54 protein-coding genes, 2 tRNA genes and 1 pseudogene (2 of these 57 only partly in view) are annotated in these 55,928 nt (G+C 68.0%); 13 read left to right on the top strand and 44 right to left on the bottom strand.

Annotated elements, in window-relative coordinates; genetic code table 11:
• A protein-coding gene (locus WDU99_RS00815; RefSeq protein WP_337330535.1) for a class I SAM-dependent methyltransferase crosses the window boundary here: on the top strand, positions 1 to 521 show its 3' portion. 112 nt of this gene lie to the left of the window's left edge; the window shows 521 of its 633 coding nt (coding positions 113-633); its start codon lies beyond the left edge, outside the window; the stop codon is at positions 519 to 521.
• Here WDU99_RS00815 and WDU99_RS00810 read toward each other — a convergent pair.
• The gene (locus tag WDU99_RS00810) at positions 481 to 1,032 is read right to left on the bottom strand and encodes an NUDIX hydrolase (RefSeq protein ID WP_337330534.1); all 552 of its coding nucleotides are present in this window, start codon (positions 1,030 to 1,032) and stop codon (positions 481 to 483) included. The two genes, WDU99_RS00815 and WDU99_RS00810, sit on opposite strands and share 41 nt — an antisense overlap.
• A 5-nt stretch (positions 1,033 to 1,037) precedes the next feature.
• Positions 1,038 to 2,306 carry an ATP-dependent Clp protease ATP-binding subunit ClpX gene (gene clpX, locus WDU99_RS00805; protein WP_337330533.1) on the bottom strand — a complete coding sequence of 423 codons (1,269 nt, stop codon included), beginning with the start codon at positions 2,304 to 2,306 and terminating at the stop codon, positions 1,038 to 1,040.
• Positions 2,307 to 2,446: 140 nt separating this feature from the next.
• On the opposite strand from clpX, the gene WDU99_RS00800 reads away from it, so the two are divergent.
• On the top strand, positions 2,447 to 3,004 hold the full coding sequence (locus WDU99_RS00800; protein WP_337330532.1) for a LysM peptidoglycan-binding domain-containing protein: 558 nt from the start codon (positions 2,447 to 2,449) through the stop codon (positions 3,002 to 3,004).
• Positions 3,005 to 3,080: 76 nt separating this feature from the next.
• On the opposite strand, the gene WDU99_RS00795 is transcribed toward WDU99_RS00800, so the two are convergent.
• The 8 genes and pseudogenes from WDU99_RS00795 to WDU99_RS00760 form a co-directional block, all read right to left on the bottom strand.
• Positions 3,081 to 3,932: an aldehyde dehydrogenase family protein gene (locus WDU99_RS00795; RefSeq protein WP_337330531.1), complete on the bottom strand. Its 852-nt coding sequence runs from the start codon at positions 3,930 to 3,932 to the stop codon at positions 3,081 to 3,083.
• Positions 3,929 to 5,371 carry an aldehyde dehydrogenase family protein gene (locus tag WDU99_RS00790; protein WP_337330530.1) on the bottom strand — a complete coding sequence of 481 codons (1,443 nt, stop codon included), beginning with the start codon at positions 5,369 to 5,371 and terminating at the stop codon, positions 3,929 to 3,931. Before WDU99_RS00790 ends, WDU99_RS00795 begins: the two co-directional genes overlap by 4 nt.
• A 9-nt stretch (positions 5,372 to 5,380) precedes the next feature.
• The gene (deoC, locus tag WDU99_RS00785) at positions 5,381 to 6,382 is read right to left on the bottom strand and encodes a deoxyribose-phosphate aldolase (protein ID WP_337330529.1); all 1,002 of its coding nucleotides are present in this window, start codon (positions 6,380 to 6,382) and stop codon (positions 5,381 to 5,383) included.
• Positions 6,379 to 7,314: a sugar-binding transcriptional regulator gene (locus WDU99_RS00780; RefSeq protein ID WP_337330528.1), complete on the bottom strand. Its 936-nt coding sequence runs from the start codon at positions 7,312 to 7,314 to the stop codon at positions 6,379 to 6,381. Before WDU99_RS00780 ends, deoC begins: the two co-directional genes overlap by 4 nt.
• A gap of 210 nt (positions 7,315 to 7,524) precedes the next feature.
• Complete coding sequence (locus WDU99_RS00775; RefSeq protein ID WP_337330527.1) at positions 7,525 to 8,169, bottom strand: ATP-dependent Clp protease proteolytic subunit; 645 nt, start codon at positions 8,167 to 8,169, stop codon at positions 7,525 to 7,527.
• A gap of 15 nt (positions 8,170 to 8,184) precedes the next feature.
• A pseudogene (locus tag WDU99_RS00770) lies at positions 8,185 to 8,787 on the bottom strand (ATP-dependent Clp protease proteolytic subunit); the annotation flags it as partial.
• 151 nt (positions 8,788 to 8,938) lie between these two features.
• Positions 8,939 to 10,369: a trigger factor gene (tig, locus tag WDU99_RS00765; RefSeq protein WP_337330526.1), complete on the bottom strand. Its 1,431-nt coding sequence runs from the start codon at positions 10,367 to 10,369 to the stop codon at positions 8,939 to 8,941.
• 60 nt (positions 10,370 to 10,429) lie between these two features.
• Positions 10,430 to 10,506, bottom strand: a tRNA-Pro gene (locus WDU99_RS00760).
• A 127-nt stretch (positions 10,507 to 10,633) separates the two neighbouring features.
• Between WDU99_RS00760 and WDU99_RS00755 the strand changes: the two genes are divergently transcribed.
• A tRNA-Gly gene (locus WDU99_RS00755) sits at positions 10,634 to 10,707 on the top strand.
• Positions 10,708 to 10,764: 57 nt separating this feature from the next.
• Here WDU99_RS00755 and WDU99_RS00750 read toward each other — a convergent pair.
• The 16 genes from WDU99_RS00750 to WDU99_RS00675 form a co-directional block, all read right to left on the bottom strand.
• Positions 10,765 to 11,121: an RNA polymerase-binding protein RbpA gene (locus WDU99_RS00750; protein ID WP_337330525.1), complete on the bottom strand. Its 357-nt coding sequence runs from the start codon at positions 11,119 to 11,121 to the stop codon at positions 10,765 to 10,767.
• Complete coding sequence (gene secG / locus WDU99_RS00745; protein ID WP_337330524.1) at positions 11,121 to 11,369, bottom strand: preprotein translocase subunit SecG; 249 nt, start codon at positions 11,367 to 11,369, stop codon at positions 11,121 to 11,123. The genes WDU99_RS00750 and secG overlap by 1 nt, the downstream gene beginning before the upstream one ends.
• 78 nt (positions 11,370 to 11,447) lie before the next feature.
• Complete coding sequence (gene tpiA, locus WDU99_RS00740; protein WP_337330523.1) at positions 11,448 to 12,236, bottom strand: triose-phosphate isomerase; 789 nt, start codon at positions 12,234 to 12,236, stop codon at positions 11,448 to 11,450.
• A complete protein-coding gene (locus tag WDU99_RS00735; RefSeq protein ID WP_337330522.1) occupies positions 12,227 to 13,441 on the bottom strand; it encodes a phosphoglycerate kinase in 1,215 nt (404 codons plus the stop codon). The genes tpiA and WDU99_RS00735 overlap by 10 nt, the downstream gene beginning before the upstream one ends.
• A 4-nt stretch (positions 13,442 to 13,445) precedes the next feature.
• Entirely contained in the window at positions 13,446 to 14,456 is a 1,011-nt protein-coding gene (gap, locus tag WDU99_RS00730) for a type I glyceraldehyde-3-phosphate dehydrogenase (protein ID WP_337330521.1), read from the bottom strand.
• 100 nt (positions 14,457 to 14,556) lie between these two features.
• The gene (locus tag WDU99_RS00725; protein WP_337330520.1) at positions 14,557 to 15,183 is read right to left on the bottom strand and encodes a superoxide dismutase; all 627 of its coding nucleotides are present in this window, start codon (positions 15,181 to 15,183) and stop codon (positions 14,557 to 14,559) included.
• A 140-nt stretch (positions 15,184 to 15,323) separates the two neighbouring features.
• Positions 15,324 to 16,316, bottom strand: a complete 993-nt coding sequence (whiA, locus tag WDU99_RS00720; RefSeq protein WP_337330519.1) for a DNA-binding protein WhiA — start codon at positions 16,314 to 16,316, stop codon at positions 15,324 to 15,326.
• An 88-nt stretch (positions 16,317 to 16,404) separates the two neighbouring features.
• On the bottom strand, positions 16,405 to 17,286 hold the full coding sequence (gene rapZ, locus WDU99_RS00715; RefSeq protein WP_337330518.1) for an RNase adapter RapZ: 882 nt from the start codon (positions 17,284 to 17,286) through the stop codon (positions 16,405 to 16,407).
• A 30-nt stretch (positions 17,287 to 17,316) separates the two neighbouring features.
• On the bottom strand, positions 17,317 to 19,287 hold the full coding sequence (gene uvrC, locus WDU99_RS00710; RefSeq protein WP_337330517.1) for an excinuclease ABC subunit UvrC: 1,971 nt from the start codon (positions 19,285 to 19,287) through the stop codon (positions 17,317 to 17,319).
• Complete coding sequence (gene uvrA / locus WDU99_RS00705) at positions 19,287 to 22,202, bottom strand: excinuclease ABC subunit UvrA (protein ID WP_337330516.1); 2,916 nt, start codon at positions 22,200 to 22,202, stop codon at positions 19,287 to 19,289. Before uvrA ends, uvrC begins: the two co-directional genes overlap by 1 nt.
• Positions 22,203 to 22,275: 73 nt before the next feature.
• Positions 22,276 to 22,812, bottom strand: a complete 537-nt coding sequence (locus WDU99_RS00700) for a hypothetical protein (RefSeq protein WP_337330515.1) — start codon at positions 22,810 to 22,812, stop codon at positions 22,276 to 22,278.
• Positions 22,809 to 24,110 (bottom strand): DUF58 domain-containing protein, encoded by a 1,302-nt coding sequence (locus WDU99_RS00695; RefSeq protein WP_337330514.1) that lies wholly within the window; start codon positions 24,108 to 24,110, stop codon positions 22,809 to 22,811. Before WDU99_RS00695 ends, WDU99_RS00700 begins: the two co-directional genes overlap by 4 nt.
• A gap of 2 nt (positions 24,111 to 24,112) precedes the next feature.
• The gene (locus WDU99_RS00690; protein ID WP_337330513.1) at positions 24,113 to 25,078 is read right to left on the bottom strand and encodes an AAA family ATPase; all 966 of its coding nucleotides are present in this window, start codon (positions 25,076 to 25,078) and stop codon (positions 24,113 to 24,115) included.
• Entirely contained in the window at positions 25,075 to 25,587 is a 513-nt protein-coding gene (locus WDU99_RS00685) for a hypothetical protein (protein ID WP_337330512.1), read from the bottom strand. The genes WDU99_RS00690 and WDU99_RS00685 overlap by 4 nt, the downstream gene beginning before the upstream one ends.
• On the bottom strand, positions 25,584 to 26,324 hold the full coding sequence (locus tag WDU99_RS00680; RefSeq protein ID WP_337330511.1) for a DUF4129 domain-containing protein: 741 nt from the start codon (positions 26,322 to 26,324) through the stop codon (positions 25,584 to 25,586). The genes WDU99_RS00685 and WDU99_RS00680 overlap by 4 nt, the downstream gene beginning before the upstream one ends.
• A gap of 9 nt (positions 26,325 to 26,333) precedes the next feature.
• Complete coding sequence (locus tag WDU99_RS00675; RefSeq protein WP_337330510.1) at positions 26,334 to 26,771, bottom strand: MarR family winged helix-turn-helix transcriptional regulator; 438 nt, start codon at positions 26,769 to 26,771, stop codon at positions 26,334 to 26,336.
• A gap of 44 nt (positions 26,772 to 26,815) precedes the next feature.
• On the opposite strand from WDU99_RS00675, the gene WDU99_RS00670 reads away from it, so the two are divergent.
• Positions 26,816 to 27,058 (top strand): hypothetical protein, encoded by a 243-nt coding sequence (locus WDU99_RS00670; protein ID WP_337330509.1) that lies wholly within the window; start codon positions 26,816 to 26,818, stop codon positions 27,056 to 27,058.
• Between the two features lie 19 nt (positions 27,059 to 27,077).
• Here WDU99_RS00670 and WDU99_RS00665 read toward each other — a convergent pair whose 3' ends face one another.
• Together WDU99_RS00665 and uvrB are read right to left on the bottom strand one after the other, a co-directional pair.
• Positions 27,078 to 27,413: a TfoX/Sxy family protein gene (locus WDU99_RS00665; protein WP_337330508.1), complete on the bottom strand. Its 336-nt coding sequence runs from the start codon at positions 27,411 to 27,413 to the stop codon at positions 27,078 to 27,080.
• Positions 27,414 to 27,452: 39 nt separating this feature from the next.
• Positions 27,453 to 29,531, bottom strand: a complete 2,079-nt coding sequence (gene uvrB, locus WDU99_RS00660; RefSeq protein WP_337330507.1) for an excinuclease ABC subunit UvrB — start codon at positions 29,529 to 29,531, stop codon at positions 27,453 to 27,455.
• 163 nt (positions 29,532 to 29,694) lie between these two features.
• Here uvrB and WDU99_RS00655 point away from each other — a divergent pair, with 163 nt between their 5' ends.
• Positions 29,695 to 30,129, top strand: a complete 435-nt coding sequence (locus WDU99_RS00655; RefSeq protein WP_337330506.1) for a DUF4126 domain-containing protein — start codon at positions 29,695 to 29,697, stop codon at positions 30,127 to 30,129.
• 38 nt (positions 30,130 to 30,167) lie between these two features.
• On the opposite strand, the gene WDU99_RS00650 is transcribed toward WDU99_RS00655, so the two are convergent.
• From WDU99_RS00650 to rpsA, 3 genes are all read right to left on the bottom strand, one after another.
• Positions 30,168 to 30,797 (bottom strand): hypothetical protein, encoded by a 630-nt coding sequence (locus WDU99_RS00650; protein ID WP_337330505.1) that lies wholly within the window; start codon positions 30,795 to 30,797, stop codon positions 30,168 to 30,170.
• A gap of 53 nt (positions 30,798 to 30,850) precedes the next feature.
• Positions 30,851 to 31,453, bottom strand: a complete 603-nt coding sequence (gene coaE / locus WDU99_RS00645; protein ID WP_337330504.1) for a dephospho-CoA kinase — start codon at positions 31,451 to 31,453, stop codon at positions 30,851 to 30,853.
• An 80-nt stretch (positions 31,454 to 31,533) separates the two neighbouring features.
• Positions 31,534 to 32,988 carry a 30S ribosomal protein S1 gene (gene rpsA / locus WDU99_RS00640; protein ID WP_337330503.1) on the bottom strand — a complete coding sequence of 485 codons (1,455 nt, stop codon included), beginning with the start codon at positions 32,986 to 32,988 and terminating at the stop codon, positions 31,534 to 31,536.
• 181 nt (positions 32,989 to 33,169) lie between these two features.
• Between rpsA and WDU99_RS00635 the strand changes: the two genes are divergently transcribed.
• Positions 33,170 to 34,087 carry a 5'-3' exonuclease gene (locus tag WDU99_RS00635; RefSeq protein WP_337330502.1) on the top strand — a complete coding sequence of 306 codons (918 nt, stop codon included), beginning with the start codon at positions 33,170 to 33,172 and terminating at the stop codon, positions 34,085 to 34,087.
• Positions 34,088 to 34,145: 58 nt separating this feature from the next.
• On the opposite strand, the gene WDU99_RS00630 is transcribed toward WDU99_RS00635, so the two are convergent.
• Together WDU99_RS00630 and trpD are read right to left on the bottom strand one after the other, a co-directional pair.
• The gene (locus WDU99_RS00630) at positions 34,146 to 35,132 is read right to left on the bottom strand and encodes a PHP domain-containing protein (protein WP_337330501.1); all 987 of its coding nucleotides are present in this window, start codon (positions 35,130 to 35,132) and stop codon (positions 34,146 to 34,148) included.
• Between the two features lie 11 nt (positions 35,133 to 35,143).
• Positions 35,144 to 36,208 (bottom strand): anthranilate phosphoribosyltransferase, encoded by a 1,065-nt coding sequence (gene trpD, locus WDU99_RS00625; protein WP_337330500.1) that lies wholly within the window; start codon positions 36,206 to 36,208, stop codon positions 35,144 to 35,146.
• Positions 36,209 to 36,430: 222 nt separating this feature from the next.
• On the opposite strand from trpD, the gene ctaE reads away from it, so the two are divergent.
• From ctaE to WDU99_RS00600, 5 genes are all read left to right on the top strand, one after another.
• Positions 36,431 to 37,084 (top strand): aa3-type cytochrome oxidase subunit III, encoded by a 654-nt coding sequence (ctaE, locus tag WDU99_RS00620; protein WP_474199788.1) that lies wholly within the window; start codon positions 36,431 to 36,433, stop codon positions 37,082 to 37,084.
• A gap of 20 nt (positions 37,085 to 37,104) precedes the next feature.
• Positions 37,105 to 37,938, top strand: a complete 834-nt coding sequence (qcrC, locus tag WDU99_RS00615) for a cytochrome bc1 complex diheme cytochrome c subunit (protein ID WP_337330499.1) — start codon at positions 37,105 to 37,107, stop codon at positions 37,936 to 37,938.
• Between the two features lie 36 nt (positions 37,939 to 37,974).
• Complete coding sequence (gene qcrA / locus WDU99_RS00610; RefSeq protein ID WP_337330498.1) at positions 37,975 to 39,051, top strand: cytochrome bc1 complex Rieske iron-sulfur subunit; 1,077 nt, start codon at positions 37,975 to 37,977, stop codon at positions 39,049 to 39,051.
• Positions 39,048 to 40,862 (top strand): cytochrome bc1 complex cytochrome b subunit, encoded by a 1,815-nt coding sequence (qcrB, locus tag WDU99_RS00605; RefSeq protein WP_337330497.1) that lies wholly within the window; start codon positions 39,048 to 39,050, stop codon positions 40,860 to 40,862. Before qcrA ends, qcrB begins: the two co-directional genes overlap by 4 nt.
• 199 nt (positions 40,863 to 41,061) lie before the next feature.
• Positions 41,062 to 41,481, top strand: a complete 420-nt coding sequence (locus tag WDU99_RS00600) for a rhodanese-like domain-containing protein (RefSeq protein WP_337330496.1) — start codon at positions 41,062 to 41,064, stop codon at positions 41,479 to 41,481.
• Between the two features lie 114 nt (positions 41,482 to 41,595).
• Here the strand turns inward: WDU99_RS00600 and WDU99_RS00595 are convergent, their stop codons facing one another.
• The 5 genes from WDU99_RS00595 to WDU99_RS00575 all read right to left on the bottom strand — a co-directional run bounded on the left by WDU99_RS00595 (position 41,596) and on the right by WDU99_RS00575 (position 46,626).
• Positions 41,596 to 42,018 carry a cytochrome c oxidase subunit 4 gene (locus WDU99_RS00595; RefSeq protein ID WP_337330495.1) on the bottom strand — a complete coding sequence of 141 codons (423 nt, stop codon included), beginning with the start codon at positions 42,016 to 42,018 and terminating at the stop codon, positions 41,596 to 41,598.
• Positions 42,019 to 42,021: 3 nt separating this feature from the next.
• Positions 42,022 to 43,758: an aa3-type cytochrome oxidase subunit I gene (gene ctaD / locus WDU99_RS00590; protein ID WP_337330494.1), complete on the bottom strand. Its 1,737-nt coding sequence runs from the start codon at positions 43,756 to 43,758 to the stop codon at positions 42,022 to 42,024.
• Between the two features lie 3 nt (positions 43,759 to 43,761).
• Entirely contained in the window at positions 43,762 to 44,661 is a 900-nt protein-coding gene (gene ctaC, locus WDU99_RS00585; protein ID WP_337330493.1) for an aa3-type cytochrome oxidase subunit II, read from the bottom strand.
• Between the two features lie 89 nt (positions 44,662 to 44,750).
• The gene (locus tag WDU99_RS00580; RefSeq protein WP_337330492.1) at positions 44,751 to 45,113 is read right to left on the bottom strand and encodes a HesB/IscA family protein; all 363 of its coding nucleotides are present in this window, start codon (positions 45,111 to 45,113) and stop codon (positions 44,751 to 44,753) included.
• Positions 45,114 to 45,210: 97 nt separating this feature from the next.
• The gene (locus WDU99_RS00575) at positions 45,211 to 46,626 is read right to left on the bottom strand and encodes a dipeptidase (RefSeq protein ID WP_337330491.1); all 1,416 of its coding nucleotides are present in this window, start codon (positions 46,624 to 46,626) and stop codon (positions 45,211 to 45,213) included.
• A gap of 44 nt (positions 46,627 to 46,670) precedes the next feature.
• Here WDU99_RS00575 and WDU99_RS00570 point away from each other — a divergent pair, with 44 nt between their 5' ends.
• The gene (locus WDU99_RS00570) at positions 46,671 to 47,234 is read left to right on the top strand and encodes a DUF3043 domain-containing protein (RefSeq protein WP_337330490.1); all 564 of its coding nucleotides are present in this window, start codon (positions 46,671 to 46,673) and stop codon (positions 47,232 to 47,234) included.
• 50 nt (positions 47,235 to 47,284) lie between these two features.
• On the opposite strand, the gene WDU99_RS00565 is transcribed toward WDU99_RS00570, so the two are convergent.
• From WDU99_RS00565 to dnaE, 5 genes are all read right to left on the bottom strand, one after another.
• Positions 47,285 to 48,307, bottom strand: coding sequence for a quinone-dependent dihydroorotate dehydrogenase (locus tag WDU99_RS00565; protein ID WP_337330489.1), 1,023 nt, complete (start codon positions 48,305 to 48,307; stop codon positions 47,285 to 47,287).
• Positions 48,308 to 48,318: 11 nt separating this feature from the next.
• Positions 48,319 to 48,795 (bottom strand): transcriptional regulator NrdR, encoded by a 477-nt coding sequence (gene nrdR / locus WDU99_RS00560; RefSeq protein WP_337330488.1) that lies wholly within the window; start codon positions 48,793 to 48,795, stop codon positions 48,319 to 48,321.
• 6 nt (positions 48,796 to 48,801) lie between these two features.
• Positions 48,802 to 50,130, bottom strand: coding sequence for a histidinol dehydrogenase (hisD, locus tag WDU99_RS00555; RefSeq protein WP_337330487.1), 1,329 nt, complete (start codon positions 50,128 to 50,130; stop codon positions 48,802 to 48,804).
• Positions 50,131 to 50,134: 4 nt separating this feature from the next.
• Positions 50,135 to 51,400: a hypothetical protein gene (locus WDU99_RS00550; protein WP_337330486.1), complete on the bottom strand. Its 1,266-nt coding sequence runs from the start codon at positions 51,398 to 51,400 to the stop codon at positions 50,135 to 50,137.
• Between the two features lie 85 nt (positions 51,401 to 51,485).
• Positions 51,486 to 55,004: a DNA polymerase III subunit alpha gene (gene dnaE, locus WDU99_RS00545; RefSeq protein WP_337330485.1), complete on the bottom strand. Its 3,519-nt coding sequence runs from the start codon at positions 55,002 to 55,004 to the stop codon at positions 51,486 to 51,488.
• 77 nt (positions 55,005 to 55,081) lie between these two features.
• Here dnaE and WDU99_RS00540 point away from each other — a divergent pair, with 77 nt between their 5' ends.
• Entirely contained in the window at positions 55,082 to 55,564 is a 483-nt protein-coding gene (locus tag WDU99_RS00540) for an NUDIX hydrolase (protein WP_337330484.1), read from the top strand.
• A gap of 13 nt (positions 55,565 to 55,577) precedes the next feature.
• Here the strand turns inward: WDU99_RS00540 and WDU99_RS00535 are convergent, their stop codons facing one another.
• On the bottom strand, positions 55,578 to 55,928 hold the 3' portion of the coding sequence (locus WDU99_RS00535; protein WP_337330483.1) for a GNAT family N-acetyltransferase. The gene runs 222 nt beyond the window's last position; 351 of the gene's 573 nt are visible here — the last part of the coding sequence; its start codon lies off the right edge, out of view — the gene reads right to left on this strand; it ends in the stop codon at positions 55,578 to 55,580.

Here is a 55,928-nt window from a genome sequence, read left to right as displayed (position 1 = left end):
ACGACGGCGTCGAGACGGTGCTCGACGTCGCGACCGGCACCGGCCTGGCGCTTCGGGCGCTGCGCGCCCAGAATCCGCGTCCGCGACTCATCGGCGTGGACATCTCGCCAGGCATGCTTCGTGAGGCCCGCGCAATTCTCCCCGATGCCGAGTGGATCGAGGCGGATGCTGCCGCGCTGCCGCTGGGGGATGCCACGGTCGACCTGGTGCTGTGCGTCACCGCGCTTCATCTCATCCCCGACACGGCCGGTGCGTTCGCCGAGTGGCGCCGTGTGCTGCGCCCCATCGGCCGAGTCGTCACCGCGACTTTTGTGCAGCGCGCGGAGCAGCACTTCGACTCGGCGCCGACACTCGACCGGCCCTATGTACGCAACAACGCACCGTTCGGCTCGGTCGATGCGATCAGCGAGACGGCAGCGGCGTCCGGATTCGAACTGCGCCGATCCGCGCTCTGGGAGGGCGACCACGACACCGTGCTGCTCAGTGAGCTCGTTCCGCGCGCAGCCACTCCATCGCCTTGAGCCAGGTCAGCAGGTGGTAGCTCTGTTCGAGTCGAGCGCCGAGGGGCTCGAGGTCTTCGAGGTGCACGCTGATCAGCTCGGTGTCGTCGAGGGACTGTTCCGCGGCACGTCGACATCCGCGGGCGAGGAAGTGGTGTGACCGATTGGTGTGGTTGCCCCAGTTCGCCCAGGTCGCTCCGAGATCGATGATCTCGCCCGCGACGTATCCGGTCTCTTCGCGGAGTTCGCGCAGCGCGGCATCCGTGGGGGTCTCGCCTGCGTCCACGGCGCCGCCGACGACACCGATCGCCACGATGCCCGCGCCATGACGGTACTCCTCGACCGTGACGGCTCGGTCCTCTTCGTCGAGCGCGAGCACCGTGATCCAGTCGGCCGGTTCGAGCACGTAGTACGGCGCGATGGTGACTCCGCGGCCGTCGACGCACGAGTCGGCGCGCAGGTCGATCCAGCGATCCTTGACGATCCGCTGACTGCCGACGACCTGCCAGGGCGTCGGACGATCGTCGGCCACGCCGCTCAGGCGCTCTTGCGCTTGCGCGACATGACCACCGTCGGGGCCGCGCCCTCTTCGACAGCGGCCTTGGTGACGACGACCTTCGAGACATCCTCGGCCGAGGGGATCTCGAACATGATCGGGCCCAGCACGTCTTCGAGGATCGCACGCAGGCCGCGCGCCCCGGTCTTGCGCTCCACCGCGAGGTCGGCAATCGATGCCAGCGCGTCGTCTTCGAACTCCAGTTGCACCCCGTCGAGCTCGAACATGCGCTGGTACTGCTTGACCAGTGCGTTGCGGGGGCCGGTGAGGATCTCGATGAGCGCCTCCTGGTCGAGCGGCGACACCGAAGTGACGACGGGCAGGCGGCCGATGAACTCGGGGATCAGCCCGAACTTGTGCAAGTCCTCCGGCAGCACCTCCCCGAACAGGTCGAGGTCTTTGCCCTTGTCGTGCAGCGGCGCTCCGAAACCGACACCGTGCTTGCCGACGCGGGCCGAAATGATGTCTTCGAGACCGGCGAACGCACCCGCGACGATGAACAGCACGTTCGTCGTGTCGATCTGCAGGAACTCCTGGTGCGGGTGCTTGCGGCCGCCCTGCGGCGGCACCGAGGCGACGGTTCCCTCGAGGATCTTCAGCAGTGCCTGCTGCACGCCCTCGCCCGACACATCGCGGGTGATCGAGGGGTTTTCGGCCTTGCGGGCGATCTTGTCGATCTCGTCGATGTAGATGATGCCGGTCTCAGCGCGCTTGGTGTCGTAGTCGGCGGCCTGCAGCAGCTTGAGCAGGATGTTCTCGACGTCTTCGCCGACGTAGCCCGCCTCGGTGAGAGCTGTCGCGTCGGCGACGGCGAAGGGCACGTTCAGTCGCTTCGCGAGGGTCTGCGCCAAGTAGGTCTTGCCGCAGCCGGTCGGCCCGAGCATCAGAATATTGCTCTTGGCGACCTCGACGTCTTCGGCCTTCTGCTCCGCCGGCTGCAGCGTGCCGCGTGCGCGGACGCGCTTGTAGTGGTTGTACACGGCGACGGCCAGCGCGCGCTTGGCGGGGTCCTGCCCGACGACGTACTCCTCGAGGAACGAGAAGATCTCGCGCGGCTTGGGCAGATCGAAGTCGGCGACCGGTCCGTTGCCGGCCTCGGCCATGCGCTCCTCGATGATCTCATTGCACAGCTCGACGCACTCATCGCAGATGTACACGCCGGGGCCGGCGATGAGCTGCTGCACCTGCTTCTGGCTCTTTCCGCAGAAAGAGCATTTGAACAGGTCAGCGCTTTCACCGATGCGGGCCATGCGCGTCCTCCTCGGGGGATCAAGGGATCGTCTTCCGAGCCTAACCGTACGCACGGACACCGGGGCGGATCGGCGCGCAGACAGGACAAAGGTCGGCGACACGATCACGCCGCCGTCCCAGCCGCCGTACAGTACGGAGTATGCGTCGCCGCCTCGTCCCCTTCGCCGTCCCGCTCGTGGCGCTCACGCTCGCGGCCTGCGCCGCCGAGCCTGGGACGACCTCCGCCTCACCCGTCCCGGTGACCACTCAACGGCCGGCCTCCAGCCAGCAGCCGGCCACCACTCAGGAACCGGCGACCGCTGAGGGGCCGCCGGCGCTGACACCACCGCCTGATGGCCGGCCCGAACAGAGCGATACCGACGGCGACGGACTCATCTACGCGGGCAACGGCACCTGGTTCTCGGCGGACGGCCCGGGTGGTTGCGCGTCGAACGCCGCGATCCATCCCTATGGTGCGCACGATCCGCGCGCACAGCTCGGCGGCGAACTCGTCGACATGGGTGCGTCCGATCTCGCATCCGGCGAGGTCGGCTACAACGCAGACGGATTGATCGAGACGTACACCGTCGAGTCCGGCGATTCGCTAATAGCGATCGGCGAGCGATTCTGCATCGACTACGTCACTGTGGGCGCCTACAACGACCGCTTCGGTCCGAAACAGATCCAGCCCGGCGATGTGCTCATCCTGCGGCCGTAGCCTGAGCCTCCCCGCGCACGCGAATACCCCGCCCGGCGGAGCCGAGCGGGGTGCGGGTGTCACCGTCCGAGACGGGTCACACCATCGACTTGGTGTGCCAGACAGTCTTCGTCTCGGTGAACGCCGTGATCCGATCGAGGCTCGCCTCAGCGGAGCCGGGACGCAGCACGCGCTTGAGCGTGTCAGCGGCGGCGATCTCGAGGTCGACCCAGTCGAGGTCGCCGGCACCCGTGAGGTCGAGCGCGTTGACGTCGGCGTGGGATGCCAGCCACGGCGCGATCTCGGCGGGCGATCCGGTGAGCACGTTGACGACGCCCCCGGGCACATCGCTGGTGGCGAGCACCTCGGCGAGACTGATCGCCGACAGCGGGAACCGCTCACTGGCGACGACTACCACGGCGTTGCCGGTCACAAGCGCCGGTGCGATCGCCGAGACCAGGCCGAGCAGAGCCGAGTCCTGCGGTGCCACCGTGGCGACCACGCCGGTCGGCTCGGGCACCGAGATGTTGAAGTACGGCCCGGAGACGGGGTTGGCGTTGCCCGCCACCTGTGCGTACTTGTCGCACCAGCCCGCGTACCAGACCCACAGGTCGACGGCGGCATCCACCTGCGCTCCCGCGACCGCGGCACTGACACCCTCCTGCTCGGCGATCTCGTCGACGAACTGCGCACGCCGGCCCTCGAGGATCTCGGCGACCCGGTACAGCACCTGCCCGCGGTTGTACGCTGTGGCCCCCGACCAGCCCTTCACGGCGCTGCGCGCCGCGACGACGGCATCCCTGGCATCCTTCCGCGACGCCTTCGCGGCGTTCGCGAGGAACGCGCCCTTGGCGGAGCGCACCTCAAAGGTGCGCCCGGACTCGCTGCGTGGGAACGCGCCGCCGATGGCGAGCTTGTACGTCTTCGGTACGGTCAGTCGCTTGCTCATGCCGAGGCTCCCTTCAGGTATGCGGTCAGACCGTGACGGCCGCCCTCCCGGCCGTAGCCGGACTCCTTGTACCCGCCGAACGGGCTCGACGGGTCGAAACGGTTGAACGTGTTCGCCCACACCACACCGGCGCGCAGCCGGTCGGCGACGGCGAGGATGCGGGATCCCTTGTCGCTCCAGATGCCGGCTGACAGTCCGTACGGCGTGTTGTTCGCCTTGGCGATCGCCTCGGCGGGGGTGCGGAAGGTGAGCACCGACAGCACGGGGCCGAAGACCTCGTCGCGGGCGATGCGGTGCGACGCCTCGACGGCGGTGAAGATCGTCGGCGCGAACCAGAAGCCCTTCTCGGGGATCGCGCACTCGGCCGTCCACCGCTCGGCGCCCTCGGCCTCGCCGATGTCGCTGAGCTCGCGGATGCGCTCCAGCTGCGCGGCCGAGTTGATCGCGCCGATGTCGGTGTTCTTGTCGAGCGGGTCGCCGAGACGCAGGGTCGAGAGACGGCGCTTGAGCCGGTCGACGACCTCATCGTGGATCGACTCCTGCACCAGCAGACGGCTGCCGGCGCAGCACACGTGACCCTGGTTGAAGAAGATTCCGTTGACGATGCCCTCGACGGCCTGGTCGATCGGCGCGTCGTCGAACACGATGTTCGCCGCCTTGCCGCCCAGCTCGAGGGTGACCTTCTTGTCGGTGCCGGCGATCGCCTTGGCGATGTTGCGGCCGACGCCGGTCGATCCGGTGAACGCGACCTTGTCGACGTCCGCATGCCGCACCAGCGTCGCGCCGGTGGCCCCGGCTCCCGTGACGATGTTCACGACGCCGGCGGGGAGGTCTGCCTGCTGCACGATCTCGGCGAAGATCAGCGCCGTCAGCGGCGTGGTCTCGGCGGGCTTGAGCACCACCGTGTTGCCCGCGGCGAGGGCCGGGGCGATCTTCCACGCCAGCATCAGCAGCGGGAAGTTCCACGGGATGATCTGCCCGGCGACCCCGAGGGCCTTCGGGTTGGCGCCGAGACCGGCGTAGTCGAGCTTGTCGGCCCAGCCCGCGTAGTAGAAGAACCAGGATGCCACCAGCGGTACATCCACATCGCGGCTCTCCTTGATCGGCTTGCCGTTGTCGAGGCTCTCGGCGACGGCGAGCTCGCGGGCCCGCTCCTGCACGAGACGCGCGATGCGGAACAGGTACTTGCCGCGGTCGCGGCCGCTCATCTTCGACCACACCTTGTCGTGGGCGCGGCGCGCGGCGGTGACGGCGCGGTCGATGTCCTCATCGGAAGCCGAGGCGACCTCGGCGATGCGGCTCTCGTCGGCCGGTGAGATGGTGTGGAAGCTCGAACCGGTTCCGTCGACGAACTCACCGTCGATGAACAGCCCGTAGCTGTCCTTCAGATTCAGGATCGCTTTCGACTCCGGAGCCGGAGCATATTCCAGGAATGACATATCGGGTCCTCAGTCGATCGTGACGTAGTCGGGGCCGGAGTAGTGGCCGGAGGTGATCTTCTGGCGCTGCAGCAGCACGTCGTTGAGCAGGCTCGACGCGCCGAAGCGGAACAGGTGCGGCTGCAGCCACTCCTCACCCACCGTCTCGGCGACGGTGACGAGGTACTTGATCGCATCCTTCGAGGCGCGGATGCCACCCGCCGGCTTCACGCCGATCTTCTCGCCGGTGCCGTGATGCCAGTCGCGCACCGTCTCGAGCATCAGCAGCGTGGTGGGCAGGGTCGCCGCCGGCTGCACCTTGCCGGTCGAGGTCTTGATGAAGTCGCCTCCGGCGAGGATCGACAGCCACGATGCGCGCTTGATGTTGTCGTAGGTGTTCAGCTCGCCGGTCTCCATGATCACCTTCAGCGACGCGTAGGTGCCGTCCTCGCGGCGGCAGGCCTCCTTCACCTGGGCGATCTGGTCGAACACGAGCCCGTAGCGCCCTTCCAGGAACGCTCCGCGGTCGATGACCATGTCGATCTCGTCCGCGCCGGCGGCGACCGCCTCGGCGGTGTCGGCCAGTTTGATCTGCAGCGAGGAGCGACCGGACGGGAAGGCTGTGGCCACCGCGGCGACCGAGATCCTGCCGTCGTCGGGGTCGCCGTGCAGCGAGCCGAGCGCTTCGATGGCGTGTCCGACCATGTCGCCGTACACGCAGACGGCGGCGACCAGCGGGGTGCTCGGGTCTGCAGCATCCGGAGTCTTCGCCTTCGCGACCAGCGAGCGCACCTTGCCCGCGGTGTCGGCGCCCTCGAGCGTCGTCAGGTCGATCAGCGAGATGATCTTGTCGAGTGCCCACGCCTTCGAGGTCGTCTTGATCGAGCGCGTGCCGAGGGCAGCGGCACGCTGCTCGAGGCCTACGGCGTCGACACCGGGGAGACCATGCAGGAAGCGTCGCAGGGTCTGGTCGTCGGGTTCACCGCCGAGCACGTCCACCGCCGTTCGGCGGGCCAGTTCCGTGGTCGTCACATCTCCTCCAAGAGTGCTTGTGCTGTGGATTCGTCAGTCACCAGGACGCTGCACAGCCCGTTGCTCACGACTGTACGCGCGATGTCGTGCTTGGCGGCACCCGCGGTGACGAAGATCGATCGGGGTGCCGAGCGCACCCGGTCCAGTGCGACGCCCACCGTGCGGGCGTCGAGCTGCGGGTCGACGATGTTGCCGTCCGCGTCGACGTAGCGGCCCAGCACGTCGCCGACGGCGCCGCGGCCGGCGAGCTCGGCGATGTCGTCGGCGCTGAGGTAGCCGTTCTCGACATGAGCGGATGCCGGATCGCACGGGCCCGCCGTGAACAGGAACGTGTTCGCGTGCGCGGCCTGGTCGAGGATCGCGGCGATGGTGCGATCGGACTCGATGGCCTGCTTCGTCTCGATGCGCTCGAGGATGGCGGGGCTGGGGAGCAGGACGGCCTGCCCGCTGCCGCGCTGCGCCATCGTGACGGCGACCGATGCGGCGCCGCCGGAGCGACGGTTGAGGCTCACTCCCCCATTGGCCTGCACGACGGTGACGCCAGTCGCCCAGCCCTGGGGCAGCGCATCGGCGACGGCGGTGAGGGTGCGCCCCCAGCTGACCGCCAGCACCCGCGGAACCGGGCGAAGCGCCGTGAGCAGATCGGCTGCGGCCGCGGCGACGCGCTGCAGCAGGGCATCCGGCTCGTCGGAGGTGGGAACCACGACGGCATCCGTCAGCTCGAAGCGCTCGACGAGCGCCCGCTCGACACCGAGTCGGCGGGCGCGGGGGTGCACGATCTCGATGCGGACGATGCCGTGCTCGCGCGCCTGCACGAGCAGCCGGCCGACCTTCCAGCGGGAGATGCCGAGCAGTGCGCCGATCTCGTCCTGCGTCTTGTTCTCGTCATACGAGAGCTCGGCGACACGCACCATCAGCAGTTCGTCGTCCACGGCATCCTCCTCACGGATTCAGCCTACGACGCCACCGACGCGCGCGCACTCGCCTGCTCAGATGAGCAGTCGGATGCTGTCGTGCTGCGCATCCGTTGTGGGCGCGCTCACTACTTAACGCCGAAGCCCCCTCCCGTCGTCGAGGCCCCACCCTGCAGACGTATCTGAGGAGGGGCGTCGACGGCCAGAGGGGGCCTCGACGGAAGGTGATCAGCTGCTGCGCTTGCGCGAGCTGAGCACCTGGTCGACGATGCCGTACTCGAGCGCCTCCTGAGCGGAGAGGATCTTGTCGCGGTCGATGTCCTTGTTGACCTGCTCCGCCGCCTTGCCGGTGTGCTTGGCCATGGTCTCCTCCAGCCACGTGCGCATGCGCAGGATCTCCGCCGCCTGGATCTCGATGTCGGATGCCTGACCGTGGCCGGCCTCGCCCATCGCCGGCTGGTGCATCAGCACGCGAGCGTTGGGCAGCGCGAGCCGCTTGCCGGGCGCACCGGCTGCCAGCAGCACCGACGCGGCGGATGCCGCCTGACCGAGCACGACGGTCTGGATGTGCGGTGCGACGTACTGCATGGTGTCGTAGATCGCGGTCATGGCCGTGAACGATCCGCCGGGCGAGTTGATGTACATCGTGATGTCGCGCTCGGCGTCCTGGCTCTCGAGCACCAGCAGCTGGGCCATCACGTCGTCGGCCGAGGCATCGTCGACCTGCACGCCGAGGAAGATCACACGGTCTTCGAACAGCTTGTTGTACGGGTCCTGACGCTTGAAGCCGTACGCCGTGCGCTCCTCGAACTGCGGGAGCACGTAGCGGCTGGAGGGCAGGTTGCCGGCAGCACGGAATGTGGGGGTGTACATGTGTGTCTTCCTGCCTTACTTGTCCGCGCCGGTGCCGCCGCCGCCGTGCACGTCACTGGCGTGCTCGCGGATGTGGTCGACGAATCCGTACTCGAGAGCCTCATCAGCGGTGAACCAGCGATCGCGGTCACCGTCCTCGTTGATCTGCTCGACGCTCTTGCCCGTCTGTCCGGCCGTGATCTCGGCGAGGCGGCGCTTCATCGAGAGGATCAGCTGCGCCTGAGTCTGGATGTCGCTCGAGGTGCCGCCGAAGCCACCGTGCGGCTGGTGCAGCAGAACGCGGGCGTTCGGCGTGATGTAGCGCTTGCCCTTGGTGCCGCTGGTCAGCAGCAGCTGCCCCATCGAGGCGGCCATGCCGATGCCCACGGTGACGATGTCGTTCGGCACGAACTGCATGGTGTCGTAGATGGCCATGCCCGCGGTGATCGAGCCACCGGGCGAGTTGATGTAGAGGTAGATGTCCTTCTCGGGATCCTCGGCGGCGAGAAGGAGGATCTTCGCGCAGATCTCATTCGCGTTCTCATCGCGCACCTCAGAGCCCAGCCAGATGATGCGATCCTTGAGCAGCCTGTCGAAGACGCTGGTCGCCATCAGTGGTTCAGCCATGTCAGCTCCTGTTTCCGTGTTTCGGTGATTCGAATCTACCGGCGGGCGGAAGGCGCTTCGCCCGTGTTCGCCGTCGGCATATCAGCGTGGCGGGACGACACCGCCCGCAGAAGACAGAGGGGCGGATGCTGTCAGCATCCGCCCCTCCGTCAGTGCGCGTCGATCACTCGGCCTTGTCGGCGTCGTCCTTCTTTGCGGCAGCCTTCTTCTTCGCCGGGGCCTTCTTCTTGGCCGGCTTGTCCTCGGCGGCTTCGGCGGGAGCCTCGTCGGTCGCGGCCTCGTCGGTCGCGGCCTCGTCGTCAGCAGCCTCGTCCTCGGCGTCGCCGATGAACTCCGACAGGTCGACGGGCTCGCCGTTGCTGTCGACGATGGTCACCTTGCCGAGCGTGGCGGCGAGTGCCTTGTTGCGGGCGACCTCGCCGACGAGGGCCTGCAGCTGGCCCGCGCCCTGCAGCGCCTCGACGAACTCCTGCGGCTGCATGCCGTACTGGGCAGCCGACTGGATCAGGTACTGGCTGAGCTCCTCCTGCGAGACCTGCACGTTCGCGTTCTCGGCGATCGTGTCGAGTAGCACCTGCGTGCGGAACTGCTTCTCGCTGGCCTCGGCGACCTCGGCGCGGTGCTCGTCGTCTTCGAGACGGTTTTCCGACTCGAGGTGGTTGTGCACCTCGTCCTCGATCAGCTGCGGCGGAACGGGGATCTCGACCTTCTCGAGCAGCGTCTCGATGAGCTGGTCCCGCGCGGCGGCACCCTGGGTGAACACGCCCTGCTGTGCGACGCGCTCGGCGAGACTGTCGCGCAGTTCGGCGATAGTGTCGAACTCCGACGCCATCTGTGCGAAGTCGTCGTCGGCCTCGGGAAGCTCGCGCTCCTTGACGGCCTTGAGCACGACGGCCACCTCGGCCTCCTCACCGGCGTGGTCGCCACCGACCAGCGTCGAGCGGAAGGTGGTCTCCTCACCGGCGGTCAGCAACTCGAGCGCCTCGTCGATGCCCTCGAGCAGCTGTCCGGAGCCGATCTCGTACGAGACGCCGTCAGCGCGGTCGATCTCGGCGCCGTCGATGTTGGCGACCAGGTCGAGGTCGACGAAGTCACCCTTCATGGCGGGGCGGTCGACGGGGATGAGCGTTCCGAAGCGGGCACGCAGCTCGTCGAGCTCCGCGTCCAGTGCAGCCTCGTCGGCCTCGACGGCGTCGACGGTGATCGTGATCTCCGACAGGTCGGGCAGCTCGATCTCGGGACGCACGTCGACCTCGATGTCGACCAGCAGGTCGCCGGAGAAGTCCTTGTCGCTCGGCCACTGGGTGATGTCGGCTGCGGGACGGCCGACCATGCGCACGTTGTGCTCTGCGGCGGCCTCGCGGAAGAACTTGTCGAGGCCCTCGTTCACCGCGTGCTCGATGACGGCGCCACGGCCGACGCGCTGGTCGATGATCGGCGCCGGGACCTTGCCCTTGCGGAAGCCGGGGATCTGCACGTCCTGAGCGATGTGCTCGTATGCGTGCTCGATGCTGGGCTTGAGGTCCTCAGGGGTGACCGTGATGGTGAGCTTGACCCGGGTGGGGGAAAGCTTCTCGACGGTGCTGTTGGCCATGCTGGTGTTTCTCCTTGTGGTTTCCGCACGAACGGCGCGGTCGTGAAGTCTGGTCGGCCGTGGTCGGGGCGACAGGATTTGAACCTGCGACCTCCCGCTCCCAAAGCGGGCGCTCTACCAAGCTGAGCTACGCCCCGGCTTGAACCCGCGCGCACGGGATCGGCCTCCACGAGTCTAACGGACGGGGACGGTCCAACTGTCCGCTATGCTTTACGAGGCGCTTCGCACAGCGGAGACGCCGAGGTGGCGCAAGCCTCCATGAGCGGGGATGTAGCTTAATGGTAAAGCCTTAGTCTTCCAAACTAATGACGCGGGTTCGATTCCCGTCATCCCCTCCAGTTGCAGATACGGAAGAACCCCCGGAGCCGAAGCTCCGGGGGTTCTTCCGTTCGGTCTCAGTTGCCGCCGCGTCGCTCGCGGAGCTGAGTGAGTGCATCCTCGAGGAGCTGCTCGGCCTCCTCGTCGGTGCGACGCTCCTTCACATAGGCGAGGTGCGTCTTGTAGGGCTCGGCCTTGGCCAGCGCCGGCGGGTTGCTGCGGTCGCGACCGGCGGGCAGCCCGCTCTGCGGGTGATCGATCGTCTCGGGGATCTCCTCGTCGGGCAGCCCGGCAGCGAAGTAGCGCACCGTCTCGTTGCCCAGACCGTCCCAGTACGACACCGCGATGCGGTCGGCGTGGTAGCCGTGGTCCTGCTCGCCCATCGGGCCTGATCCGACCCGCGTGCCGCGGATCGCGTTGCCACCGGTAGCCATCAGATCACCTGGAACTTCGTGATGAGGCCGAGGGCCACGATGGACACGAACCACACCAGGGCCAGCACGACGGTGAACCGGTTGAGGTTCCGCTCGGCGAGCCCCGACGATCCGACGGCTGCGGACATACCGCCGCCGAACATGTCGGAGAGGCCACCACCACGGCCCTTGTGGAGAAGGATGAGGAGCGTCAGCAGAACGCTGGTGACGCCCATCAGCACCTGCAGCACGAACTCGAGTACCTGCACGAAGAAGCCTTTCACGGGGACCGGTCGGTCCGCCTAGCCGTCAATTATAGGGGCGGGGCGCTCGCGCGCCCCGCTCGGTCACACCCCGACGTGCTTTTCGAAGCGGACGATCGCCGCGAACTCGTCCACGACGAGGCTCGCACCGCCCACCAGAGCGCCATCGATGTCGGGTTCGCGCAGGAAGCTCGCGATGTTGCCCGACTTGACGGATCCGCCGTACAGCACGCGGGTGCGCGCGGCAGCATCCTCATCGAGCGTCTTCGCGATCACGCCGCGAAGCGCGGCGCACACCTCCTGCGCCTGCGCGGGCGTCGCCGCCTGGCCGGACCCGATTGCCCACACGGGCTCGTACGCCACGACGATGTCCGCCGAGGCGGGCACGCCCGCGAGAGCCGTCTCGAGCTGTCCGGCGGGCACGGCGCTCGCGCCGAACCTCTCCAGATCCTCGGCGGTCTCACCCACGCAGATCACCGGCACCAGGCCGTGCTTCAGCGCAGCCTTGACCTTGGCGCCTACGAGCTCGTCGGTCTCGGCGTGGTACTCGCGTCGCTCGGAATGACCGATGATGACGTATCCGACGTTCAGCTTCGACAGGAACGCCCCCGAGACCTCGCCGGTGTACGCACCCGAGTCGTGCGCCGAGAGATCCTGCGCGCCGAGGGCGAACGGGATCTTGTCGGCGTCGATCAGCGTCTGCACGCTGCGGATGTCGGTGAACGGGGGGAACACTGCCACCTCGACCGAGTCGCCCTCGTGACCGGCGTCCTTCAGCGTCCAGTGCAGCTTCTGCACCGTCGCGACAGCCTGCAGATGGTCGAGGTTCATCTTCCAGTTGCCCGCGATGAGCGGGGTTCGCTTCAATGCCATCCGAGTACCTCCAGGCCTGGGAGTTTCTTGCCCTCGAGGAACTCGAGGCTGGCGCCTCCGCCCGTCGAGATGTGTCCGAACTGATCGTCGTCGAAGCCGAGCTGGCGCACGGCGGCGGCAGAGTCTCCCCCGCCGACGACGCCGAGACCGTCGACTTCAGTGAGCGCCTGCGCGACGGCCTTGGTGCCTGCCGCGAACGCCGGGAACTCGAACACGCCCATGGGTCCGTTCCAGAACACCGTCTTGGACGCGCTCACCGCGTCGGCGAACGCCGCTGCGGTCTGCGGTCCGATGTCGAGTCCGATGCCGGATGCGCCGAACGAGCTCTGCTCGATGGCATCCGCCGGCACGATCTCGTGCTCGGCATCCGCGGCGAACGACGACGCCACGACCACGTCGCTGGGCAGCACAAGATCGACCCCGCGCTCCTTCGCCTCCGCAATGTAGCCACGCACCGTCTCGAGCTGGTCCTTCTCGAGCAGACTGGATGCCACGGCGTGGCCCTGTGCGGCAAGGAAGGTGAACAGCATGCCGCCGCCGATGAGCAGGCGGTCGACGCGCGGGAGCAGATGCGAGATGACGCCGAGCTTGTCGCTGACCTTCGAACCGCCCAAGACGACCGTGTACGGCCGCTCGGGGTTCTCGGTCAGTCTGTCGAGGACGTCGAGTTCCGCCGCGATGAGCAGCCCCGCTGCCGAGGGCAGCAGCTGAGCCAGGTCGTACACACTGGCCTGCTTGCGGTGCACGACGCCGAAGCCGTCCGACACCATCGCGTCGCCGAGGGAAGCCAGTTCGGTGGCGAAGGCGCGACGCTCGGCGTCGTCCTTCGAGGTCTCCCCCGGGTTGAACCGGAGGTTCTCGAGGACGACGACTTCGCCGTCGTGCAGCGCGGCGACGGCCTGCTGCGCGGAATCCCCGACCGTGTCGGCGGCGAACGCGACCTCGGCGCCGAGCAGCTCCGAGAGGCGATCGGCGACCGGCTTCAGACTGTACTGCGGGTCGGGTGCCCCGTCGGGGCGCCCGAGGTGCGAGCACACGATGACCCGTGCGCCGGCGTCGGTCAGCTTCTTCAGGGTCGGCAGCGACGCGCGCACGCGGCCATCGTCCGTGATCTCGCCGTCCCGCAGGGGGACGTTGAGATCACACCGGACGATGACGCGCTTGCCGTCGAGCGTCCCTAGTGAATCGAGGGTGCGCAGGCTCATCTGATCAGAGACGCTCGGCGACGTACTCGGTCAGATCGACGAGGCGGTTCGAGTAGCCCCACTCGTTGTCGTACCAGCTCGACACCTTGACGAGGTTGCCACTGACATTGGTCAGCTCGGAGTCGAAGATCGACGAGTGCGGGTTGAGCTGGATGTCGCTCGAGACGATCGGATCCTCGGTGTACTCGAGAATGCCCTGCAGACGACCCTCGGCAGCGGCCTCGCGGTACGCGGCGTTGATCTCGTCGACGGTGAGGTCGTCACGGTCCGAGACGATCGTGAGGTCGACGATAGAGCCAGTGGGGACGGGCACGCGGTACGACGAGCCGCTCAGCTTGCCGTTCAGCTCGGGCAGTACGAGGCCGATCGCCTTGGCGGCGCCGGTCGAGGCGGGAACGATGTTGATCGCTGCCGCGCGCGCACGGCGCAGGTCGCTGTGCGGACCGTCCTGCAGGTTCTGGTCTGCGGTGTAGGCGTGTGCGGTCATCATGAAGCCGCGCTGGATACCGAACTTGTCGTTGAAGACCTTCGCCAGAGGCGCGAGGCAGTTCGTCGTACACGACGCGTTCGAGATGATGTTCATGCTGGCGGCGTCGTAGGTGTCTTCGTTCACGCCCATGACGAAGGTGCCGTCGACGTCCGTGCCCGGTGCCGAGATGATGACCTTCTTTGCGCCGCCGGCGATGTGCTTGCCCGCGTCCGCCGCCTTGGTGAAGCGTCCGGTCGACTCGATGACGACGTCGACGCCCAGGTCGCCCCAGGGGAGGTTGGCGGGGTCGCGCTCTTCGAACACCTTGATGGCCTTGCCGCCGACGGTGATGACGTCGCCCTCGTGGGAGACCTCGACGCCCAGGGGGCCGCCGACCGAGTCGTACTTCAGCAGGTGAGCGAGCGCGGCGTTGTCGGTGAGGTCGTTGACCGCGACGATCTCGAGGTCCGCGTTCTGTGCGAGAGCTGCGCGGAGGAAGTTTCTTCCGATACGACCGAAGCCGTTGATACCGATCTTGACAGACACGAAAGTCTCCTGGTTCTTAATCGAGGAAATGCGAGAATCTCGCAGAAAGCGCGGACAACGGCGTCCTGACGGGCATTTCGCCCGTCAGGACGCCCATCTTTTACGACAGTACCAGCAGTCCGGAGGTCTTCTCACGCGCTGTTTCAAAGCGCTGCGCGACGTTCTGCCAGTTGGCGATGTTCCACGCGGCCTTGATGTAGTCGGCCTTCACGTTGAGGTAGTCGAGGTAGAAGGCGTGCTCCCACATGTCGAGCTGGAACAGCGGGACGGTGCCCTGCGCCGTGTTGGCGTGCTGGTCGAACAGCTGCTGGATGATCAGTCGTGCGCCGATCGGGTCCCAGCTGAGCACGGCCCAGCCCGAGCCCTGGATTCCGGCCGCGGCCGCGGCGAAGTGGGCCTGGAACTTCTCGAACGAGCCGAAGAACTCGTCGATGGCCGCCTTCAGCTCACCATCGGGCTGTCCGCCGCCCTCGGGCGAGAGGTTGGTCCAGAAGATCGAGTGGTTGACGTGTCCGCCGAGGTTGAACGCGAGGTCCTTCTCGAGCTTGTTGACGTTCGCCAGGTTGCCGGTCTCGCGCGCCTCGGCGAGGGCGTCGAGTGCGGCATTCGCACCCGCGACGTACGCGGCGTGGTGCTTGTCATGGTGCAGTTCCATGATCTTGCCGCTGATGTGCGGTTCGAGAGCCGCGAAGTCGTAGGGAAGGTCGGGAAGCGTATAAGTCGCCATGTCGAATTCATCCAATCCGCGCCGCGCCGCGGCGCTTGCCGATCCCCTGCCACGCCGAAGTGCGTCACAGGGCGGACGTCTCTCATCCTACTGACGGCAACCCGCCTCGCGGGGGAATCCTTCCCGGATGACGACCCGATCTAGTCGTCGAGCCCGACCGGAACGGCCGACTCGGTGCCAGGGATGCCGTCCTGCTGCGCCCGCTTGTCGGCCATCGCCAGCAGACGTCGGATGCGACCGGCGACCGCGTCCTTGGTGAGGGGCGGATCGGCGTGGTGACCGAGCTCGTCGAGGCTCGCGTCGCGGTGTGCCAGTCGGAGGTTGCCGGCGGTGCGCAGATGGTCGGGCACGTCGTCGCCGAGGATCTCCAGGGCGCGCTCGACGCGCGCGCAGGCGGCCACGGCGGCCTGCGCGGATCGTCGCAGGTTGGCGTCGTCGAAGTTCACCAGACGGTTCACCCCTGCCCGCACCTCGCGGCGCTGCCGCATCTCCTCCCAGGCCACGGCAGTGCGGCGCGCACCCATGATCGTGAGGATCTTCTGAATCGCCTCACCCTCGCGCACGACGACGCGCGGCAGCCCGCGCACCTCTCGGGCCTTGGCCGCGACCCCGAGCCGGTGAGCGGCTCCGACGAGCGCCATGGCTGCCTCTCCTGACGGGCACGCGACCTCGAGCATGGCGGAGCGGCCGGGCTCGCTCAGCGAGCCGGAGGCGAGGAACGCACCACGCCAGATGCCGGCGAGCTCCTCGGGCGAACCCGTGGTGAGACGGTTCGGGAGTCCGCGCACCGGACGACGACGGGCGTCGAGCAGTCCGGTCTGGCGTGCCAGCGTCTCACCGGCGCCGATCACGCGCACCGCCCAGCGGGCGCCATCGGTCGCGCCACTCGGCTGCACTGTGCTCGACTTGACCTGCGCGATCTCGGGGCGCACCCCATAGATCTCGGCGAGATCGCGGCTGACGCGCTTGGCGAGAGTCTCGGCGTCCACCTCGGCCTCGACGGCAACGCGCCCGGCGATGGAGTGCAGGCCACCCGCGAAGCGAAGAATGGTCGTCACCTCCGCGACGCGCACCGTCGGGGGTGCGTTGCGGATGCTGACGAGCTCAGCCTTGACGTCGGTGGTTAGTGCCACGGGACTCCTTCACGATCCTGCGCGCCGGGTCGCGGCGCAAAGGACAAGCTTACAAGGCCCGGCGCCGCCGCACCGTCGCACACGGCGCTCATTCCCGTCCCAGGTCGCGGTGTCGCACGTTCACGGCGACGCCCGGTATGCCGTCAAGACGCCGCGCCAGCTCCTCGGACATCGCGACCGAGCGGTGCTTTCCTCCCGTGCATCCGATCGCGATCGTCGAATGACTCTTGTTCTCGCGCTGATAGCCGTCGAGCACCGGACGCAGCGTCTGCGCGTACGCGTCGAGGAAATCTTCGGCGCCGGGTCGGGACAGCACGTAGTCGCGCACGTCGGCATCCTGCCCGGTGTGCGCGCGAAGCTCCTCCTGCCAGAACGGGTTCGGCAGGAAGCGCATGTCGGCGACATGGTCGACGTCGGTGGGCAGCCCGTACTTGAAGCCGAAGCTCAGCAGCGTGACGCGGTGCCGCGCCGCACCCTCTTCGGAGAACATCTCCGAGACCTGTGTCGCGAGCTGGTGGATGTTCAACGCGGACGTGTCGATCAGCAGATCGGCGGACTCCCGGATCGGTGCGAGACGCGCTCGCTCGGTGCGGATGCCGTCGAGCAGCGTTCCATCGCCCTGAAGTGGATGCGGACGCCGCACCGACTCGAAGCGACGCACGAGCACGTCGTCGGACGCGTCCAGGTAGAGCACCTTGACGCTCCCCCGCGCCCGCAGCGCGCGGGCCACGCCGGGGAAGTCATCGAACAGGCCAGGGCCGCGCACGTCGACGACGGCGGCGATCTTGGGCAGACTGCCGGCGCCCATATCGGTCAGCTCGAGCAGCGGGCGCAGAATCTGCGGAGGCAGGTTGTCGACGACGTACCAGCCCAGATCCTCGAGTGCGTTCGCGGCCGTCGTGCGGCCCGCTCCCGACATGCCCGTGACGATCAGGAACTCGCCTTCTCGTTGCGCATCCTCGGCCGTCATGCTCGGGCTCCCTTCCCCCTGACCTCCAGCCTATCGACTCCCGGCCCCGCCCTCACCGGCGGTGACGTCCCCGGCGGGTGGGTCGACGGCCGGTGCGTCGACGGCGGGCGCGTGGCCGGCGAGGTGGGAATGGATCGCGGCGGCCAGGGCCGGACCGATGCCGGAGACCTCCTCGATCTGCTCCGGTGTGGCGGAGCGCAGCCGGGCCACCGAGCCGAAGTGGGTGAGCAGGGCCTTGATACGGGCCGAGCCGAGTCCGGCGACCTCGGTGAGCACCGACTGGATGTCGCGCCTGCGACGCTTGCGCTGGTGCGTGATGGCGAAGCGGTGCGCCTCGTCGCGGAGGCGCTGGATCAGGTACAGCGCCTCGCTCGTGCGCGGCAGGATCACCGGGAAGTCATCGTCGGGCACCCAGATCTCCTCGAGGCGCTTGGCGATGCCGCACACGGCGATGTCCGTGCGTCCGCTGTCGCGCAGTGCCCTCGCTGCCGCCTGCACCTGCGGCTGACCGCCGTCGACGACGAGGAGCTGCGGCTTGTAGGCGAATCGCGGCTTCTTCGTCTCCAGCGGCACCGCATCGGGGTCGGCCGGGCCCGTCTCCGCCGGCGTCGCCGGTCCTGCGGGGTCCACGCGCGCGAGGCGCCGCATCAGCACCTGGTACATCGAATCGGTGTCGTCGGTGGTCTCGGCGATGTTGAACGAACGGTACTGGTCCTTTCGCGGCAGACCGTCCTCGAACACGACCATCGAGGCGACGACGTTCGTGCCGCCCAGGTGCGAGATGTCGAAGCACTCGATGCGCAGCGGGGCCTCGTCCATGCCGAGCGCCTCCTGCAGGTCGGTGAGCGCCTGGGTGCGCGCGACGTAGTCGCTCGTGCGCCGTGTCTTGTGCCGCAGCAGCGCCTGCTGGGCGTTGAGGGTCGCGGTGCGCATGAGCTCGGCGCGCTGACCGCGCTGGGCGACGGCGATCTCCACCTTGCGGCGGCGGCGCTCGCGCAGCCACAGCTCGAGTTCGGCGGCGTCGTCCGGGAGCGTGGGCACCAGCACGCGACGGGGGATGTCGGTGCCGTCGCCGTACACCCGCTGCAGCACCTGGTCGACGAGCTCGCCGCCGGTGATGTCGAGTTCCTTGTCGACGGCGAGCGAGCGCACACCGCGCACTCGTCCCCCGCGGATCATGAAGTGGTGCACGGCGGCCGACAACTCGTCCTCCGCGATGCCGAACAGGTCGGCATCCTCATCCGCAGGCAGCACCAGGGCGCTCTTGCCCAGCACGGCTTCGATCGCCGAGAGCTTGTCCCGGTACTCCGCAGCGGCCTCGTAGTCCATGGCGGCCGACGCCGCCAGCATCCGCTTCGTGAGGTCGCGGGTGAAGCGCTCGTCGCCACCGGCCATGAACGCCACGAAGTCGTCGACCACGGCGCGGTGCTCGTCGATCGTGACCGTCATCGAGCAGGGTCCGCCGCACTTGCCGATCTGGCCGGGGAAGCAGGGGCGGCCGGTCTGCATCGCGCGACGGTAGCTGGAGTCGCTGCAGGTGCGGATCGGGAACGCCTTGATCATCAGGTCGATGGTCTCGTGCACCGCCCACACCTTGGGGTACGGGCCGAAGTACCGGGCCCCGGGGATCTTGCGGTTGCGGGTGACCATCACCCGCGGCGCCTCGTCGGCGAGGGTGACCGCCATGAACGGGTAGGACTTGTCGTCCTTGTAGCGCACGTTGAACGGCGGATCGAACTCCTTGATCCACATGTACTCGAGCTGCAGCGAGTCGACGTCGGTCGCCACCACGGTCCACTCGACCGATGCCGCGGTGGTGACCATCCGCCGCGTGCGCTCGTGCAGGGTGCGCAGCGGGGCGAAGTAGTTCGACAGTCGCTGCCGCAGGTTCTTCGCCTTGCCGACGTACAGCACGCGGCCGTCGGCGTCACGGAAACGGTAGACGCCCGGGTCGGTCGGGATCTCCCCCGCCCGCGGTTTGTAGGGCAGGACGTCGGCCATCAGCCGGCCTTGCGCGCCGGTGCCTCGCCGATCGTCCGCGCACGACCCTCCGCACCGGGAAGGATCTCTGCGAGGAACCGGCCGGTGTGGCTCTCCTCGACCTTCGCGACGCGCTCTGGGGTGCCCGTCGCGATGATCTCACCGCCGCCGGAGCCGCCCTCGGGCCCGAGGTCGATCACCCAGTCGGCCGACTTGATCACGTCGAGGTTGTGTTCGATCACGATCACCGTGTTGCCCTTGTCGACGAGCCCGTTCAGCACTTCGAGCAGCTTGCGCACGTCTTCGAAGTGCAGGCCGGTGGTCGGCTCGTCGAGCACGTAGATGCTGCGGCCGTTGCTGCGGCGCTGCAGCTCGGTGGCGAGTTTGACGCGCTGCGCCTCGCCGCCGGAGAGCGTGGTCGCCGACTGACCGAGCCGCACGTAGCCGAGGCCGACGTCGACCAGGGTCTTCATGTACCGGTGGATCGCCTGGATGGGCTCGAAGAACTCCGCCGCCTCAGCGATCGGCATCTCGAGCACCTCGGCGATGTTCTTGCCCTTGTAGTGCACGGCGAGGGTGTCGCGGTTGTAGCGCTTGCCGTGGCAGACCTCGCAGTCGACGTAGACGTCGGGCAGGAAGTTCATCTCGATCTTGATCGTGCCGTCGCCGGAGCAGGCGTCACAGCGCCCGCCCTTGACGTTGAAGCTGAACCGGCCGGGCAGGTATCCCCGCACCTTCGCCTCCGGCGTCTCGCTGAACAGCGTGCGGATGCGGTCGAAGACCCCGGTGTAGGTCGCCGGGTTCGAGCGGGGCGTGCGCCCGATGGGGGCCTGATCGACGTGCACCACCTTGTCGAGGTTGTCGAGCCCGGTGACGCGCGTGTGCTTGCCCGGCACGGTGCGTGCGCCGTTGAGCCGACCGGCCAGCACCTGGTACAGGATGTCGTTGACCAGCGACGACTTGCCCGAGCCGCTGACGCCCGTCACCGCGGTGAGCACGCCGAGCGGGAACTCGGCCGTGACGTTCTTCAGGTTGTTCGCACGGGCGCCCACCACGCTCAGCATCCGCTTGCGGTCGATCTTGCGACGCTTCTTCGGCGTGACGATCTCACGACGACCGGCGAGGTAGTCGCCGGTCATGGAGTCGGTCTCGTCGAGCAGCGCCCCGTAGGGGCCGGAGTGCACGACCGCTCCCCCGTTGACGCCGGCGCCGGGGCCGATGTCGACGACCCAGTCGGCGGCCTCGATGGTCTCCTCATCGTGCTCCACGACGATCAGGGTGTTGCCGAGGTCGCGCAGCTTGAGCAGCGTCTCGATCAGGCGCCGGTTGTCGCGCTGGTGCAGACCGATCGACGGCTCATCGAGCACGTAGAGCACGCCGGTGAGCCCGGAGCCGATCTGCGTGGCGAGCCGGATGCGCTGCGCCTCACCACCCGACAGCGAGCCGGCCGAGCGGCCGAGGTTGAGGTACGCGAGCCCGACCTGCAGCAGGAAGTCGAGTCGCAGCCGGATCTCGCGCAGCACCTGTGCGGCGATCTTGGCCTCGCGCTCGGTCAGCTCGAGGGTGTGCATGAACGTGCTGGCGTCGGCGAGGCTCAGTGACGAGACCTCGGCGATCGAATGGCCGTGCACCTTGACGGCCAGCACTTCGGGCTTCAGGCGCGCGCCGTCGCACACGGGGCAGGGAACCTCACGCAGATACTCGCCCCACCGGGCGCGCTGCGTGTCGGACTCGGCCTGCATGTACTGCCGCTCGATGTAGGGCACGACTCCCTCGAACCCCGAGGTGTAGCGCATCTCGCGCCCGTAGCGGTTCTTCCACTTGACGCTGACCTTGTAGTTGTCGCCGCGCAGCACCGCCTCTCGCACGTCGGAGTGCAGCTGGTTCCACGGGGTGTCCAGCGAGAAGTCCAGGTCGCGGGCGAGCCCCTCGAGCAGACGCTCGTAGTACTGGAACAGCCCCTTGCCCTGCGTGGTCCACGGCACGATCACGCCCTCGCGGATCGAGAGCTCCTCGTCGCCGAGCATCAGGTCGGGGTCGACCGACATGCGCGTGCCGAGGCCGGAGCACGCGGGGCAGGCGCCGAACGGCGCGTTGAACGAGAAGGTGCGCGGCTCGATCTCGGTGAGGGTGATCGGATGCCCGTTCGGGCAGGCCAGCTTCTCGGAGAACGACTGCCAGGCGTCGTCGCCCTCCTCATCGACGAAGTTGACCTTCATGATGCCGCCGGCGAGGCCCAGCGCGGTCTCGACCGAGTCGGTGACGCGGCCGAGGATGTCGCCGGATGCGACGAGCCGGTCGACCACGACCGCGATGTCGTGCTTGTAGCTCTTCTTGAGCTTCGGCGGCTCGGCGAGCTGGATCAGATCGCCGTCGACGATCGCGCGGGAGTATCCCTTCGCGCCGAGCTCCTTGAAGAGGTCGACGAACTCGCCCTTCTTCTGGGTGACGACCGGAGCGACGATCTGATAGCGCGTGCGCTCGGGAAGCTCCATCAGCTGATCGGCGATCTGCTGCACGGTCTGGCGCTGGATGCGCTCACCGCACTCGGGGCAGTGCGGAATGCCGATGCGCGCCCACAGCAGACGCATGTAGTCGTGGATCTCGGTGATCGTGCCGACCGTCGATCGCGGGTTGCGGTTGGTCGACTTCTGATCGATCGAGACGGCGGGGCTCAGCCCCTCGATGAAGTCGACGTCGGGCCGATCGACCTGCCCGAGGAACTGACGGGCATAGGCACTGAGCGACTCGACGTAGCGACGCTGCCCCTCGGCGAAGATCGTGTCGAACGCGAGGCTCGACTTGCCCGACCCGGACAGGCCGGTGAAGACGACGAGCGAGTCGCGGGGGATGTCGAGGTCGACGTTCTTGAGATTGTGCACGCGGGCACCGCGAACACTGAGCTTTGCGGACGAGACGACAGGAACGATGGGCACCGAACAAGTCTACGAGTGACCACCGACACTGGCTCTCAGGGGCCGCTGATCCCCCCCTCACGGCCCGTGCGGTCTAGCGCTTCGCGTCCGGTGGGGAGAAGTACCTCTGACGGCGGATTCTCAGCATCCCGACGCCGACGCCGGCGATCGCGAGCACGGCGGTCGCGCCGGCGATCATCGCGAACGGCAGCTGACCCGCGCCGGCGATGCCGGCGACGGCCAGCGCGGCGAGCTGTCCCGCGGCCTGGAAGACGATGAATCGGATGCCCGTCGGCCGGAGCGCCCGCAGCGCGACCCTCGCGCGCGGCGGGATCACCATCAGCAGCGATGCGAGCACGTGCAGCAGGTGGACAGCGGCGATCGCGACGGCCGTGCGCCAGGGGTGGGCCGGCTCGATCGCCAGCACCACGACGATCGCGCCCGCTGCCACCCACAGACCACCGAGATGGGGCAGGGCGGCTCCGAGGACCGCAGCGACCGCGATGACGATCAGCCACCCGATCGGCGGGTCGAGCAGCATCCCCGCTCCGACCGCGATCAGCACGGCGAGCGCGAGCAGCGCGAGACCGGGCACGCCGGCGCCGATCTCGACGCGGTCGGTGCGCTTCACCGGCCGACGCCGATCACTCCGTGCGCTCCGGCCCTGCGCAGCGCGGTGAGCTCCGCATCGGGGTCCTGCGCCCAGTGGATGATGTCCACACCGGATTCGCGGAGCCCGTGCAGCATGTCCTGCCGCTCGGCGAGCAGCACCTCCAGCGCGAGTCCGCGCTCTTCGCTGAGACGGTGGCGATCGAGGGGCGGCAGCGTGTCCACGGCGACGACGCGATGGCCGCCGGCCCGCCAGCGCACGGCGATCTCGGCGGCCGCGCCGTCGAAGAACGTGGACAGCACGTAGATGATCGAGCCGTGCGGCACCGGCGGTGTGCGACGGAAGCGCGAGTCGTCGCCGGCGCGGCCGCTCGAGGCGATCTCGGCGACCACCCGGGCGAGGTGTCGACTGCCGCCGCCGCTGCGCACCGAGCGGCCACCCTGGGCGAGGGTGTGGAAGGCGATCCGGTCGCCCTGCGCCACCGTGGCCTCCGCGATGGAGCGGGCAGCGCTGCGCGCCTGATCCAGCGAGGTGACGCCGCTGCGTTCGAGATCCGGCGCACCCCAGGTCGCGACGATCGTGCCGAGATCATCGGCGGTGTCCATCATGATGACGGCGGAGGCGTCGCTGAGAGTGTTCGTCCGGCGGATCAGCAGCTCACCGGGCCGTCGCGCCGCCCGCGCGGTCGCTTTCCAGTCGACCCTGCGCAGCTCGTCCCCCGGCGCGAACGGATGGATGTCGCGGAAGTCACCGCCGTGTCCGGGCCGGATGCCCTCGTGCGCCCCGTGCAGTCCCGTCAGCCGTGGCGCGAGCGGCATCCTCGGCAGCCTTCGGGCGACGGGCGCGACCGCGCGGTCCATCACCACTTCCCGCTGCGGCACCCCGAGCGCACCGGCGTCCACGTCCAGAGCCCGCGCCGCCGCCTCTACCGTGCGCAGCGGCCCGGAGTGCAGCGGTCGCGCGACCGCGCGCAGGCGCGCATGGCCTGACACGAACACCCGTCGGCGATGGCGTTCCGCGTGGTTCACAGACAGCTCGACCATCTCGGCATCCGATCGCACGACGATGTCGTCGCGGAGCAGACCATCGGGCACCGGACCATCGTGCGCATCGGGCATCCGCTCGATCTCGACGACGGGGGCGTCTCCGCGACGTGCGGTCAATGCGGTCGCGAGCCACAGGGCGAGCGGCAGCGCGACCGCGATCAGATCCGGGCGCGACAGCATCGTGCCGGCGACGAGCAGCACGATCACGCCGACGAGTCCGAAGAACACCGACGGACTCGGACGGCGGTTCGCCTGCGCCGGGGACGACGTCACGATCAGCTCCGGGCTGCGGCGACGCTGGGAGGCACTGCGACCGAGGTGACGACCGCGCGGACCACGTCGGCGGGGTCGATCCCCTGCGCCCACGCCTGCGGCGTGAGGGTCAGCCGGTGCGCGAGCACCGGGACGGCGATGCGCTTGACGTCGTCGGGTCGCAGGTAGTCGCGGCCGTCGAGTGCGGCGAGCGCCCGGCCGACCAGCAGCAGCGCCTGCGAGCCGCGAGGAGAGGCGCCGACGGCGACGTGCTGGGCGGTGCGGGTACCTGCAGCCAGCGCGACACAGTATGCCGCGACGTCCGGGTCGACGTGGATCTCCTCGACGGCCTTCTGCAGGGCGACCAGCTCGCCCGGTCCGAGCACCGCGTCGACGTGCGTGGCCTCCTGACGGCGGCGCACGCGTCCGAGCAGGATCTCGGTCTCCCCGGTCCGGTCGGGGTAGCCGACGGAAAGGCGCACCATGAAGCGGTCCAGCTGGGCCTCGGGAAGGGCATACGTGCCCTCGTACTCGATCGGGTTCGCCGTCGCGATGACGTGGAACGGCGCCTCGAGCGGGAAGCTGTTGCCCTCCACGGTCACCTGGCGCTCGGCCATCGCCTCGAGCATCGCGGACTGCGTCTTCGGGGTGGTGCGGTTGATCTCGTCGGCGAGCAGCAGCCCGGTGAAGATGGGACCGGGACGGAAGACGAACTCGCCGGTGTCGGGGGCGTACACGTACGAGCCCGTGACGTCACCGGGCAGCATGTCGGGCGTGCACTGCAGGCGCCGGAACGAGAGTCCGAGGGCGGATGCCAGGCTGCGCGCCGCGAGGGTCTTGCCGAGCCCGGGCACATCCTCGAAGAGCACGTGTCCACCGGCCAGGAGCGTCGCGAGCGCGATCTCGAGCGGATCGTCCATGCCGACGACGACGTCGGCGACGGCCGATCGGATGCGGCGCCCGGTCTCGGCGATGTCCTCGAAGTTCATGGCGTGTGCTCCCTCTGGGTTGCGTCGTACGTGTCGAGCGGTGCGAGAGTGTCGAGCGGCGCGAGTCGCTCCGCTGCCTCGAGCGCGTCGCGGATGTCCTGGATGCGTATGCCGCGGCCGTTCAGGCGTGCCCAGACCCCTGGCCCGAGACGCTCTTCGACGGTGTGGGCCTGCGCCTCATCGTCGATGTCGATGCCGTGCCGTGCGAGTCTGCGTCGCAGTGTCGCACGCACGCGGCGGGTCACTGCCTCGCTGACCGCGTCGCCGTGCCGGTTGATGGCCCAGGCGAGTCGCGATACGTCCGAACCGGTGTACGACTTCTCCAGCGCGCGACCGGGTGCGTCGGCTCGTGCGTCATCGGGCATCTGCAAGGTGAAGATGGGCGTCACGGCGGCGACCAGCACGCCCCATCCCCAGGCGAAATCGACCTGCACGCCGAGTGCCGACAACACGAGTGCCGCGATCAGGCCGAGACCTGCGGGAACCACGATCGTGCGGATGACCCTCATCGCCAGCCCTCTTCGATCTCGGCGAGGGCACGGGCGGCGTCGGCGCGCATTCCGTCGTCGGCGCGGTGACCCCCGAAGCGGACGCACTCATACAGTCGCAGCAGTCGACGCGCGGGCTCTTCGATGCCGGGACGGTGCAGCAGGATGCGCAGCGTGAACTCCGCGGGCGTCTCGCTGCGTCCTCGCCCGACGCCGGAGTCCACGGCGGTCTCCTCAAGCCCGATCCACGCAGCGATGATCGCGTCGCCGGGATCCGACGGCAGGTCGATCGCCGCGCGAGCGGCGGCGATTCCACGGCGCATCGTCGGCGCGTCGGGGATGGGCTCCGCGACGGCCTCGGCGCTCAGCGTGGCATCCGTGGCGGAACCGGCGGCGCGCCGCAGTGGCCTGGAGCGCCAGTACCCCAGCACGGAGCGGATCAGGATGACCAGCGCGGCCACGGCCGCGGAGATGACGAGGACGACCATCACGATGGCGATGATCCGAAGCAGCGTGTCGTCGCCCTGTTCCTGTGGTTCGCCGATACCCAGCGGCGGTGCTGTCTGCTGCACGGTCGACTCGGGCAGCGGCTCGGGCGTTGAGTCGCCCGGCGTGAAGACCGGGTGGCCGGCGACTGAGGCGGCGAGCATGGCGATCGCGAACACTGCGATCACGCCTGACGGCACGAGCCAGCGGGTCACCCGGGGCCGGCTGACGGATGCCGACGCATCGAGCTCGTCATCAGCATCCACCGGCATGTGTCCAGCCTAAGGTCGGGTGGCCCCGGCGAACGGCTTGAGCGCTTCGCGCAGGGCGGTCACGGAGGGGATGTCGGCGCCGACCTTCGCCATCACGGCACGCGGTACCTCGAGGGCCCGCTGTCGCAGCTCTCGTCCCTTCTCGGTGAGCCCGATGTCGAGCCGGCGCTCGTCGGCGCTGCTGCGCGTGCGCTCGACGAGTCCGTCCTTCTCGAGTCGCTTCACCAGCGGTGAGGCACTCGCAGGGTCCAGGGCCAGGGCGTGGGAGAGGTCGTTGAGTGAGCGTGGCGAGCTCTCCCACAGCGCGAGCATCACGAGGTACTGCGGATGTGTCAGCCCCAGTGGCTCGAGGATGGGTCGATAGACCGCGACGACGTTGCGCGCTGCGGTCACCATCGCGAAGCAGAGCTGGTTCTCGAGCAGCAGCAGTTCATCATCGGTCGCCATGCTTCGATAATACCTACACACAAATATTTAGTACACTAAGCATCATGGCCGATGAACCGCACACCGTCCCCCTGCGCACCCGCATCCGCGAGGCGGGTGGTCTCTACGCCTGGTTCAACACGAACCTCATCCGCATCGCCGGGCCGGCGTCGGTCGGTCCGTACGAGCCGACGCTTCCGCCCAGCGCCGAGGAGCGCGCGAAGCGCGGATGCCCGCTGTGCGGCCAGCCGATGAATCAGCACGAGATCGACCGCAGCGGGCCCAAGCCGCTGATGCGCTGCCCCTGACGGCCGGGCGTCGGCAGCTTCAATCACCGATCTCGTCGTTGTCCTCACGGGCGGCATCGAGCCACGCCATGAGCGCGTCGTCGTCCGCGATGACCTCGGCGTCGACATCCAGCCAGCGCGTCCCCATCGGCCGGGCCCCCATCACCGCGATCTGCACACCGGGTTCAGTGAGCCGCGCCGCTCCGTGCTCGTCGGTGAGGCGCACCAGCAGCGTGCCCCCACCCCGCGCGCCCACGAGGATGCGACCGTTCACGAGGAAAGCGCGCGTGCCGAACATCCGCTTCTCCTCCAGCGTGGGCTCTGAAGCCAACAGCGCACGCACCCTGTCGGCGAGGTCCAGTCCGGCGGCATCCATCACATGCGTCCCTTCGACACGAGCACCGGAAGGGCCGGGTCACGCGTGCCCGGCACGCTCCATCGCGCGCAGCTCCTTCTTGAGATCCTGCACCTCGTCGCGCAGCCGTGCCGCCAGTTCGAACTTCAGCTCGGCCGCGGCGGCCAGCATCTGATCCGAGAGGTCGGCGATGGTCTCCTCGAGCTGGATCGCGCCCTCGGCGGCGATCCCCTCCCGGCGCAGGTTCGGGGTCGGCGACTTGCCCTTGCCGCTCTTGCCCGTCTTGCCGCGCCCGCCGCGCATGTCGGCGGTATCGGCCGCCTCACGGGCGAGCACCTCGGTGATATCGGCGATGCGCTTGCGCAGCGGCTGCGGATCGATGCCGTTCTCGGTGTTGTAGGCGATCTGCTTCTCGCGACGTCGCTCGGTCTCGTCGATCGCGTTGCGCATGGAGTCGGTCATGTTGTCGGCGTACATGTGCACCTGGCCAGAGACGTTGCGCGCCGCACGGCCGATGGTCTGGATGAGCGACGTGCCCGAGCGCAGGAAGCCCTCCTTGTCGGCGTCGAGGATCGCCACCAGCGACACCTCGGGCAGGTCGAGACCCTCACGAAGCAGATTGATGCCGACGAGCACGTCGTAGACGCCGGCGCGCAGTTCGGTGAGCAGTTCGACGCGGCGCAGGGTGTCGACGTCGGAGTGCAGATACCGCACGCGCACCCCGTGCTCGCCGAGGAAGTCGGTGAGCTCCTCCGCCATCTTCTTGGTGAGCGTGGTGACGAGCACGCGCTCGTCACGTTCGACGCGCACTCTGATCTCCTCGAGCAGATCGTCGATCTGCCCCTTGGAGGGCTTGACGACGATCTCAGGGTCGACCAGACCGGTCGGACGGATGATCTGCTCCACGACGCCGTCGGCGATGCCCATCTCGTACCTTCCGGGCGTGGCCGAGAGGTAGACGGTCTGCCCGACGCGGTTCTTGAACTCGTCGAACCGCAGCGGCCTGTTGTCCATGGCACTGGGCAGCCGGAACCCGTGCTCGACGAGCGTGCGCTTGCGGGACGCATCGCCCTCGTACATCGCCCCGATCTGCGGAACGGTCACGTGCGACTCGTCGATGACGAGCAGGAAGTCGTCGGGGAAGAAGTCGAGCAGCGTGTGCGGAGGCTCGCCCGCCTGGCGACCGTCGAGGTGGCGGGAGTAGTTCTCGATGCCGCTGCAGAAGCCGAGCTGCTGCAGCATCTCGAGGTCGAACGTGGTGCGCATGCGCAGTCGCTGGGCTTCGAGCAGCTTTCCCTGCCGCTCGAGCTCGGCCAGGCGCTGCTCCAGCTCGGCCTCGATCGTGCCAATCGCCCGCTGCACGACGTCGGTGCCGGCCACGTAGTGCGAGGCGGGGAAGATCGGCACGGCGTCGAGTTTGGCGATGACCTCGCCGGTGAGGGGATGCAGGGAGTAGAGCGCCTCGATCTCGTCACCGAACAGTTCGATGCGGATCGCATGCTCCTCGTACACCGGGATGATCTCGATCGTGTCGCCCCGCACCCGGAAATTGCCCCGCGAGAAGTCGACGTCGTTGCGGTTGTACTGCATCGAGATGAACTGCCGGATCAGCGCGTCGCGGTCGTAGCGTTCCCCCACCTGCAGGGCGACCATCGCCCGCAGGTACTCCTCGGGCGCGCCCAGACCGTAGATGCACGACACGGTCGAGACCACCACGACGTCTCGCCGGCTGAGCAGCGAGTTGGTCGTCGAGTGGCGCAGTCGCTCCACCTCGGCGTTGATCGAGGAGTCCTTCTCGATGAAGGTGTCGGTCTGCGGGACGTACGCCTCGGGCTGGTAGTAGTCGTAGTACGAGACGAAGTACTCGATCGCGTTGTTGGGCATCAGATCGCGGAACTCGTTGGCGAGCTGCGCGGCGAGCGTCTTGTTGTGCGCCATCACCAGCGTCGGCCGCTGCACCTGCTCGATCAGCCACGCGGTCGTGGCCGACTTGCCCGTTCCGGTCGCCCCCAGAAGCACGACGTCGGTCTCACCCGCGTTGATGCGGGCGGCGAGCTCGGCGATGGCCTGCGGCTGGTCACCCGCGGGCATGTACTCGCTGACGACCTCGAAGGGGCGGACGCTGCGCGTGGGTTGCATGCCTCAAGCCTACGAGGGGTCACCGACACGGGCCCTGCACATCGCCATCGCCCAGACGTGTCCTGGGAAACCAAGTCGCGGGCGGGGTGGCCGCGTTGACCTAGAGTGATGCCGTGATCGAGTTCATCATCGGCAGCAGTCTCGCCGCATCGGCGGGCTGCTCGTGCTCGAGATCGTCGCGGACAAGATCCCCGCGCTCGATTCGATCAACGATGTCGCGCAGACCGTCATCCGCCCAGCGGCCGGCGGTATCGCGTTCGGGGCCGGAGCGAGCGCGCAGACCGTCGCGGTCGACGACCCGTCGGTGTTCTTCGCCGATCACACCTGGATCCCGATCATCGTCGGCGTCGTGATCGCCCTCGTCGTGCATTTCACCAAGGCCGCGGCTCGCGTCGCCGCGAACACCGTCAGCGGCGGTATTGCCGCCCCCGTGCTCAGCACGGCCGAGGACGGCGCCCCCTTCGCGCTCGCCGCTGCGGCGATCGTCATCCCCGTCGTGGCGCTGCTGCTGCTCGGGCTGATCGTCACTGCGGTCGCGATGATCAGACGATACGCGCGGCGGCGGGCACGCCGTGCGGTGCAGACCGGTGAGACGTAGACCGCATCACTGACTCCGCGGCACTCGACGAACGCGCGTCAGGCCACGGGCCACGTCGTCTCGTCGGGTCCGCTGAGAGCGCCGGTTCCTCCGTTGGGGTCGACCACGAGACTGGTGAGCGTCCCACCGTTGGGGAACCCTCCTCCCGGAGGAACCGTCGCCACGCCGGTGAACGTGATCGACTCGTTCTCCGGGCGCACCCCCTGGTTCACCCACCATGACGCCGAGCCGATCGTGATCTCCGTCGCACTGATGTTCGAAGTCGCCGTGAACACGACGCGGTGCTGCTCGATCGGGTCGACTGTCCACTGTTGGTTCTGCCCGAGGTTGAAGTCGATCCCGTTCTGAGGGTTGGTGAAGTCGACGGCACCGGATCCCGTGTACGTGAGAGTGAAGACGATCGTCACGCCGGCGGGGATGATCCGATCATCCGGAGAGGTGATGCGTACGCCGTTGGATCGGAACTGTCCTGATGCGCCCGTTCCGCTTCCCTGTCCGATCACCTGACCGGCCGTCAGGTAGAACTCCAGATCCTGCACACCGCTCGCCGCGGCGGCAGGCACCGCTGTCACCGCGACCAGTGCCGGGAGGGTCCATGCCGTGCCCTGGAGAACGGTTCTGCGGGAGAGCGGCCTGGGCGCATCCACGTGCGTGGTTCTCGGATCCATGACTCGATTGCCCCCTGATCGTTCAGCGCGAGGCCGGCCATGCCAACAGGGCGTCATGAGAGATTCGCAAACCTCGGCCACGCCTCGTCGACCTGGCGCAATGTCTCGGCGAGTGTCCCCGACGTGTCGATGACGATGTCGGCGATGGCGCGGCGATCAGCATCCGACACCTGCGCGGCGATGCGGGCGCGAGCGGCGTCCTCTGCCATCCCGCGCAGTTCGATCAACCGGCGCACGCGCACATCGGCAGGAGCATCGGCGACGACGATCAGGTCCCACGGGTCGTCGACGCGGGCCTCCACGAGCAGCGGCACGTCGTAGACGACGACGGCATCCGAATCGTCGGCGAACGCCGCAGCGAACCGTCGCGCCGACTCGTCGCGCACGGCCGGATGCACGATGCCGTTCAACCGGGCGAGCGCGGCGTCGTCACCGAAGACCAGGGCGCCCAGAGCCGCTCTGTCGAGCGATCCGTCCTCGTGGATGACCTCCGCCCCGAACGCCTCCGATATGGCGTCGAGCACGGGCGAGCCGGGCGACTGCACCTCATGCACGATCCGATCCGCATCCACGATGACCGCTCCGTGTTCGCCGAGGCGGGCGGCGATGGTGGACTTCCCCGAGGCGATGCCGCCGGTCAGCGCGATGAGTGGCATCCCCCCATCCTGGCATGCGCCAGGAACGCGGAACGGGCCGCCACCCGAAGGTGACGGCCCGTTCAGAGTGCGGAACTGACTCAGCTGTTGCCGCCCGAGAGCTTCTCGCGCAGAGCGGCGAGCGCCTCGTCATCGGCGAGCGTGCCGGCGCCGGAGTCGCTGGTGAACGACTGCGCAGCGGCGAAGTCGTCGCCTGCAGCGGCCTCTTCCTCGGCGGCCTTGAGGACGGCGGCCTTGTGCGCCTCCCAGCGAGCCTGGGCCGCAGCGTACTCCTGCTCCCATGCCTCGCGCTGGGCGTCGAAGCCTTCCTTCCACGCACCGGTCTCGGCGTCGAAGCCCTCCGGGTACTTGTACTCGCCGTTCTCGTCGTACTCGGCGAGCATGCCGTACAGGGCCGGATCGAACTCGGTGCCGTGCGGGTCGACCGACTCGTTGGCCTGCTTGAGCGACAGCGAGATGCGGCGACGCTCGAGGTCGATGTCGATGACCTTGACGAAGACCTCTTCGCCCACCGACACGACCTGCTCTGCCAGCTCGACGTGCTTGCTGGAGAGCTCCGAGATGTGCACGAGGCCCTCGATGCCGTCCGCGACGCGGACGAATGCACCGAACGGAACCAGCTTGGTGACCTTGCCCGGTGCGATCTGGCCGATCGCGTGCGTGCGGGCGAAGACCTGCCACGGGTCTTCCTGCGTCGCCTTCAGCGACAGCGAGACGCGCTCGCGGTCAAGGTCGACCTCGAGGATCTCGACGGTGACCTCCTGGCCGACCTCGACGACCTCGGATGCGTGCTCGATGTGCTTCCAGGACAGCTCGGAGACGTGCACGAGGCCGTCCACGCCGCCCAGGTCGACGAACGCACCGAAGTTGACGATCGACGAGACGACACCCTTGCGGACCTGACCCTTGTGCAGGTTGTTCAGGAACGTGGTGCGCGACTCGGACTGCGTCTGCTCCAGCAGGGCGCGGCGGCTGAGCACCACGTTGTTGCGGTTCTTGTCGAGCTCGAGGATCTTCGCCTCGATCTCCTGACCGAGGTACGGGGTGAGGTCGCGGACGCGGCGCAGCTCGATGAGCGATGCGGGCAGGAAGCCACGCAGGCCGATGTCGACGATGAGGCCGCCCTTGACGACCTCGATGACGGTGCCGGTGACGACGCCGTCGTTCTCCTTGATCTTCTCGACGTCTCCCCAGGCGCGCTCGTACTGGGCACGCTTCTTGGAGAGGATCAGACGGCCTTCCTTGTCCTCCTTCTGGAGAACGAGGGCCTCGACCTGGTCGCCGACGGCGACGACCTCGTTGGGGTCGACGTCGTGCTTGATGGAGAGCTCGCGGGAGGGGATGACGCCCTCGGTCTTGAATCCGACGTCGAGCAGAACCTCATCGCGGTCGATCTTGACGATCGTGCCCTCGATGATGTCGCCGTCGTTGAAAGACTTGATGGTCTTCTCGACCGCGGCCAGGAAGTCCTCGGCAGATCCGATGTCGTTGATCGCGACCTGCTTGGTGGCCGGGGCGGTCGTTGCGCTAGTCATGTAGTGGGTTGTCCTTGTGAATGGATGGTCGGGCTTCGAGGATCGGCATGCCAGGATGGAGCCCCGAAGCGGTTGAATGTGGATTGCGGCGTCACGAGGGCACGCAGGCGCACGCCACGAGTGACACTTCAGATTATCAGAACCCGGGCATGTCGCGCGCCCCCTGTTCTAGGCTGATGCCGTGACGGACCGCCTGATGCTCCTCGACACCGCCTCCCTCTACTTCCGTGCGTTCTTCGGAGTGCCCGACAAGGTGAAGGCGCCCGACGGCTCGTCGGTGAACGCGGTGCGGGGGCTGCTCGACATCGTGGCGAAGCTCGTCACCCTCTACCAGCCGACCCAGGTCATCGCCTGCTGGGACGACGACTGGCGCCCGCAGTGGCGGGTCGACCTGATCCCGAGCTACAAGGCGCATCGCGTGGTCGAGGTCGTTCCGGCCGGACCCGACGTCGAAGAGGTGCCAGACCCCCTCGAACAGCAGATCCCTCTCATCCGCGAGGCTCTCGGCGCACTCGGCATCCCGATCATCGGCGTCGCGGCGCACGAGGCCGACGACGTCATCGGCACCCTCGCCACGCAGTCGGCGATCCCCGTCGACATCGTCACGGGCGATCGCGACCTGTTCCAGTTGGTCGACGACGCCCGCGACGTGCGGCTCATCTACACCGCACGCGGCATGAGCAATCTCGAGATCGTCACCGACGCCTGGATCGTCGCGAAGTACGGCATCCTCCCCTCGCAGTACGCCGACTTCGCGACCATGCGCGGCGATGCGTCCGACGGCCTGCCCGGCGTGAAGGGCGTTGGAGAGAAGAGCGCCGCGACGCTGCTGCAGGCGCACGGCGACCTGGAGGGCATCCGCGCGGCCGCCGCGAGCGGCCAGCTCAGCGCCGCGGCATCCGCGCGCTTCGCCGCGGCATCCGACTACCTCGACGTCGCCCCGACCGTCGTGGGCGTGGCGACGACGCTCGACGTGATCGCACCCGGAACGCCCCTGCGCGGTCTCGATCCGGCCGAGTCGGATGCTGCACTCGCCCTCGCCGAGCGATGGAACCTCGGTGGATCCATGCAGCGGGCGCTGGCCGCGATCGCCGGCTGACCCTTCACGTCGACCCGCTGACGCCCGCTCAGTGCAGGCGACAGGCTCAGGGGCCGGTTCACGTCGCCCAGGCGCGCAGCCGATCGATCCCCCACGTGGTGACGATGCGCTCGGGCGGCACGCCGGCGGCCTCCGCGCGCTCCGCACCGTGATCGAGCAGCGAGAGCTGCCCCGGCGCGTGGGCGTCGGAGTCGATCGAGAACAGACACCCCTCATCCAGGGCGACGGCGATGAGCTCATCTGGTGGGTCCTGCCGCTCGGGCCGCGCGTTGATCTCCACCGCGACGCCGTGCTCGGCACACGCCGCGAACACCGCACGCGCATCGAACTGCGAGGGCGGTCGGGTGCCCCGCTCACCCTGCACGAGTCGCCCGGTGCAGTGTCCGAGCACGTTCACGTGCGGATCGGCCACGGCCGCCAGCATCCGACGTGTCATCGGCCCGGCGTCCATCCGCAGCTTGGAATGCACGGAGGCGACGACGACGTCGAGCTCGTCCAGCAGTGCGGGTTCCTGGTCGAGTGAGCCGTCCTCGAGGATGTCGACCTCGATGCCGGCCAGCACGGCGAGCCCGTCGCCGGACTGCGCGCGCACCAGCGGGATCTGCTCGCGCAGGCGCTCCGCCGACAGCCCGCGGGCGACGCGCAGGCGCGGCGAATGATCGGTGATCGCCAGGTACTCGTGCCCGAGCGACCGCGCAGCGGCGGCCGTCGTCTCGATCGGCGTGGTGCCGTCCGACCACTCCGTATGACTGTGCAGATCACCCTTCAGGCGTGCGCGCAGCGCGGACTGGCGCTGCGGCGCGACGACGCCACGCAGTTCGGCGAGGTATGCAGGAGTCTCCCCCTGCTGCGCCTGGCGGATGACCTCGAACGTCGAGTCTCCGATTCCCTTCTGCGCGCGCAGGCGGGTCGGGTCGCCGAGGATCTCCGGCGGCAGCGCGGCGATGACCGCCGCCGCCTGCCGGAACGCCTTCGCCCGATACCGGGACGCGCGCTCACGCTCGAGCAGCGTCGCGATCTCGAGCAAGGCCTCGGCGGCATCCACGGCGCATCCCGTCAGGATCCGACGGGCTCGTGAGTGGCAGCCACCCACTGGTCGAGCTTCGCCTCGGCGCGCCCGTCGTCGACGGCGGCGGCTGCCCGCCCGTACGCGTCGCGCAGCCGCTCGACGATCGGCACCTGCGTCAGCGATGCGTCGTGCGAGAGCTCGTAGGCGACCACCCCGGCGGCGGCGTTGAGCAGCACGATGTCCCGCACCGGGCCCTGATCGCCGGCGAGCGTGCTGCGCAGGATGCGCGCGTTGTGCTCGGGAGCGCCGCCGAGCAGGTCCGACAGGTCGGCGAGGGGGATGCCGAGATCGCGGGGGTCGAGATCGTGCTCGTGGGTATCGCCGCGGGCGACCTCCCAGATCCGGCTGTGACCGGTCGTCGTCAACTCGTCGAGCCCGTCATCGCCGCGGAAGACCAGTGCTGTCGCGCCGCGGGTTCGGAAGACACCGGTGATCAGCGGCACGCGGTCGAGCTGCGCCACGCCGACCGCATTGGCCTCGGCGCGAGCGGGGTTGCAGAGCGGACCGAGCATGTTGAACACCGTCGGCACGGACAGTTCCGAGCGCGCGGTGCCCGCGTGCTTGAAGCCGGGGTGGAACGCCGCCGCCCAGGCGAACGTGATCCCGGTGCGGTCGAGCACCGTCGCGACGCGCTGCGGGTCGAGCGAGATGTCCAGCCCGAGCGCGGCGAGCACATCGGAGGAGCCCGACGACGAACTGGCGGCGCGGTTGCCGTGCTTGACGACGGGGATGCCCATCGCGCCGATGATGATCGCCGCCGTGGTCGACACGTTCACGGTGCCGACGCGGTCGCCGCCGGTCCCGACGATGTCGAGCACGTCGGAGGACACCGGCAGCGGGACTGCCGCCTCGAGGATCGCGTCGCGGAATCCGACGACCTCGTCGATCGTCTCGCCCTTCGCGCGGAGCGCGATCAGGAAGCCCGCGAGCTGCGCCTCGGAGACCTTGCCCTGCATCACCTGACGCATCGCCCACGTCGACTCCCAGACGCTGAGGTCCCTCCGCTGCAGCAGAGTGGTGAGCAGATCGGGCCAGGTGAGGGAGTCAACCATGGTGTGATCCTAACGGCGCGGCAGACGACGCCGTTTCGAGATGACGCAGGCAAGGGCGTCCTCGCCGGATGCCCGCCGACACGGAGTCGTGCGCCACCAGGGAGATTCCCAGGGAACGACGGCACATTCGCAGGTTCTTCTTAGGTTCCCCTAAGTGCAGGAACAGCGAAACGGGTCACCCTGGTGCAAGAATCGCGGCGAAGAATCGGCCATAATGGTCAGGTGACCACCTCAGCGACGTATGCCCCGGCGGCAAGAACCATCAAGCGCCCCAATCCGGTCGCTGTCGGCACCATCGTGTGGCTCGGCAGCGAGGTGATGTTCTTCGCGGGACTCTTCGCGATCTACTTCACCCTTCGCAGCACCTCCCCCGAGCTGTGGGCCGACCGCACCGAGCTGCTGAACGTGACCTTCGCAGCAGTGAACACCGCGATCCTCGTCGCGTCGTCGTTCACCTGCCAGATGGGCGTGTTCGCGGCCGAAGACCTGCAGCCCTACCGCATCGCGAAGGGCCAGGTGAACGCCGCCGGTCGTCGCCGCCTGTTCGGCTGGGGAATGGTCGAGTGGTTCTGGCTGACCTTCGCGCTCGGCGCGATCTTCGTCAGCGGCCAGGTCTGGGAGTATGCGCAGCTGGTGGCCGAGGGCCTGCCGATCTCGGCTGACTCCTACGCGTCGGCCTTCTACATCACGACCGGTTTCCACGCGCTTCACGTCACAGGCGGACTCATCGCCTTCATCCTCGTCATCGGCCGCGCATACGCGGTCAAGAACTTCGGGCACAAGGAGGCGACCTCCTCGATCGTCGTGTCGTACTACTGGCACTTCGTCGACGTCGTCTGGGTGGCCCTGTTCCTCGTCATCTACTTCCTGAAATAAGAGCGGAGCGATTTTTCGAAATGGCACGAGAGAAGAAGCACCGCTCGCGCGGTCGCCGCAGTCCCCTCGCCGCAGCTGCCCTGATCGGGGCCGGCCTGCTGCTCACCGGCGGCGTGTACGCCGGTGCGTCGGCGGCGATGGCATCCACCTCCGACGCGCAGACCGCGGCGTCGACTGAGCTCACCGTCGAGGACGGGCAGAAGCTGTTCACCGCGAACTGCGCCACGTGCCACGGTCTGAACCTCGAGGGCACCGACGAGGGTCCGAGCCTGATCGGCGTCGGCGAGCTGTCGGTCGAGTTCCAGCTCGCGACCGGTCGCATGCCGCTGCAGATGCAGGGACCGCAGGCGCCGCAGAAGCCCGTGCAGTTCACCGATGCGCAGATCCGCGCCATGGCCGCCTACGTGCAGTCCGTCGCCCCTGGGCCCGGCTACCCCGAGGACTGGGTGACGGCCGGCAAGACGAACCCCGAGAACGCCAAGGACGAGGTCGACATCGCAAACGGTGCAGAGCTGTTCCGCATCAACTGCGCGATGTGCCACAACGTCGCCGCCGCAGGTGGCGCCCTGACCGAGGGCAAGTACGCCCCGGCCCTCACCTCGACCAGCGCCCTGCACATCTACGCCGCCATGGTCACCGGCCCGCAGAACATGCCCGTCTTCGGCGACATGAACCTCAGCACCGAGGACAAGCGCGACATCATCGCCGCACTCGTCTGGCAGCAGGAGACGGTGCCGATCGGCGGCTTCACGCTCGGCTCGCTGGGCCCGGTCTCAGAGGGCCTGTTCATCTGGATCTTCGGCATCGGCGCACTCGTCGCCCTCACCGTGTGGATCACGGCGAAATCCAACTGACGCACTTTCATCGAAGAGTTACGTACGAGGAGCACCATGGCAAACGACGACGACACGCAGGCTCTGGACAGGGCCTACCAGCCCTCACCGGGGCTGGGCGTCGCAGTCAGCGATCCTGCGGAGAACCCGGGACTGCCACCACACCGTGAGCGGATGACCGACAAGGATCCGCGCATCGAGAAGACGGCGGAGCGCACGGTCTACACGCTCTTCTACCTGTCGCTCGCGGGCAGCATCTGGGCCGTCGCCGCCTACATGCTGTTCCCGATCGAGAGCGGCATGCCGATCGACATCCGCCAGAACAACATGTACATCGGCATCGGCATCGCGTTCGCACTGCTGGCGCTCGGCATCGGCGCGATCCACTGGTCGAAGGCCCTGATGTCCGACAAGGAGTACATCGAGCACCGCCACCCCACCCGCGGCCGCGACAGCACTCGCGCAGCGGCGAACGCGGCGTTCGCCGAAGCCGACCAGGACTCCGGCTTCGGTCGCCGCAAGATGATCCGCAACTCGCTGATCGTCGCCGTCGTCGCCTCGGTCGTCCCCGGCATCACCCTGTTCCGCGGACTCGCACCGCACAACACGCCGGAGAACCCCATCGCCGGCGAGCCCGTCCAGCTGCTCAGCCACACGATGTGGGACACCGGCATGCGTCTGGCCCGAGACCCCGAGGGCACGCCGATCCGCGCCGCCGACGTCACCGTCGGCTCGGCGTTCCACGTCATCCCCGAGCCCCTCAAGGAGCTCGGCCACAGCGACGGCTACCTCGAGGAGAAGGCCAAGGCGATCGTCCTGCTGATGCGCCTGCGCCCCGAGCAGCTGATCGAGGACGAGGACCGCAAGGACTGGTCGTACGACGGCATCGTCGCGTACTCCAAGGTCTGCACCCACGTCGGATGCCCGGTGGCCCTGTACGAGCAGCAGACGCACCACCTGCTGTGCCCCTGCCACCAGTCGCAGTTCGACGTCACCGAGCACGCCAAGGTCATCTTCGGACCGGCCGCGCGACCGCTGCCGCAGCTGCCCATCGCCGTCGACGATGAGGGCTACCTCATCGCGAAGAGCGACTTCACCGAACCCGTCGGCCCGAGCTTCTGGGAGCGTCATTGAGCACCGCAACTCTTAAAGAGGACACCAAGCAGCAGAAGCCGCTCGGCGGACGCTTCCTAGGCGCGACCGCGAACTACATCGACGAGCGCACCAGCCTCTCCGGCTTCGTCAAGGAACTCGGACGCAAGATCTTCCCCGACCACTGGTCGTTCATGCTCGGTGAGATCGCACTGTGGAGCTTCGTGGCGGTGTTCCTGTCGGGGACCTTCCTCACGTTCTTCTTCCAGGCCTCGATGGTCCCCACCCACTACACCGGTGCCTACGCGCCGATGCGCGGTGTGGAGATGTCAGCCGCGTTCGAGTCGGCCCTGCGCATCTCGTGGGACGTCCGCGGTGGTCTTCTGGTCCGCCAGATCCACCACTGGGCGGCGCTGGTGTTCATCGCCGGCATCGGCATCCACATGCTCCGCGTGTTCTTCACCGGTGCATTCCGCAAGCCCCGCGAGCTCAACTGGGTGATCGGCTACGTGCTGTTCATCCTCGCGCTCGCGGAGGGCTTCACGGGCTACTCGCTCCCCGACGACCTGCTCTCGGGCAACGGCCTCCGCATCATCGACGGCATGATCAAGGGCATCCCGCTGATCGGCACCTGGACCTCGTTCCTGCTCTTCGGCGGAGAGTTCCCCGGGAACGACATCGTCGGACGCCTGTACACGCTGCACATCCTGCTGCTTCCGCTGATCCTCATCGGGCTGCTGGTGGTCCACCTGATGCTGATGGTGATCAACAAGCACACGCAGTTCGCCGGCCCCGGCCGCACCAACGACAACGTCGTCGGCTACCCGATGATGCCGGTGTACATGTCGAAGATGGGTGGCTTCTTCTTCATCGTCTTCGGTGTGATCGTGCTGATCGCGTCGTTCTTCCAGATCCTGCCGTTCTGGGAGTACGGACCGTACGACCCGTCCCCCATCTCGGCCGGAACGCAGCCCGACTGGTACATCGGATTCGCCGACGGTGCCCTTCGCCTTGCTCCCCCGCATCTGGACGTCGTGTTCCTCGACCGCACGTGGTCGTTCGGGATCCTCATCCCGGTCGCCGTGCTGGGTCTGTTCATCGTCGTCGTCGCGATCTACCCGTTCCTCGAGGCGTGGATCACCGGTGACAAGCGCGAGCACCACATCGCCGACCGTCCCCGCAACGCCCCGACCCGCACCGCTATCGGCGCCGCCGGTGTCATCTTCTACGCGGTCATGTGGGCTGCGGCCTCGTCCGACCTCATCGCCACGCACTTCATGCTCACGATGGAGGGTGTCATCCACACGCTCCAGGCGCTGCTGTTCGTCGGTCCGGTGCTCGGGTACTTCATCACCAAGCGCATCTGCATCGCGCTGCAGAAGAAGGATCGCGAGATCGTGCTGCACGGCTATGAGTCCGGTCGCATCGTCCGTCTGCCCGGTGGCGAGTACGTCGAGGTGCACCAGCCCGTCGACGTGTACGACCGATGGAAGCTGATCGACTACGAGGTCTACGAGCCGCTCGTCGTGCGCCCGAACGCCAAGGGTCGCATCCCGTGGACGCAGAACCTGCGTTCCTCGCTCTCACGCTGGTTCTACGAGGACCGTCTGCAGCCGCTCACGCAGGCGGAGATCGCCGAGGCCGACGCGCACCAGCAGCACACGCTGGCGCACAACGAAGAGATCGAGGCCGAGGAGATCGCCGGTGCGCACGCCCGTGCCGGTGTCACCTCCGAGGACCAGATCGCTCCCGCCGACACCTCGATCGGCGAGACGCCCAACACACCGAGTTCGGTCATCGCCACTGACCCGGTGAAAAAGCCTCGCAGGAAGAAGTCGGAGGACGGCGAATAACACCGCCGCTCCCCCACGCGTGAGGGCCCCGTCCATTTCGGACGGGGCCCTCACGCGTCGTCGCGGGTTGTCGCTGCCACGCCGCGCGGCGCGGCGATCTCGCACCAGGAGGGCGACCGCGGCCTGCGACTGGTGGACACCATGAATGACACGACGACACATTCGCGAACACCGCAAGCGCGCGGAGTAGCCTCGGATCATGATCAGTCGCCAGGACTTCTACGCAGCCAAGCTGACCTATGAGACCGATGGAAGCGACCTGTACGCCGCGCAGAAGGCCGGAGAACAGATCACCGTCGTCGACGTGCGCACCGATGAGGCGTGGGCGCAGGGACGCATCCGTGGTGCGGTCCATATGCACTACCGCGAGATCGCCGAGCGCGCACCGAAAGAGATCCCGGCGGGCGCCGAGGTCGTCGTCTACTGCTGGAGTCCGGGCTGCAACGCCGGCGCGAAGGGCGCTCTCGAGTTCGCAAAGCTCGGATACTCGGTGCGGGAACTCATCGGCGGATTCGAGTACTGGGTGCGCGAGGGCTACCCGATCGAGGATCGCGATGGCATCCACCGACGTCCCATCGACCCGCTCACCGGAGTGCCCCGCATCCGCAGCCACGCCTGAGAAGGAGGATTTCCCGGCTTCTGACCCCCGGGAACCCGTGAACTTCTCCTCCCCACCGCTCACGAACGCAGAGGGCCTCCTGGACGCATCCAGGAGGCCCTCTCGGAACTCAGATCAGCGGGCGAAGTTGCCGCGGTAGTACTCGTACACCCAGCCGACGATGGCGACGACGAACAGCGCGAGGCCGATCGGCAGCAGGAACTGACCCACCGCAAGACCGGTGAGGAACACCGTCGCCGATCCGGCGAGCACCAGCGGCCACCATGACCACGGCGCGAACTCGCCGAGCTCGGGGTCACCGTCGTCGATGTCGGCGGTCAGAACGTCCTCGGGCAGCTCGCCGCCCTGAGCGCGGTGCGTCTTGCGCAGGTAGACGGCGATCATTCCGCCCATGAAGGCGACGAACAGCAGGGCGATCGTGCCGACCCACTCGACGTAGCCGTGGAAGGGATCCACAAGGCTCCACACCGTGTAGACGGCCGCTGCGATCACGAAGAAGACCGCGATGATCCACCAGAGGATGACGTTGCTGCGCATGTCTTACTTGGCCTCTCCAGCTGCGGCGCCGGCTGGCGCTGCCACCGGGTGCTCGGCGGCCTCGGGGTGATTCAGGTCGAACGCCGGGCGCTCGCTGCGGATGCGCGGGATCGACGTGAAGTTGTGACGCGGCGGCGGGCAGGACGTCGCCCACTCGAGCGATGCGCCGTAGCCCCACGGGTCGTCGACGGTGACCTTCGGTGCCTTGCGCGCCGTGATCCACACGTTCAGGAAGAACGGCAGCATGGATGCGCCGAGGATGACGGCACCGATCGTGGAGACCTGGTTGCCCCACTCCCAGTTGTCGTACGTCGAGTAGTCGGCGTAACGACGCGGCATGCCGTCGACTCCAAGCCAGTGCTGGATGAGGAAGGTCATGTGGAAGCCGATGAACAGCATCCAGAAGTGGATGTAGCCCAGACGCTCGTTGAGCATGCGACCGGTCCACTTCGGCCACCAGAAGTAGAAGCCGGCGAACATCGCGAACACCACGGTGCCGAACACCACGTAGTGGAAGTGGGCGACGACGAAGTACGAATCGCTGAGCTGGAAGTCCAGCGGCGGCGCCGCGAGGATCACACCGGTCAGACCGCCGAACACGAACGACACGAGGAAGCCGAGGGCGAAGACCATCGGGGTCTCGAAGGTGATCGAGCCGCGCCACATGGTTCCGATCCAGTTGAAGATCTTCACGCCGGTCGGCACGGCGATCAGCATGGTCATCAGCGAGAAGAACGGCAGCAGCACACCACCGGTGACGTACATGTGGTGCGCCCACACCGAGACCGAGAGCGCCGCGATGGCGATGGTCGCGTAGACGAGCGTCTTGTAGCCGAAGATCGGCTTGCGACTGAAGACCGGGAAGATCTCAGAGACGATGCCGAAGAACGGCAGCGCGATGATGTACACCTCGGGGTGACCGAAGAACCAGAACAGGTGCTGCCACAGCAGCACGCCGCCGTTCGCGACGTCGTAGATGTGCGAGCCGAGCACGCGGTCGGCCGCAGCGGCGAAGATCGCCGCCGCCAGCACAGGGAACGCCATCAGGATCAGGAGACTGGTGATCAGCGTGTTCCACGAGAAGATCGGCATGCGCCACATCGTCATGCCCGGCGCGCGCATGGTGATGATCGTGGTGATGAAGTTCACCGCACCGAGGATCGTGCCGAAACCGGACATGCCCAATCCCAGCATCCACAGGTTTCCGCCGGCTCCCGGCGAGAACGAGGCATTCGCCAGCGGCTGGTAGGCGAACCAGCCGAACGAGGCGGCACCCTGCGGGGTGAGGAAGCCGGCCACGGCCATGATCGAGCCGAAGCTGAACAGCCAGAACGCGAAGGCGTTCAGGCGCGGGAACGCGACGTCTGGTGCTCCGATCTGCAGCGGCAGGATCGCGTTGGCGAAGCCGGCGAACAGCGGCGTCGCGAACATCAGCAGCATGATCGTGCCGTGCATCGTGAACAGCTGGTTGTACTGCTCCTTGGTCGGCACGATCTGCATGCCGGGAGCGAACAGCTCGGCGCGGATGATCAGCGCCATCACACCACCGAGCAGGAAGAACAGCACGGAGGTGATCAGGTACATGTACCCGATCGTCTTGTGATCGGTCGACGTCAGCCACTTGACGACGATGTTGCCCTTCTGCTCCACGCGGGTGGAGGAGAGAAGTGCGGCCTGACGCGGCGGCAGCGTGTTCGGGCGAGCACCCTGCGCAGTGGTGGGTTCAGCTGTGGTGGTCATGGCTTACTCCTCTTCCTCAGCGCCCGTGCTTGCGCCGGTGCCAGGGAGATTGCTGAGTCGATCGTAGGCGTCGGTGATGTCGCCCGTGTTGCCCTTCTCGCGCAGAGACTCGAGATAGGCGTCGTACTCGTCCTGCTCGACGACCTTCACGTTGAAGAGCATCATCGAGTGGTACTCGCCGCAGAGCTCGGCGCACTTGCCGTCGAACTCACCGACGCGCGTCGGGATGAACGACCAGGAGTTGTCCTTCCCGATGTACATGTCCTTCTTGTACAGGAAGTCGATGATCCAGAACGAGTGGATGACGTCACGCGACTGCAGGTCGATCTTGACCTTCTTGTCGACGGGCAGAACCAGGGTCGGCAGCGAATCGCGGTCGATGTCACCGTTGTCATCGGCCTGCGCCTGAACACCCATGGTCCACACGGCGTCGGAGTTGTCCTCCGCTTCGCCGTCGTACTGGAAGTCCCATGCCCACTGCTTGGCGATCGCGCTGATCTCGACGTCGGGGTCGTCCCACTGCGTCTCGATCTCGGTCTGGTCGCGAGCCGTGAAGAAGAACATCGCGAGCACGAGGATCAGCGGGATCACCGTGTAGAGGATCTCGATCGGCATGTTGTACCGCAGCTGCACCGGCAGGCCGGTCTGGCCCTTGCGGCGGCGGTACATGACGAGCGCCCAGCCCATCAGCCCCCAGGTGATCAGGCCGACGATCAGAAGCACGATCCACGACGTGACCCAGAGACCGGCGACGCGGTCCGTCTGGTTCGTTGCCGGCGTGCCGTCTGCGACGAAGCCTGGGAGGAACCCATGGAGTTCGGTGGGAGTACATCCCGCCAGGACCACAGCTGCCGCTACTCCCAGCGGGAGTGCGGCCCAACGAAGGCGGCGTTTCGAGGGCACGATGCACCTTTCAGATCTCGGACAGGAGCAAACTCAAGTCTAGGGCAATCTCACACCCTATTCATGCCAACCACGCAGGTTGGCGCGCCTCAGTGGAAGCTGTCACCACAGGCGCAACTGCCCGCAGCCTGGGGATTGTCGATGGTGAAGCCCTGCTCGGAGATCGTGTCCTTGAAGTCGATCGACGCGCCGTCGAGATACGGGATGCTCATGTTGTCGATGATGACCTCGACGCCGTCGAAGTCGACGGTCTCGTCGCCCTCGAGGTAGCGCTCGTCGAAGTACAGCTGGTAGATCAGTCCCGAGCATCCGCCGGGCTGCACGGCCACGCGCAGGCGCAGGTCGTCACGGCCCTCCTGCTCGAGCAGGCTCTTCACCTTCAGCGCGGCAGCGGACGTGAGGGACACGCCGTGTGCGGCGGTGGTCTCCGAGGTCAGTGTGGTGTCGCTCATCTCAACTCCTTGCAACGTGCAGCACGGACTGCTGCTCACGCTCGATCCTACCGCCGCCCACCCCCGATCGGGGCGGGACGGGCGGAGCCGGGCGGCTTCAGGATGCTGACGTGCGGGCGTTCATCCTGGCGAGCAGCAGCGCCTCGGTGCGCACGGCGTTGCGGAAGGTGTCGAGGTGCAGCGACTCGTTCGGGCTGTGCGCCCGCGAGTGCGGATCCTCCACCCCGGTGACCAGGATCTGTGCACCGGGGAACTCCCGCACGAGATCGGCGATGAACGGGATCGAACCGCCGACGCCGAGGTCGACGGCGGCCTCGCCGTAGCCGTCCGCCATGGCGTCGCGCGTCAGCTCGACCGCCCATCCGGATGTGTCGACGAGGAAGCCGTCGCCCAGATCGACGTCGCTGAAGGTCAGCTCGGCACCGAACGGCGCGTGGCCGCGCAGGTGCGCCTCGAGAGCGGCGTACGCATCGGCGGCGGCCTGACCGGGCGCGACGCGCGCGCTGATGACGACGCTCACCTCGGGCAGCAGGGTGTTCGAGGCCTGCGCCACGCTGGTCGCATCGATGCCGGTGATGGTGACGGAGGGCCTGTTCCAGATGCGGCCGAGGATGTCGTCGCGCCCGACCGGCGAGACGCCGTCCAGCAGTCCGGTCTCGACGCGCAGGGTCTCTTCCGAATACGGCGGCGTCTCGCCGCTGCGGGCGGTCATCCCCTCGACCGCGACCGCGCCGTCGGCGTCCCAGAGTGTGGACAGCAGGGTGACCGCGGCCATCATCGCGTCGGGCACCGCACCGCCGAACATCCCCGAGTGGGAGGCGTGCTCGAGCGTGCGGATCGTGAGCGTGAACCGCGCATTCCCGCGCAGCGAGACGGTCAGACCCGGGGTGTGCGAGTCGAGGTTGCCGGAGTCGGCCACGACGATGGCATCCGCGCGCAGCGCATCCGCGTTGTCGCGCAGGAACCGCGCGAACGAGCGCGAGCCGTACTCCTCCTCCCCCTCGATGAACAGCGACACCCCGAGATCGAGATCGTCGCCGAGTGTCTCGCCGACCGCGCGCAGCGCGGCGATGTGCGCCATGATGCCGGCCTTGTCGTCGGCGGCACCGCGGCCATACATCCGGCCGTCGCGCACGGTGGGCTCGAACGGCGGCGTCTCCCACAGTTCGTCATCCCCCGGAGGCTGCACATCGTGGTGCGCGTACAGCAGGATCGTGGGTCGTCCGTTGCGCGCCGCGCGAGTGGCGAGCACGGCGGGCTGTCCGAGCTCGTCGGTGTCGTCGATGTGCGCGCGCAGCACTCGCACGTCATCGAACACGCCGGTGTCGCGGGCGAGCTGAGCGACGGCATCCGCACTGCGCTCCAGCTGCGTCTGGTCGAAGGCCGGCCAGGCGATGCCGGGGATGCGCACGAGCGCACCCAGATCCGACAGCGCGGCGGGCAGGCCGAGGGCGACCGATTCGAGGACGGCGGCTTCGGACGGGGAGAGGTCCGACGATGAGGACGTGGTCATGCGAGTAATCTTAAGGTGATCCCGAAACCGAACTGAGGTCGAACGTGTCCAAGCCCACCCCCGAAGCGAACGACGACGCCCCCGAGACGCCCGCCGTGGGCAAGGGTCGCGCGACGCCGACACGCGCCGAGCGCGAGGCGGCGAACCGTCGTCCGCTGGTCGCCAACACCAAGGAGGCCCGCGCGGCCGCCAAGGCCGATCTGCAGGCCCGCCGCGAACGCGCCAGGGTCGGCATGGAGAACGGCGAGGACAAGTACCTTCCGGCACGCGACAAGGGACCTCAGCGCCGCTGGGTGCGCGATTACGTGGATGCCGGATGGCACGTCGCCGAGTGGCTGATGGCCGCCATGGTGCTCGTGATCGTGCTCAACCTGGTGCCGATCCCCGCCGTGCAGATCTACGCGATGGTCGGCTTGTGGGGATACATGCTGCTCGCGATCGGCGACATGGTGCTGCTGAACTTCCGCGTCAAGCGCAAGATCGACGCGAAGTTCGGTGCCGACCGTCGCGAGAAGGGTCTCGGCTGGTACGCGGCGATGCGTGCGCTGCAGATGCGCTTCATGCGCCTGCCGAAGCCGCAGGTCAAGCGCGGTCAGTACCCGGACTGACCCCGAGCCTCTCTGCCGCCCGGCGCGGGCACAGCCCGCCCGGAGCGGGCTCAGAGTGCGCGGAGCCCCCGGTTGATCTGCCTGGCCCACAGCGGGCCGCGGTAGAGGAAGGCCGTGTATCCCTGCACGAGGGTCGCGCCGGCATCCAGCCGCTCCTGCACGTCGTGCGCGGTCTCCACTCCCCCGACGGCGATCACGCAGAAGTCCGCGGGCACTGCGGCTCTGACGACCGAGAGCACCTCGAGCGAGCGCTGCTTGAGCGGTGCACCCGACAGTCCGCCCGCCCCGGCGTCTTCGACGACAGCGGGATCGGTGCGCAGACCATCACGGGCGATCGTCGTGTTGTGGGCGATGATCCCTGCGAGCCCCTCGGCCACCGCCATCCGCGAGATCGCGGTGATCTCCTCGTCGGGAAGGTCAGGGGCGATCTTCACAAGCAGCGGCGTCGCCCCCGCTGCTGCACGCACTGCCCGCAGCAGCGGCGCGAGCGTCTCGACGGCCTGCAGACCCCGCAGACCGGGGGTGTTGGGCGAGGAGACGTTCACCGCGAGATAGTCCGCGAGCGGGGCCAGCAGCGTCGCCGATGCGACATAGTCGTCGACCGCGTCCTCGACGGCGAGGACCCGGCTCTTGCCGATGTTGACGCCGATGACCGCCCTCGGCCTGCGGCGCCTCAGGGCGCGCAGCCGGCCCGCGGCGGCATCCGCTCCGGCGTTGTTGAAGCCCATCCGGTTGATGACGGCACGGTCCTCGACGAGGCGGAACAGCCTCGGCTTCGGGTTCCCGTCCTGTGGGATGGCCGTCACCGTGCCGATCTCGATGTGACCGAATCCGAGCGCATCCAGCCCGCGCACCGCCACCGCGTTCTTGTCGAACCCGGCGGCGACGCCGAACGGCGACGGGAAAGTGAGTCCGAGTGCGTGCACCTGCTGCTCGGGAGCCGGCGCCGTCACGGCACGGGTGACCCACGAGAACGGCCGTGCGCCGAGCGTGCGGATGACCGCCATGGCGGCGTGGTGAGCGGACTCCGGATCGAAGCGCGTCAGGACGTGACGGAAGAGCAGCGAGTACATCACTGCCCAGGCTACCGGTCGGAGGAGTCCGGATCCGACGCGACATGATCGGCGCGCAGCTCGCCGATCGCACTCTCGAAGTCCTCCAGCGAGTCGAACTCCTGATACACGCTGGCGAAGCGCAGATAGGCGACCTCATCGAGCTCTCTCAGCGGTCCCAGGATCGCCAGGCCGATCTCGTTCGTGTCGAGCTGTGACACTCCGGTCTGGCGCACGGCCTCTTCGACGCGCTGCGCGAGCACGGCGAGGTCGGCCTCGGTGACGGGGCGCCCCTGGCAGGCCTTGCGCACGCCCGAGATCACCTTGTCGCGACTGAACGGCTCGACGACTCCGGAGCGCTTGACGACGACGAGGCTCGCGGTCTCGGTGGTCGAGAAGCGTCCACCGCACTCGGGGCACTGCCGCCGGCGACGGATCGACAGTCCGTCGTCGCTGGTGCGCGAATCGATGACGCGGGAGTCCGGGTGACGACAGAACGGGCAGTGCATGATCCCTCAGCGTACCTGTTCGCCGTCGCCCGGCCCGATGAAGCGCGCCTCGACGGCCTCGCCGTGACCGGGCAGGTGCTCCGCCTCGGCGAGGGCGACCACGCCCGCGCGCACCTGGGCGAGTGCGGCGTTGTCGTACTCGATCACCTGCTGCGGGCGCAGGAAGGTGTAGGCGCCGAGACCGGGTGCGTAGCGCGCCTGGCCGCCGGTGGGCAGCACGTGGTTGCTGCCCGCCATGTAGTCGCCGAGACTGACCGGGGTCTGATCGCCGACGAACACCGCACCGGCGCTGGTGAAGCGCTCGACCGCGGCGACGGCATCCGACAGGTGCAGTTCGAGGTGCTCGGGGGCGTAGGCGTTGCTGAACGCCTCGGCCATCGCACTGTCGTCGACGAGCACGATCGCCGACTGCGGGCCCGACAGCGCGGTGGCCACGCGCTCGACGTGCCGGGTCACAGCCGCCTGCGCGGCGACCTCGGCGGCGACGCGCTCGGCGAGCTGGGGGGCGTCGGTGACCAGCACGGCCGAGGCCTGCTCGTCGTGCTCGGCCTGACTGATCAGATCCGCGGCGACCAGCCGCGGGTCGGCATCCGCATCGGCCACGATGAGGATCTCGGTCGCACCGGCCTCGGAGTCGGTGCCGACCACGCCGGCGACGGCGCGCTTGGCCGATGCGACGTAGTTGTTGCCTGGCCCGGTCACGACGTCCACTGGATCGAGTCCGAGCTGGGCGACACCGTAGGCGAGCGCCCCGATCGCGCCGGCCCCGCCGATGGCGTAGACCTCGTCGATGCCGAGCAGCGCGGCCGCGGCGAGGATCGTCGGGTGCACGCGGCCGTCGTGGCCGGCCTGAGGGGGCGATGCGAGGGCGATGGAGCGGACGCCGGCGACCTGCGCGGGAACCACGTTCATCACGACACTAGATGCCAGCGGTGCCTTGCCGCCGGGGATGTACACGCCCGCACGGGAGATCGGCTGCCAGCGCTGCGTGATGCGCGCGCCGGTTCCGATCTCGGTGGTGCGGGGTGCGGGGACCTGCGCCTCGGATGCCCGTCGGACGCGGCCGATCGCCGTCTCGAGTGCTGCCCGGACGGCCGGATCGACGGATGCCGCGGCCTCGTCGAGGTGCTCGCGGGGTACGCGGATCGCGTGTCCGGTGACCCGGTCGAAGCGCTCGGCCTGGTCACGCAGGGCGGCCTCGCCGCCCGAGCGGACGTCGTCGACGATGCGTGCGGCGGTCGCGAGCGCCTCCGCCCGCGCCTGCGTCGCGCGCGGGACCGCGGCGAGCATGTCGGCGGGCGTCAGGGTCTGCCCGCGAAGATCGATGGTGCGCACGTGCTCAGCCCTTCGTGATGTCGGAGATGTCGTGGAGGTAACCGATCCGGCCGTCCTCGTGTCGCACGACGTACGCGCCGCCCCGGTCCTCGATGACGAGCGTCCAGGCCTGCGGCCCGATGCGGAACAGCACCTGGCCCTGCTCGTCGAACACGTCGCGCTCTGTCATCGCCAGCGCCCAGAAGGGCTCGCCCGTCGCGGTCTGCTGCGGCTGCGCGCCGTCGGCATCCGCGACGACCGGCACCTGCGCAGTGGCGTCATCTCCATCGGCGAAGATGGTCTGCAGCACGCCCACCGGATCGGTGTAGTGGTTCTTCTCGGGGACATCCGCGGTCGTGTCTTCGTGCGGGGCCGGGACGATCGTCTCGTCCGTGTCAGCGGGATCGGTGACGCGCGCGCCGGCGTCGTCTGCGACCACGTCGTGCGCGACGGCGTCACCTGCGCCGGCTTCGCCTGCGACGGCGTCGGCGGAGAACTCGGCGATGACGGCGCCGTCGGTCGGCGTCGGCTGGTCGGATGCCGTCGTGCCGGCTCCGTCGAGCACGGCGCTCGCTCGTGGGCGCCGCGGGCGGGCGATCACCGGGCGCACGGGGTTCGCGTTGCGGTGCGCGAGCGTCTCCATCCGGCCTTCGAAGTCGTCACGCAGGCGCGGGATCAGGGGCGCCGCGACGGTGGCGGCGACCAGCGCCAGGGTCGCGAGCTGCGCGACGATGACGACCCAGCCGACCGCGTAGATGCCGGTGGCGATGGTCACGGCGACCTGCGCCCAGAGCAGCTGAGCCCAGGCGACGGCGGAGACGGCGGCGGCGACCGAGGCGAACTGGTCGATCCCGAGCGAGCCGACCCGTCGGATGCCCTCCGGCGAGAGCCGGCGCAGCACCACGAGGAAGACGGCGGCGGTCGGCAGTCCGATCGTGAGGATCCAGCCGATTCCGTTGGTCCAGATGGATCCGCCGGCGATCCCCACCGGAAAGAACGAGACGACGAAGGCGATCAGCCACGCACCGACGAGCACCAGCTCACGCAGGGTGAAGCCGAGGATGCCCGTCTCGGGCTGCACCTGGTCTTCGTACAGCACGACGTCGTCGGCGGTGGGTCCTTCATCCGGTGACGCGCCGTCGTCGGGCACCGCTGCGGGTGGCGATGCCGGGGCGACGTGCGACGGCGGTGGGGCGCTCAGCCAGTCGAGCCGCTCCTCGTCACGGCGCGCGGCCCGTGCCCTGTCACGGGTCTCGTCGCCGGGGAAGGTGTTCGCGTCGTCGAAGCTCATCGAGCAAGTCCTTTCATCGCGGTCGGTCCGCACGCGAGAACCGATCCTACCGATCCTGTCCCGAGGGAACCCGGGAGGGACCCGGTCATCCGAGGCAGGTCGGGCCCAGCAGCGACTTCAGATCGCCGAACAGATCCGCCGAGACCTTCACCGGCATGGGCACTTCGAACACCTTCGCCGAGCCGCCGCGGTGCACGCGCAGCAGCACCTCGGTAGCGCCGGCGTGGCGCCGCAGCACGTCGGCCAGATCGTTCATCACCCGCTCGGTGGCGCGCTGCTCGGCGACCAGCAGTGCGAGCGGACCTGCGGCGTCGAACGAGCCGACGTCGGGGGCGAAGGTCGACTGGGCGTGCAGGTTCAGTCCGTCGTCACGTCGCGACACGCGTCCGCGCACGGCGAGGATCGCGTCCTGCTGCAGTGAGTGCTGGAACTCGGTGTACGTCTTGCCCATGAACATGACCGTCACCTCGCCGTTGAAGTCCTCGATGGTGATCATGCCGTACGGGTTGCCACTGGCCTTGGCCACCCGATGCTGAACACTCGTGACCAGTCCGGCAACGGTCACCTGGTCGCCGTCCTGCAGGTCTTCCGAGGTGAGCAGGTCGTTGATCGAGATCGAGGCGTGCTTCGCCAGCGGCACCTCGAGCCCGGCGAGCGGGTGGTCGGAGACGTAGAGACCCAGCATCTCGCGCTCGAAGGCCAGCTTGTCCTTCTTGATCCACTCGGGGCGGTCGGGCACCTTCGCGGGCGGCGCTTCGTCCATCCCGTCGTAGAGGCTGTCGAAGTCGAACCCGATGGCCCCCTGGGCCTCGTTGCGCTTGCGATCGACGGCCGCTTCGACGGCGTCCTCGTGGATCTCCATCAGGGCGCGACGCGTATCGCCCATCGAGTCGAACGCTCCGGCCTTGATCAGCGACTCGACGGTGCGCTTGTTCGCGACGTGCAGCGGGACCCGGTCCAGGAAGTCATGGAACGAGGCGTACGGCCCTTCGTTCCGCGCGGCGACGATGCCGTCGACGACATTGCCGCCGACGTTGCGGACGGCGCCCAGGCCGAAGCGGATGTCCTCCCCCACGGCGGCGAAGAAGTTGATCGACTCCGACACATCCGGCGGCAGGACGCGGATGCCCATGCGGCGACACTCGTTCAGGTAGAGCGCCATCTTGTCCTTGGAGTCGCCGACGCTGGTCAGCAGCGCGGCCATGTACTCGGCGGGGTAGTGCGCCTTCAGGTACGCGGTCCAGTACGAGACGAGGCCGTAGGCGGCGGAGTGCGCTTTGTTGAACGCGTAGTCGGAGAAGGGCAGCAGGATGTCCCACAGCGCCTTGATGGCGCCCTCGCCGTAGCCGCGCTCCTTCATGCCTCCCGAGAAGCCCTCGTACTGCTTGTCGAGCTCGGACTTCTTCTTCTTGCCCATCGCGCGACGCAGGATGTCGGCCTGTCCGAGGCTGAAGCCGGCGACCTTCTGCGCGATGGCCATCACCTGCTCCTGGTAGATGATCAGACCGTACGACTCCTCGAGGATCTCGGCCAGCGGCTCTTCCAGCTCGGCGTGGATGGGCGTGATCGGCTGCTGCCCGTTCTTGCGCAGCGCGTAGTTCGTGTGCGAGTTCGCGCCCATCGGGCCGGGACGGTACAGGGCGATGAGAGCCGAGATGTCGCCGAAGTTGTCGGGCTTCATCAGACGCATCAGTGAGCGCAGCGGCGGGCTGTCGAGCTGGAACACGCCGAGGGTGTCGCCGCGCGCGAGCAGATCGTACACCCCCCGGTCATCGAGTTCGAGGTGCTCCAGGTCGAGCTCCTCGCCGCGGTTGGTGCGGATGTTGTCGAGCGCGTCGGAGATGATCGTGAGGTTGCGCAGCCCGAGGAAGTCCATCTTGATCAGACCGAGCGACTCGCACGACGGGTAGTCGAACTGCGTGACGATCTGGCCGTCCTGCTCACGTTTCATGATCGGGATGATGTCGATCAGCGGCTCGGACGACATGATCACACCCGCGGCGTGCACGCCCCACTGGCGCTTCAGGCCCTCGAGGCCGAGAGCCCGGTCGAACACGGTCTTCGCCTCGGGATCGGTGTCGATCAGCGCCCGGAACTCGCTGGCCTCCTTGTACCGCGGGTGGTCGCTGTCGTACATGCCGCTGAGGGGCATGTCCTTGCCCATCACGGCCGGCGGCATCGCCTTGGTCAGCCGGTCGCCCATGCTGAACGGGAAGCCGAGCACGCGCCCGGCGTCCTTTAGAGCCTGCTTCGACTTGATCGTGCCGTAGGTCACGATCTGCGCCACGCGCTCGGAGCCGTACTTCTCGGTGACGTACTCGATCACCTCGCCGCGGCGGCGGTCGTCGAAGTCGACGTCGAAGTCGGGCATCGACACACGATCGGGGTTGAGGAAGCGCTCGAAGATGAGGCCGTGCTCGAGGGGGTCGAGGTCGGTGATCTTCATGGCGTACGCGACCATGGAGCCCGCTCCGGACCCACGCCCTGGGCCGACGCGGATGCCGTTGTCCTTGGCCCAGTTGATGAAGTCGGCGACCACCAGGAAGTATCCGGGGAAGCCCATCTGCAGGATGATGCCGACCTCGTACTCCGCCTGCTTGCGCACCTTGTCGGGAATGCCGTTCGGGTAGCGGTAGTGCAGGCCCTTCTCGACCTCCTTGACGAGCCAGCTGTCCTCGGTCTCGCCGTCGGGCACGGGAAAGCGCGGCATGTAGTTGGCCGAGGTGTCGAACTCGACGTTGCAGCGCTCGGCGATCAGCAGCGTGTTGTCGCAGGCCTCGGGGTGATCCCGGAACATCTGGCGCATCTCCTGCGCCGTCTTCACGTAGTAGCCGTCGCCGTTGAACTTGAACCGGTTCGGGTCGTCCATCGTCGAGCCGGACTGCACGCACAGCAGCGCCTCATGGGCATCCGCCTCGTGCTGATGGGTGTAGTGCGAGTCGTTCGTCGCGACCAGCGGGATGTTCAGATCCTTCGAGATGCGGAGCAGATCCGTGATGACCCGGCGCTCGATGTCGAGTCCGTGATCCATGATCTCGACGAAGTAGTTGTCCTTGCCGTAGATGTCCTGGAACTCGGCGGCGGCCGCGCGGGCCGCGTCGTACTGCCCCAGACGCAGCCGCGTCTGGATCTCGCCGGAGGGACATCCGGTCGTCGCGATCAGGCCTTTGCCATAGGTCTGCAGCAGCTCGCGGTCCATGCGCGGCTTGAAGTAGTAGCCCTCGATGCTGGAGAGCGAGCTGAGCCGGAACAGGTTGTGCATGCCGGCGGTGTTCTCGGCCCACAGCGTGGTGTGCGTGTAGGCACCGGATCCGGAGACGTCGTCGCTCTTCTGATCGGGTGATCCCCACGCCACCCTCGACTTGTCGGAGCGGTGTGTGCCGGGGGTGACGTACGCCTCCAGGCCGATGATCGGCTTGACCCCGGCGGACTTCGCGGCGTTGTAGAACTCGAACGCCGCGAAGGTGTTGCCGTGGTCGGTGACGGCGATCGCCGGCATGCCGTAGTCGGCGGCGGCCTGGGTCATCGACGCGAGCTTCGCGGCCCCGTCCAGCATCGAGTATTCGCTGTGGACATGCAGATGCACGAAGGAGTCGGATGCCATGCATCGAGCCTACCCGCGACGTCTGACAGCACGTCTCCGGGGGCGGGTTCTCGGACGCCGCGGATACGCTGAAGCCCATGGCAACCCCTGACTTCGTCCTGTCGCTGCGCAAGCGCATCGGCCACGACCCCCTCCCTCTGATCGGTGCGACCGCTGTGGTCTTCCGCGACGAGAAGGTGCTGCTGGGAAAGCGCGCCGACAACGGCGCCTGGCAGACGATCGCCGGCATCGTCGAGCCCGGTGAGGAGCCGGCGGATGCCGCCGCGAGGGAGTGCCTGGAGGAGGCCGGGATCGTCGTCTCCGTCGATCGCCTCGCCCTCGTGCAGCAGCTGCCGCGGGTCACCTACGTGAACGGCGACCAGGTCGATTACCTCGACATCGTGTTCCGCTGCTCGTGGGTGTCCGGCGAACCGCATCCCGCCGACGGCGAGCTCACCGAGGTGGGATTCTACGATCTCGCGGCGATGGGCGACGTCGACGACGCCCACGTGCGCAAGATCGCCCTCGCGATGGCGGAGGACGACCCCGCGCACTTCCGCGGCGGCCGCGTCAAGCGCTGACCGACGACCGCTCTCACCGCAGGTCGAGGCGCATCAGCACGCGCGGAAAGCCGTTCAACACCGATCCCGTCTCGGCGGCGATCTCGAAGCCGGCGGTCTCGAACAGCGCACGCGTGCCGACGTACGCCATCGTCAGATCGACCTTCTCGCCCGCGTTGTCGACCGGGTACCCCTCGATGGCGGGCGCGCCGCTGCGGCGTGCGTGCTCGATCGCACCGTCGATCAGCGTGTGCATGATGCCCTGCTTGCGATGACCCGGCCGCACCCGGAAGCACCACAGCGACCAGACGTCGAGGTCGTCGACGTGAGGGATGAGCCTGTTCCGCGCGAAACTCGTGTCGCGGCGCGGATGCACGGCCGCCCA

Source organism: Microbacterium bandirmense, assembly GCF_037204185.1.
GTDB lineage: Bacteria > Actinomycetota > Actinomycetes > Actinomycetales > Microbacteriaceae > Microbacterium > Microbacterium bandirmense.
Note: the sequence above shows the minus strand (reverse complement) of the source record. Positions and strands in the feature narration are given on the sequence as shown.

What these genes read in the sequence shown, in the direction of transcription:
- clpX (WP_337330533.1), bottom strand. Translation starts at nt 2,306, where the DNA reads ATGGCCCGCATCGGTGAAAGCGCTGACCTGTTCAAATGCTCTTTCTGC.
- WDU99_RS00800 (WP_337330532.1), top strand. Translation starts at nt 2,447, where the DNA reads ATGCGTCGCCGCCTCGTCCCCTTCGCCGTCCCGCTCGTGGCGCTCACG.
- WDU99_RS00795 (WP_337330531.1), bottom strand. Translation starts at nt 3,932, where the DNA reads ATGAGCAAGCGACTGACCGTACCGAAGACGTACAAGCTCGCCATCGGC.
- WDU99_RS00790 (WP_337330530.1), bottom strand. Translation starts at nt 5,371, where the DNA reads ATGTCATTCCTGGAATATGCTCCGGCTCCGGAGTCGAAAGCGATCCTG.
- WDU99_RS00775 (WP_337330527.1), bottom strand. Translation starts at nt 8,169, where the DNA reads ATGTACACCCCCACATTCCGTGCTGCCGGCAACCTGCCCTCCAGCCGC.
- tig (WP_337330526.1), bottom strand. Translation starts at nt 10,369, where the DNA reads ATGGCCAACAGCACCGTCGAGAAGCTTTCCCCCACCCGGGTCAAGCTC.
- WDU99_RS00750 (WP_337330525.1), bottom strand. Translation starts at nt 11,121, where the DNA reads ATGGCTACCGGTGGCAACGCGATCCGCGGCACGCGGGTCGGATCAGGC.
- tpiA (WP_337330523.1), bottom strand. Translation starts at nt 12,236, where the DNA reads ATGGCATTGAAGCGAACCCCGCTCATCGCGGGCAACTGGAAGATGAAC.
- WDU99_RS00735 (WP_337330522.1), bottom strand. Translation starts at nt 13,441, where the DNA reads ATGAGCCTGCGCACCCTCGATTCACTAGGGACGCTCGACGGCAAGCGC.
- WDU99_RS00725 (WP_337330520.1), bottom strand. Translation starts at nt 15,183, where the DNA reads ATGGCGACTTATACGCTTCCCGACCTTCCCTACGACTTCGCGGCTCTC.
- rapZ (WP_337330518.1), bottom strand. Translation starts at nt 17,286, where the DNA reads ATGACGGCCGAGGATGCGCAACGAGAAGGCGAGTTCCTGATCGTCACG.
- uvrC (WP_337330517.1), bottom strand. Translation starts at nt 19,287, where the DNA reads ATGGCCGACGTCCTGCCCTACAAACCGCGGGCGGGGGAGATCCCGACC.
- WDU99_RS00690 (WP_337330513.1), bottom strand. Translation starts at nt 25,078, where the DNA reads ATGAACTTCGAGGACATCGCCGAGACCGGGCGCCGCATCCGATCGGCC.
- WDU99_RS00685 (WP_337330512.1), bottom strand. Translation starts at nt 25,587, where the DNA reads ATGAGGGTCATCCGCACGATCGTGGTTCCCGCAGGTCTCGGCCTGATC.
- WDU99_RS00680 (WP_337330511.1), bottom strand. Translation starts at nt 26,324, where the DNA reads ATGCCGGTGGATGCTGATGACGAGCTCGATGCGTCGGCATCCGTCAGC.
- WDU99_RS00675 (WP_337330510.1), bottom strand. Translation starts at nt 26,771, where the DNA reads ATGGCGACCGATGATGAACTGCTGCTGCTCGAGAACCAGCTCTGCTTC.
- WDU99_RS00670 (WP_337330509.1), top strand. Translation starts at nt 26,816, where the DNA reads ATGGCCGATGAACCGCACACCGTCCCCCTGCGCACCCGCATCCGCGAG.
- WDU99_RS00665 (WP_337330508.1), bottom strand. Translation starts at nt 27,413, where the DNA reads ATGGATGCCGCCGGACTGGACCTCGCCGACAGGGTGCGTGCGCTGTTG.
- uvrB (WP_337330507.1), bottom strand. Translation starts at nt 29,531, where the DNA reads ATGCAACCCACGCGCAGCGTCCGCCCCTTCGAGGTCGTCAGCGAGTAC.
- WDU99_RS00650 (WP_337330505.1), bottom strand. Translation starts at nt 30,797, where the DNA reads ATGGATCCGAGAACCACGCACGTGGATGCGCCCAGGCCGCTCTCCCGC.
- coaE (WP_337330504.1), bottom strand. Translation starts at nt 31,453, where the DNA reads ATGCCACTCATCGCGCTGACCGGCGGCATCGCCTCGGGGAAGTCCACC.
- rpsA (WP_337330503.1), bottom strand. Translation starts at nt 32,988, where the DNA reads ATGACTAGCGCAACGACCGCCCCGGCCACCAAGCAGGTCGCGATCAAC.
- trpD (WP_337330500.1), bottom strand. Translation starts at nt 36,208, where the DNA reads ATGGTTGACTCCCTCACCTGGCCCGATCTGCTCACCACTCTGCTGCAG.
- qcrC (WP_337330499.1), top strand. Translation starts at nt 37,105, where the DNA reads ATGGCACGAGAGAAGAAGCACCGCTCGCGCGGTCGCCGCAGTCCCCTC.
- qcrA (WP_337330498.1), top strand. Translation starts at nt 37,975, where the DNA reads ATGGCAAACGACGACGACACGCAGGCTCTGGACAGGGCCTACCAGCCC.
- WDU99_RS00600 (WP_337330496.1), top strand. Translation starts at nt 41,062, where the DNA reads ATGATCAGTCGCCAGGACTTCTACGCAGCCAAGCTGACCTATGAGACC.
- WDU99_RS00595 (WP_337330495.1), bottom strand. Translation starts at nt 42,018, where the DNA reads ATGCGCAGCAACGTCATCCTCTGGTGGATCATCGCGGTCTTCTTCGTG.
- ctaD (WP_337330494.1), bottom strand. Translation starts at nt 43,758, where the DNA reads ATGACCACCACAGCTGAACCCACCACTGCGCAGGGTGCTCGCCCGAAC.
- WDU99_RS00580 (WP_337330492.1), bottom strand. Translation starts at nt 45,113, where the DNA reads ATGAGCGACACCACACTGACCTCGGAGACCACCGCCGCACACGGCGTG.
- WDU99_RS00575 (WP_337330491.1), bottom strand. Translation starts at nt 46,626, where the DNA reads ATGACCACGTCCTCATCGTCGGACCTCTCCCCGTCCGAAGCCGCCGTC.
- WDU99_RS00565 (WP_337330489.1), bottom strand. Translation starts at nt 48,307, where the DNA reads ATGTACTCGCTGCTCTTCCGTCACGTCCTGACGCGCTTCGATCCGGAG.
- nrdR (WP_337330488.1), bottom strand. Translation starts at nt 48,795, where the DNA reads ATGCACTGCCCGTTCTGTCGTCACCCGGACTCCCGCGTCATCGATTCG.
- WDU99_RS00550 (WP_337330486.1), bottom strand. Translation starts at nt 51,400, where the DNA reads ATGAGCTTCGACGACGCGAACACCTTCCCCGGCGACGAGACCCGTGAC.
- dnaE (WP_337330485.1), bottom strand. Translation starts at nt 55,004, where the DNA reads ATGGCATCCGACTCCTTCGTGCATCTGCATGTCCACAGCGAATACTCG.
- WDU99_RS00540 (WP_337330484.1), top strand. Translation starts at nt 55,082, where the DNA reads ATGGCAACCCCTGACTTCGTCCTGTCGCTGCGCAAGCGCATCGGCCAC.